Below are 56,951 nucleotides of genomic sequence, written 5' to 3'. Positions count from 1 at the left end.
AGCCAGGTGCACGGCCAGTTCAACGGCAACCGGGTGTTGGCGTCCGCCGCCTACAACGCCGGCCCCGGGCGCGTGCGCCAATGGCTCAAGGGCGCCAAGCACCTGAGCTTCGATGTGTGGGTGGAATCGATTCCGTTCGACGAGACGCGTCAGTATGTGCAGAACGTGCTGTCTTACTCGGTGATCTACGGGCAGAAGCTCAACGCACCACAGCCATTGGTGGACTGGCACGAGCGGTATTTCGACGACATGTGAAGCAACGCCGCCTCTTCGCGGGCCAACTCGCGAAGAGGCACCTGCTTGCTACCGCTACTCCAGCACTTCGACCTTCATCCCTACCTCAAGCCGCCCACAGCCATCCACCGCCAGGTTCTGCCCGAACAGGATGTCACCCTCGCGCTCGCGAAAGGTCTTGAGGGTGGTCAACGGCTCCCGGTCCGGGCTGCGCGCTCCGGTTTCAGGGTCCAGCGTGGTGAAGATGCACCGCACGCTCGGCTTGAGCAGGCGAAACTCCAGCCCGCCAATGCGAATACGCTTCCAGCCATCTTCGGCAAACGGCTCTGCCCCCTGCACCACCAGGTTGGGTCGAAAACGCAGCATCTCCATGGGCCGGCCAATGCGCCGGTTCAGCTCTTGCAGCGAACCCTCGCCAATCAGCAATAACGGGAAACCATCGGGGAAGGCCGCCCTGTCGCTGTTCAAGCCATAACCGCTGGGCAGGTAGCGCGCCCGGTGCGCCGGGCAGTGGACCAGCCGCACTGGCTTGCCGAGCAATTGCGATAACCAGGCCGCCGCCTCATCGCCGGCATCCGGCACACGCAACGTGTCACGCCAGATGGTCACGCCGCGCAGGCCATCATCTGCAGGCGGCACCTTCACATGCAGAGCGGGCAGCCCCGGGGCCTCCAGCAGCAGCGTACCCGCCTCCCCTTCGCCAGCCTTGAGCTGGCTGAGCTGCGGCCAGGCGCGCTGGGTGAGAAAGCGCCCGTTGTCTTGCTCGACCACGAGCCAGCGTCGGTCACCCGCCAACCCCAGATTGTCGACCCGTGAAGCCTGCAGGCGCTGCGCCTGCGCCGACTTCACCGGATACCGATACAGCTCACTCAGAAACATCCCTGCCTGCCTCGTGCCGTGCCAAATGCCAGATTATACCCGGCTACCGCACTGATCACGCAGTGGTCGAATCCAGCAGCAACCGCTGCTTGACCACGTCGACCAGGCGATCAGGCTGGAACTTGGAAAGGAAATTGTCGCAGCCGACTTTCTTGACCATGGACTCGTTGAAACTGCCTGACAGCGAGGTGTGCAACACCACGTACAGCTTGCGCAGGCGGGCATCGCTGCGGATTTCCGTGGTCAGCCGATAACCGTCCATTTCCGGCATTTCTGCGTCAGTGAACACCATCAGCAGTTTTTCGCTCATGTCCTCGCCGGCATCGGCCCAGCCCTTGAGCATGCGCAAAGCCTTCAGGCCATCGCTGGCAACATGCAGTTTCATCCCCAGTTGCGACAGGGTGTCACGCAGCTGCGCCAGCGCCACGCTGGAGTCGTCCACCAGCAGCACTTCACGGCCACGGGCGCGCGCCAGTATCGGGTCAGCGAGCTTGTCGTTGGAGACCTTCGCGTTGTAAGGCACGATCTCGGCCAGCACTTTCTCGACGTCGATGACCTCCACCAGGTTTTCGTCCACCTTGGTGATCGCCGTCAGGTAATGCTGGCGGCCCGCGCTGGAAGGCGGAGGCATGATGGCTTCCCAGTTCATGTTGACGATGCGATCGACCCCACCCACCAGGAACGCCTGCACCGAGCGGTTGTACTCGGTAACGATGATGGTGCTGTCCGGCCCCGGCTGCAGCGGGCGCATGCCGATTGCCTGGGACAGGTCGATCACCGGCAAGGTCTGCCCTCGCAGGTTGACCACGCCACAGACGAACGCGTGGCGCTGTGGCATCAATGTCAACTTGGGCAGCTGCAGCACTTCTTGCACCTTGAACACATTGATGGCGAATAACTGGCGCCCGGCCAGGCGGAACATCAGGATTTCCAGGCGGTTCTCACCCACCAGTTGCGTTCGTTGGTCTACCGTGTCGAGAATGCCAGCCATTGGAAAACCCCCAGGCTCAATTCGGAATAAAGTGAGTTCATCCACCCTGTATCGGCTGCTGCATGCGCAGCTTGACCCTTGAACGAAAATGCTTCGCGAGCCAATTGATATCATATTAACATCATGTTTTACTGCAGCTGCCTGGCCGGGAACACATTGGCCTTGAGAAGCTCTCCACCCCTAGAACACCATCAGGGAAACCCCTAGCGTCAACCGGGTGCAACCTGATGTTCGCGCTATCCTTTAGCCATTAATGTGACGCCATTCTCACTGCATGAATGGAGTCAGGCTTTTGCTAGCGAACGACACGGCTTGGCCGTCCCCCGCTCCCTCGTTACGGGCCGGGACCACATGATGGGCAGTTCAGCTTTCGACAGCAGCGCTCTGCAGGACTTTCTGCTGGATGCGCAAGTGTTGCTGACCCAGTCCCAGGAGTGCCTGCACCACCTGGAACTGATCGCCAATGACCCTGACGCCTGCCATTGCCTGATCAACACCCTCGATACTCTTGCCCGGCGCGCCAGCGGCCTGGGCCTGCTTGAAGTCGCCCAATACGCCTGCGCCTTGCAGCAACTGCTCGCCCCGGCCTGCAGCCAACTGCACCTGCACAATCAGGCCTTGCCTGCACTGGCGGACTGCCTGACCCTCCTGGCCTGGCAACTTGAGCTTGTGGATACGCACACCGGCCGGCTTGCCCTCGATGCCAGCGAACAGACCGCCTTGCTGGCTGAGCTGGCAAACGCATTGGACCAACCATTGCCGCAAACGTGTGCGCCTTGCCAGGAAACGCACAGCGAACGTGCTGACACACCCCAGGCTGGCCCCATGGACAGCCGCCCAACTTGCGCAGAAAAACGCACTAGCAGTCATTGACGACCTGCAACTAAGGCAGCGCTGAAAGACCGAATCCGGGGCCAACTAGTGAAGGGCCGAAAGTTCCTACAGCCTGTTTACCGGTACTCGCGCAAGTTGAACTGGGCGGGCCATCCAGGGCAATCGATGATGGCTATCTGCTGCTCGAATCAGACCTTCGCAGCCCCCTGATGGCCCCGCAAACCTTGAGGTTTCAAAGCAATACCCCACTCGCGACCAAACAGTCCTGAAGTGATACCATGCCCACTAACAAGTACCGGTCACCCGTATATGGATCGCCTCAACGCGCACTTGGCATTTATTGAAAGCAGCACGCCAAAGCCTCCGGCAAGACATGCGCAAGGCCTCCATCAGCAAGGTTTCAGTGGCTTCCCATCTATGCTCCCACGCTTGAAAAATGCCCTGCGTTGCCGCTCCCTCTCCGCTGCATTGCGCTGGGCGACCGCGGTGCTGTGCGTGGCGTCACTATTTGCCAACCTGCTGCTGTTCACCGCCGGGCATGCCATACCGGCGAGCCTGATGCTGTTACAGCTGATAGCAATGTGCGGGGTCGGCTGGCACCTGAGCCTAGGGGCCAGGTCTATCAGCTTGCGCCCGGCAGAGCTGGCCGATCGTATGCTCAAAGTCCAGGAAAGCGAACGCCAGCACCTGAGCCGCGAATTGCATGACGACATTGGCCAACTGCTGACCGCTGCCAAATTACAGCTGGAGTGGTTGCAGCGGCGGCTGCCAAGCGATCTGCAGGCCCAATGCGGCACCCTGCGCAGCACACTCGATGACACGCTGAGCAAAGTGCGCGACGTCTCTGCAATCCTCAACCCACGGCAGCTGGCAAGCCTTGGCCTGGAAGCCAGCCTGCGTGCACATCTGGTGCGCACGCTCGCAAGCACCGACATGCATTGGAGCCTGGAGTGCCATCAAAGGCTGGGTGGCATTTGCGAGGAGGTGAGCATGGCTGCTTTTCGCATCGCGCAAGAGGCGGTCACCAACATATTGCGCCATGCCAAGGCGCACAACCTGACCATCCGCCTGCAGCGCAGCCCCGCCGGCCTGAGCTTGTCGATAGAGGACGATGGCCAGGGCTTCATCCCCGCCGCCAATCCCGCCGAGGCAGGCCAGCGCGGCATGGCGGGCATGCAGGAGCGTGCCACAGCACTGCAGGGCACGCTGAAAATCACCAGCCAGCTGGGCCTGGGCACCCGCATCGAGGTCTTGTTCCCATGGACACCCCGCACCGATGAACGCGCCAGGACACCTGCTATCCAATGACCTGTAGACTGCTGCTGGTCGATGACCATTCGCTGATTCGAGCCGGGGTACGTGCCTTGGTGTCTGACATCCCTGGCTACACCGTGGTCGGCGAAGCCGACGATGGCGGCCAACTGCTCGAGCAAGCTCAGCAACTGGCGCCCGACATCGTATTGCTCGACATTTCCATGCGCATGACCAGCGGCCTCGATGCGCTCACCTTGCTGCGCGCCTCAGGCAACCCTTGCAAAGTGCTGATCCTGTCCATGCACACCGACCCGGACCTGATCATGCGCGCCCTGGAAAGCGGCGCCCACGGCTACCTGCTCAAAGATGCCACCGCAATGGAGCTGGAGCAGGCACTGGCAGCACTGCGCAGTGGCGAGCGCTACCTCAGCCCGGCCATCGCCCACACGGTGATCAACCAGGCACTCATGCGTGCGCAGCAGGGCAAGCAGCCGAACATCGACCGCCATAACCTCACTGCGCGGCAGCTGGAAATCCTGCGCCTGATCGTACGGGGCAAATCCACCCGCGAGATCGCTGCCGGCCTTGCCTTGTCGATCAAAACGGTGGAAACCCATCGCTCGCAGATCATGAAACGCCTGCAGATCTACGACGTTGCGGGGCTGGTACTGTTCGCCGTACGCGAGAAAATCATCAGCCTGGATGACTGAGCAGCGGCGAATTTGGCGGCAGGTGCAAACGCAGCGCCGCAGGCAGGGCCTCGAAGCGCAGGCTGTCAGCCTGTAACGGCTCACCGTCGAGGTTGATGTCCAGGCCTTGGGAGCTTTTGATTTCGACCCAGGGCAAGCGAGCCCGAACGAACAGCCCTTCGCCGGCCAGCAGCTCACGCAGTGCCCCTACCACTTCTTGCGGTGCCGGCAGGATAGCGATGTCGAGCTGGCCGTCATCCACCAGGGCATCGCCACACAAAACCTGGCCACCACCTGCCTGGCGGCCATTGCCGATGCCCAGCGCCAGCAAGTCACCCTGCCAGTGGAAGTCCGGGCCTGTCAGCTCCACAGACGCGGCCTGCAACTCACTGAAGCGCGACAGCCCGGTAAACAAGTAAGCCGCTGCGCCCAGTACCTTCTTCAGGTCCTCGGAGGTGTTGGCAGTGACCTGACTGCCGAACCCGCCGGTGGCCATGTTCAGAAACATCTGGTCGCCAACCTTGCCCAAATCGATTGGCCGAGCCGGCATGTCCAGCAGCGCCAATGCCTCAGCCGGCTGCAATGACACGCCCGCAGCCTTGGCGAAATCGTTGGCGGTGCCCAACGGCAGCAGTGCCAGGCTGGCCTGTGTATTTGCCTGCCCCATGGCTTCGGCAACATCACGCAAAGTACCGTCGCCACCCCCTGCGACCACATGGGTGTAGCCGGCGGCCAGCGCCTCGGCCACCAGCCGCTGGGCATCACCCGCCTCCCAGGTCACCCGCACATCCAACGTCCAGCCCCGCTCACGCTGGGCGAGGACAGCCGTGCGCACATCTTCGTTCATCGCCTGCTTGCCGTGCAGGATCACCATTGCCTTACCCATTACGCTTCTCCCAAGGGACAGCCCATTGCAGATCTCGACCACAGGCGGCGGCAGATTGCTGCATGCAGGAGCTGACCTAGCACTAAGACCCGCATGTATTTGCACAAAAATCGTCCGCCGTGCATCAACCGATTGAAAGCTTCGGCCATCAGGCGCATGATCGACAAATATTTGGCCAATGCCGGTATTTAGCGACAAAAGAGTCGTTTTTTTGACTTTTTTAACGCCAGAACCCTGGCAGAGCGACCCATCAGCCCTAGGTGCAGCGCCAAGTCGAGCGTGTGAAATGAGCGTTCTGACCCCCTGCAGGATCGACCACAGCGACTACCTCGGCGAAGACGATAGCGTGGGCTTTACTGAAATGTATGGACGCGTGCCGGTTGCAGCCATCCGCTGACTGCCAATGGGCGCGTTTTTTGTCTGCAGCCTTTAGCGAGGATTGTGGTTCATGCGCATACTCTGGACGCTGCCCTACCTGCCTTGGCCAACCACCAGTGGCAGCAAGACCCGGCAATACCACCTGCTACGCGCCCTGGCGCAGCACGGGCATCGGATCACCTTGCTGGTGCAGTCGAAAATCCCGCTCAACGATGCCACCCGCGCAGCGCTGGAGCCATTGGTCGAACGGCTGATCGTACTCCCCCGCCGAGCCTTGCACAGCCCGCTCAATCTGCTGGCCTCACCGATCATCGACTACCCCATGCGGGCAATCATCAATGGCTTGGCACCTTGCCTGCGCCACCGTTTCGAGCAATTGCTGGACGAGCCCTGGGACGTCATCCAGATCGAACACAGCTATGCCTTCCAACCCTTCGAAAAAGCCCTGCAGGCCCGCGGCCTGCCCTACATGCTCAGCGAACACACACTCGAATCGGTAATGGGCGCCGCCTGCCATGACCGCTTGCCACTTTGGCTACGCCCACTCAACGCGTTCGATCGCTGGCGCTATCGTCGCTGGGAGCAACGCGTACTCTGCCAACCCACCGAAGTGGTGGCGGTGAGCGCCCATGACGCCGACCTGATCAGCCAGATCAGCGGGCGCCCAGTGAACGTCGTGGTCAACGGTGTAGATTGCGCGTATTACGAACAGGTATGCCCCGCGCTGCACAGTCAGCGCCTGCTGTTCGTTGGCAACTTCGAATACGGCGCGAACCTTGAGGCCATCGAATGGGCGCTGGAAGAAATCCTGCCTCAGGTGTGGATGAGCAACCCTGCTGTGCGCCTGGCCATAGCCGGGCATGCCATGCCGGCCTCATGGAAGTTGCACTGGAACGATCCCCGCATCGAATGGTTAGGTTATCGCCCTGACCTTCGCGAACTGCAGCGGCGCTCGGCGCTGTTCTTCGCCCCCCTGCGCTACGCCGGCGGCTCCAAGGTGAAGATTCTCGAAGCCATGGCTGCCGGGCTGCCGGTGATCACCACCAGCAAGGGGGTTTCAGGCCTTGCCGTGAACAGCGGCGAGCATTACCTGGGCAGTGATGACGGTGACCAGTTGGCACTGCTGATTACCCAGTTGCTCAACCAACCCTGGCGCATGAGCCAACTGAGCCAGGCCGGCCGCCAGTTCGCCCGGCAGCGCCATGACTGGAGCGTGGCGGCGCAGCAACTGGAGACCGTGCACATGCGCCTGACCCAGTCGGCATCTGCCACCGCCCCGCAACCTTCAGACCCGTGGCTTGGGCGTTCAGCCAAGTAGTTCGCTCAGTGGGATGAACGTGACGCTGTCACCCTGCCGCGGCGTGCTGCCTTCGCGCACCTCCACCAAACCGTCAGCCCAGGCGGCGCTGCGCAGCACACCAGAGCTCTGGTTCTTGTAGATGTGCACCCGGCCGTTATCGATCCGCGCCCGCAGGTATTCGCGCCGGGTTCCGGCCTTGGGCCAGTCGAAACCTGCAGGGACGTCGAAACGTAGCGGAGTGACCTGCGCCACCCCTTGGCGGCGAAGCAAGTACGGGCGCGTAAGCAGGCCGAAGGTCACCAGTGTCGACGCAGGGTTGCCGGGCAGGCCGATCACCGGCACGCCTTGATAGTGCCCGAATGTCAGCGGCTTGCCGGGTTTGATCGCCAGCTTCCACAAGGCTAGCTCGCCCGCCTCACGCAGCGCCGCGCCCAGATAATCGGCCTCGCCCACCGAGACACCCCCGGTGGACAGGATCAGGTCGACATCACCCAAGCTGGCCAGGCATTGGCGAGTGCGCACCAGGTCATCAGGGAGGATGCCCATGTCCTGCACTTCACAGCCCAGGCGCTGCAACCAGCTAACCAGCAGGCGCCGGTTACTGTTGTAGATCTGCCCTGGGCCCAGTGGCAACCCAGGCTCGACCAGCTCGTCACCGGTGGACAACACGGCCACCCGTACCCGGCGCACCACCTGCAGCCGAGCATGCCCCAACGTTGCGGCCAACCCCATGTCGATCGGGCCCAGGCGCGTACCTGCGACCATCACCCGTTCACCCTGGCGTGTTTCCTGGCCCTGGGGGCGGACATTCTGCTCAAGCCTCATCCGCTCGAGAAAACGTACCCGGCCATCCTCCAGCACCTCGATGTTTTCCTGCATCTCGACGCAGTCGGCACCGGCCGGCAGCGGGGCACCGGTGAAGATCCGTGCGCACGTGCCGGGCTGCAAAGGCTCGGGCGCGTGCCCGGCAAAAATGCGCTGGCTGACGGGCAACGGCAGGCCTTGGTAATCGGCCAGACGCAGTGCGTAACCATCCATGGCACTGTTGGGCCAGGGCGGCAGGTCGAGCGAGGCCACCAGGTCGGTCGCCAGCACCCGGCCCTCGGCCTCTGCCAGCGAGACGGTTTCGATGTCCCTGATCGGCGCGGCCTCGGCCAAGGCCAGCAGGCGCTCCAGCGCCTCCTCCACCGCCATCAGTGGCCGGGCCGGAGATGCCTCAGCCACGGCTTTCACAGGCCGCAACCTGCTTCAGGTGCGCAACGAAATTGCACGGACGATGGCGGGCATCGAGTTGCTCGGCGAGGATGCCGTCCCAACCGGTGCGCACAGCATTGGTCGAGCCCGGCAGGCAGCATACCAGCGTGCCGTTGGCCAGGCCGGCCAAGGCGCGCGACTGAACGGTGGACGTGCCGATATCGGCGACGGAGATCTGCCGGAACAATTCACCGAAGCCTTCTACCTGCTTGTCCAGCAGGCAGGCCACAGCCTCAGGCGTACTGTCGCGCCCCGTGAAGCCGGTGCCGCCGGTAATCAGCACGACCTGCACACTGTCATCGGCGATCCAGGTGGCGACTTGGGCGCGGATCTTGTAGAGATCGTCCTTGAGCAGCTTGCGCTCAGCCAGCTGGTGGCCCGCCGCAGTCAGGCGGTCGACGAAGGTCTGCCCGGAGGTGTCGGTTTCAAAGGTCCGGGTGTCGCTGACGGTCAGCACGGCAATGTTCAGGGCCACGAAGGGGGTATCTGCCTTGGCTTTCATGAGTGTCCATCGCAGGAGAAAGGGATGGCGCATTTATATCACAGCCTGCCCTGCGACAACTCCGACAGACCCAGGTCAATACCCTGGGTTTGGCGCTATGCTGCACTGTGCAAGGAACTTGCGCAGACGCCTTGCGTCTTAACGTCATCTAGCACCATCGCACTGGAGAAACACGATGATTAAACGGACCCTTCCCGCCTTCATGCTCGCCCTGGGCCTGGGCGCCCTCGCTGGCTGCGCCTCGCCGACCGTTATCACCCTGAACGACGGCCGCGAGATCCAGGCTGTGGACACTCCGTCCTTCGACGAGGACTCTGGCTTCTATGAGTTCGAGCAACTCGATGGCAAGCGTACACGCCTGAACAAAGACCAGGTTCGTACCGTCAAAGAGCTCTGATCGAACGCCCTGTTTCGGGCCTAAGGCCTTTTAACAACAAGGGCTTGCGTTCGAAAAAACCATGCAGTAGGATTTTGTTCATCGGAGTGTAGCGCAGCCAGGTAGCGCGTCTCGTTCGGGACGAGAAGGCCGCAGGTTCGAATCCTGTCTCTCCGACCAGATCCTTCAAAAAGCCCGCCATCGTGCGGGCTTTTTGCTGTGCGCGATCAGTACTACGCGGTAAGACGCGAAGTGACTTCACCCAACTGCCCCGACAGCCCATGCAGGCGCTGGCCAGCCTGCTCGGTGTGCTGCACTGCCTCCTGGTTGGCAGTGGCGATGCGGGTAATCTCGATCAGGTTACGCGAAATATCCTCGGCCACACTGGTCTGTTCCTCAGCTGCCGTGGCGATCTGCCGGTTCATGTCACGGATGGCTTCGACCGCGACGGTGATGCGCTGCAGCATCCGCCCCGCCTGCTGCACCTGCTCGGCCCCCTCCTCGCTGCGCTGCTGCCCGCTTTCGATGGCCTTGACCGCCTCCACGGCACCAGACTGAACCGCCTCGATGATCTGATGGATTTCTGCGATCGACGCCGCCGTGCGCTGAGCCAGGCTACGCACCTCGTCGGCGACCACCGCAAAGCCGCGCCCGGCCTCACCCGCACGGGCCGCTTCGATGGCCGCATTGAGCGCCAGCAGGTTGGTCTGCTCGGCGATCCCACGGATCACTTCCAGCACCTTGCCGATGCGCGAACTGTCATTCTCAAGATCGCGGATTACCGCCGCAGTCCCTGCGATCTCCTGGTTGACCACGCCAATGATGTCGATGGTCTGCTGCATGACCTGCTCGCCGGCCTGGGCACTGTGGTCGGCTTCATCGGCCGCCCGCGCGGCTTCGGCGGCGTGACGGGCAACCTCTTGGGCAGTGGCGGACATCTCGTGCATCGCCGTCGCCACCTGATCGGTACGTTGGAACTGGTCATGGGTACCGCGCGCCATGTCGCCGGCGATGCTGCGCAGCTGGCCACTGGCGCCTTCGAGCTCTTGAGCATTGTCCTTGAGGCGGCCAACGGTGTCGGCAAGGAAATCACGCAAGGTATTGGCGGCACGCGCAAGGCGTCCCAGCTCATCCTCCCGACGGCTTTCGACCCGCGCCCCAAAGTGGCCTTGGCTCAGTTGGGCAACGTATTCGATCAACTGACTGATGGGCTCGATCAGGCTGCGGTTGACCCGCCACAGGCTGAGCAAACCCACCAACAGGGCCGAACCGAGCATCACCAGCATACCCAGCCATACCGTGCGCTCGGCACTGGCATTGATGCTGACGGCCCGCTCACGGGCGTCGGCGCGCAACTGCTCGACCAACGCGCTCATCTGCTCGCTGGCAGCACGGTCGACACCTTTGACCGCCAGATCGCCAGCGGCCGGGTCACCCCCTGCCGCCAGAAAAGCCTGGCGCCCCTGCGCGTAGGCCACGCCCAATTGCCGATGGCTGTCACGCAGCTGCTGCAAAGGCTCCTTGAGCTTCTGATCACTGCTGTCGATCAGCTGCCCAAGCAATTGCTGGACCTGCTGCTCACGGGCCTGGAACTGCTGCCAGTACTTCTCCAGTTCGGCCGGCTGACGGCCGCGCAGCAGCACGTTCTTCCACTCCTGCACCTGGATCTTGAACTGCAGGTTAGCTTCGTCGATCGATTGCGAGGCCTGCAGTGGTCCATCGACCAGCGTGGCATAGCTGCGCACACTGGAGGACAGAAACTGGAAGCACACCAAGGCAATCAGCAGCATCGCCACCAAGCTGCCGCCGAGCAGGGCAAGAATTTGTACTCTGAGGGATTTTCGCAACATCGCAGATCTCGGGAACAAGGATTGAGGAAACAGCGCGCCGCTGGCAGCGCCGCCACAGACGTCCATGTCCTCGTTCGCAGGCCAAAAAAAAGCTGCCATCGATCGATAGCAGCCAGGTCGAGCACTTACGCAACAGTTGAAGGGATACTCTCAAGCAATTGCTACAAAAATGTTACAAGCCTTGGGCGCGTCAAGCGTTGTTGAACTGCAGTGAGGCGAGCCTGGCGTACAAAGGGCTTTTTTCGAGCAGTTCACGGTGAGTACCCACTGCCACCAGGCGCCCCTTGTCGATGACTGCGATGCGGTCAGCATGCTGCACCGTGGCCAGGCGGTGGGCGATGACCAGCGTGGTGCGGCCCGCCATCAGGCTCGGCAGGGCCTGCTGGATCAAGTGTTCGCTCTGCGCATCGAGGGCGCTGGTGGCTTCGTCGAGCAGCAGGATCGGCGCATCCACCAGCAACGCTCGGGCAATCGCCAGGCGTTGCCGCTGCCCGCCCGACAGGCCAATACCGCCCTCGCCCAGTGGTGTCTGGTAACCCTGCGGCAATTGCCGGATGAACGCGTCGGCATGCGCGCCACGCGCCGCTGCCTCTACCTCGGCCAGGCTGGCCTCGGGGCGCCCATAGCGGATATTGGCCTCGACCGTAGCGCGAAACAGTGAAGGGTTCTGCGCTACCAGCGCGAACTGGCGGCGTAGATCGCCCAGCGCCAGGCTGGTGATTGGCTGGCCATCCACAAGGATGGCGCCCTGCTGAGGGTCGTAAAAACGCAGCAGCAAGTCGAACAGTGTCGATTTGCCGGCACCAGATGGCCCCACCAGCGCCACGGTCTGGCCTGGCTCGATGACCAGGCTCAGGTTGTCGATGGCGGCGACCGATGGCCTGGAAGGGTAAGCGAATGCGAGGTTCTTCAGCTCGATATGCCCGCCAGTGCCCTGCCGACGCAGCGCCAACGGCTGCTCGGGCTCGATAATGCTGCTGCGCGCGGCCAGCAGTTCAGCGATACGCTCGGCCGCACCGGCAGCGCGCTGCAGTTCGCCGATGACTTCGCTCAGCGTTCCGAAGGCACTGCCGACAATCAGGCTGTAAAACACGAAGGCTGCCAGTTCGCCTGCGGAGATGCGCCCGGCGATCACATCCGTGCCGCCGACCCATAACATCACCCCCACCGCGCCCAGCACCAGCACGATCACCAGGGTGATCAACCAGGCCCGCTGCGCGATGCGCTGACGCGCCACGGCGAAAGCCGCCTCTACCGTATCGGCGAAGAGCTGGCGATCGAGCGCCTGGTGGTTGTACGCCTGCACGGTCTTGATCTGCCCCAGCGTCTCGGCCACATAGCTGCCCACATCCGCCACCCGGTCCTGGCTCTGCCGCGACAGGCTGCGCACGCGCCTGCCAAACAGCAGGATCGGTGCCAGTACCAACGGCAGGGCCACCACGACGATGCCGGTGAGCTTGGGGTTGGTGATGAAAAGCAGCACGACACCGCCGATCACCATGAGGGCGTTGCGCAGGAACATCGACAGCGATGAGCCGATGACCGCCTGCAGCAAGGTGGTATCTGCGGTCAGCCGGGACTGGATCTCCGAGCTGCGGTTGTCTTCGAAAAAGCCAGGGTGCAGGCCTATCAGGTGATCGAAGACGGCGCGGCGAATATCGGCCACGCACCGCTCACCGATCCAGGAAACCAGGTAGAAGCGGCTGAATGTACCGACCGCCAGCGCCAACACCAAAAGCATGAACAGGCCGATGGTCTGATTGAGCTGGTGCACCGAACGGGTCATGAATCCCTGGTCCACCAATAGGCGGATACCCTGCCCTATGGACAGTGTTATGCCGGCGGTCACTACCAGAGCCAGCAGCGCCAACAGCGCTTGGCCACGGTATGGGCGCATGAATTGCCAGCAGAGAAACAAGGCGCGACGCTGACGTGAAGATACCGGTTCGGGCATGGCGATGGACCACAATGACAGTGAAACAGCAGCCTACCATTCATCCCGCCTGGCAGTGGCTATAGCCCATCGTTCTAAGCCATCGCTGGAGGTTTACCGCACTTTCTGGTGGACTGTAACTGCCGTGGCCTCCAAGAGCCGCTGTCACAGGCCAGTCACGGCACAGGTTTACCTTGATATTGGACCTGATGAGGAGACGTTAGATGAGCTTGCAGCATGGCAGCGACACCCAGAAGCCCCAGAACACCCCGCAACAGAAGGTCTGTGGTTCGATCATCGATGCCCAGGGGCGTGAAGTACCGATTACTGAGCAAATGATCCAGCAGGCCTGCAAGGACCTGGAAGCCAGCCGGGTGAAGAAGGTACAAAAGGGCTGAGTGAAGAATTGATTGAAACCCGGCGCTGGCGCCGGGTTTTTATTTGCCCGTGATGTTCTGCCTGCTCATCAAACGACCACTGCACCCAAGGCATTGGCCATCTGCACCAACTGCGCAGCCTCGCCTGGCAACCGCACCGCCAACCCTTCGATTTCACGGCGTGGCGGGTACTGTTTGCGCAAGAGGTCGAAGGCCGCGCGTTGCTCGGCCGCGTCGTCGCTCAGGCTGCGCCGGAAATCGGCATCGTCGCGGCGCGGGTCGTACACCGCCCGGCACAAGGTCGCCAAGGCCCAGCCCAGGTCCGCTTCGCCATCGAATTCGATCTGCGCCAGTGGCGGTTTGGGCAGCAGATCCTGCAACTGCACGCGCTCGTCTTCACCCAGGAAGCGGCACAATGCCTGGTAGATCTGCGCCGTGCCGCGCTGGCGGCCATCGAGGCTGTAGCCGGCGATGTGTGGCGTGGCCAGGGTGCAGAGGTCGGCCAGTTGCAGGTCGACCTGGGGTTCGCCCTCCCATACATCGAGCACGGCGTGCACGTCTTCGCGGTCCAATAGCAGCTCTCGCAGGGCAAGGTTGTCGACCACCGGCCCACGGCTGGCGTTGATCAGCCATGCGCCAGGGCGCAGTTGCGCGAGCTGCGCTTGGCCCAGCAGGTGCCAGGTGGGGTGCTCGCCGTCACGCTGCAAGGGGGTATGCAGGCTGATCACATCGCATTGTTCAAGCACTGTTTGCAGGCTGACGAAATCGCCGCCTTCAGCCGCCTGGCGCAGCGGGTCGCAGACCAGCACCTTCCAGCCCATGCCATGCAACACGCGCACCAGCCGGCCACCGACCTCCCCTGCGCCAACCACGCCATAGGTGCGTTGGGGCAGCGCCGCGCCGTCCAGGTCGGCGAGGGTCAGCAGGCTGCCGAGCACGTAGTCGACCACACCGCGGGCATTGCAGCCCGGCGCGCTGCTCCAGTGGATGCCCGCTTCGGCGAAGTAGTCCAGGTCCAGGTGGTCGGTGCCGATGGTGCAGGTGCCGACGAAGCGTACCTTGCTGCCTTCGAGCAGTTGCCGGTCGACTTTGGTCACCGAGCGCACCAGCAGGACGTCGGCTTCTTTGACGCTGGCGGCGTCCATGCTTCTGCCGGGAAAACGGCGGATCTCGCCGAAACCTTGGAAAAATGCATCGAGCAGCGGGATATTCTCGTCGGCAACTATCAGCATGGCGCTCTCCTGTCTGGGGAACGCAGTGTAGGTGCTATGCCCGGCACGATCCAGCGTGGATCAGTCGGCTTTCTTGCGAATCCAGTACAGGTAGGTACCGGCTTCTTCCTGCTGCTGGAGCAGTTCGTGGCCGAGGAAGTTGCAGAACTTGGGGATGTCGCGGCGGGTGGAGGGATCGGTGGCGATGACCTTGAGCAGGCCGCCGGCGGCCAGATTGCGTACGTGGGTGTGCAGCATCATGACCGGTTCTGGGCAGTTCAGGCCAGTGGCATCGAGGATGGCGTCGGGGGTGAAGTCTGTCATGGGTGGCTCCGCAAATGATCGCTATTGTGGCGCATAGCGCGGCACGCACCAATACCCACCCGCCCCTGCGCTGCAAGCGCAATGTCCCTCGCCTTCGCCGCGACCTCGCCTGTGCCTGTGCCTGTGCCTGTGCCTGTGCCTGTGCCCTTGCCTTTGCCTTTGCCTTTGCTTTTGCTTTTGCTTTTGCTTTTGCTTTTGCTTTTGCTTTTGCTTTTGCTTTTGCTTTTGCTTTTGCTTTTGCTTTTGCTTTTGCTTTTGATTTTGCTTTTGATTTTGCTTTTCAGCGCGCGGTAGTTCAGGCACCGCAGATTGCGACTTCAGGAGGCCGAGCGCAGGTCTTGCGGAGGGAGGTGACGGGCATGGATGCCCGTCAAGCGCTTCGGCCCATGGATGGGCCGTGAGCGCGGTCCTCCCGGGAGCAAGGCCGGAGCGAGGGAACCCCGAAGCGCAGCGTAGGGGCCGGATGATAGGAGCCAGCCTTTTTTGGTTACTTTTTGGGGCGTTTGCCAAAAAGTGACCCGCCGTAAGGGCGGAAAGGTGAGTGAGCGTCGCCACAGCAAATGGATATGCCCAGATGAATAAAAACCCCAGCATAAGCTTTGGCTTCTGGCTTCTGGCTTCTGGCTTCTGGCTTCTGGCTTCTGGCTTCTGGCTTGTGGCTTGTGGCTTGTGGCTTGTGGCTTGTGGCTTGTGGCTTGTGGCTTGTGGCTTTCAGCTAGCGTGAATATCCATTTGCCGAGGAGGCGCTGAATCACCTTTCCGCCCTTACGGCGGGTCCCTTTTTGTCTTGGCAAAAAGGAACCAAAAACCGCCCGCTCCCATCATCCGGCCCCTACGCTTCGCTTCGGGGTTCCCTCACTCCGGCCTTGCTCCCGGGAGGACCGCGCTCACGGCCCATCCATGGGCCGAAGCGCTTGACGGGCATCCATGCCCGTCACCTCCCTCCGCAAGACCTCCGTTCGGCCTCCTGAAGTCGCAATCTGCAGCGTCTGATCTACCGCGCACTGAAAAGCAAAAGCAAAAGCAGAAGCAGAACAGCGGCAGCGGCAGCGGCAGCGGCAGCGGCTTATTTTCGCGGTTTCAGGTCCAGCCTGCGCAGATGGCAGGTCACTTCCTCACGGTCGTGATACAGCTGCTTGCAGGCAATCGAAACCTTGACCTTGCCCGCCTTGAAGGTCGCCTCCATGCGGTCCAGCAGCCGACGCACTTCGGCATATCGCTGCTTCATCGGCAATTTCAGATTGACCACCGCCTCCCGGCACAAGCCCTCCCCCAACCAAGTCTCGATCAACCCAGTGGTACGCGCAGGCTTCTCGACGATATCGCAGACCATCCAGTCCACCGGTTGCTTGGGCTGCCAGGTGAAGCCATCGGCCATCAAGTGTTGCACCAGGCCAGTGTCCATCAAACTCTCGGCCATCGGCCCGTTGTCGATCGCAGTGACCAGCATGCCCCGGCGTACCAGTTGGTAAGTCCAGCCACCCGGCGATGCCCCCAGATCAACCCCGGTCATGTCATCGCCCAACCGCTGCTCCCACTGCTCGCGCGGAATGAACTGGTGCCACGCCTCTTCAAGCTTCAACGTCGAACGGCTCGGCGCCTCCCGCGGGAATTTCAAGCGAGGAATGCCCATCGGCCACAGCGCACTGTTGTTCGCATCGGCAACGCCAACGAATACCCGACGACCACTGATGAACGTCAGCAACAGCCGAGGCAGGCTGGCGTTATCGACCAAGCGCCCGGCCTTTTCCAACGCCTTGCGCAGCGGCACCTCGAACTTGCGGCAAAACGTCGACAGCTCCTTGCCATCGTTGCTGTCGAGCACCTCCAGCCACAGGCTGCCAAACACCGGCAATGCCCGCAGATGCTCGAGCAACACGCTGACCCGATCGGTCTCAGGCAGTTCGATGTAGCTCCCACGCGCCCACTGGCGCGGGAAGATCAGTTGAGCAAAGCGCAACTGCGCCATCAACCGCTGCGCACCTTCGGCTTCGGCGCAGACAAACTCGGCGCAGGCGCTTTGCGGCTTGCCTTTGGCATAACCGGCAACCCCCAGGCGGGCAGCGTGTTCGCTGATCTCCGCGCAGACCTCGCCCTCGAACCCGGGCCGGCTATGCATGAACAGGGTATTCATCTCTCACTCCACTACGGCTGACGCACCAAAGGCGCCGGCAGGGCGGCGATGATAAAGGAAGATCGGAACCTGCGACATGCCCCGCCGGTCCAGAATAGGGTCAGGGCAGACAAACCGGTCTAACCTGACTCTTCAGCCAGGTCCGTACCGTGCGGGCCGAAACACCGCGGTGACACCGGCATCAACCAGCCAATGCCGGGCACCGGTGCATAAGGAGTTGGCAATGCCCTCGCTCGATAGCCTGAATACCCTCAAAACCCTCGAAGTGGCCGATCAGACCTACCACTACTACAGCCTTGCCGAAGCGGCACGACAGCTCGGAGACCTGCAGCGCCTGCCCATGTCGCTCAAGGTGCTGCTGGAAAACCTGCTGCGCTGGGAAGACGGCAAGACGGTCAGCAGCGACGACCTGCGCTCGCTCGCCGACTGGCTGCAAGACCGTCGTTCCGATCGCGAAATCCAATACCGCCCGGCGCGGGTACTGATGCAGGATTTCACCGGCGTGCCAGCGGTCGTCGACCTGGCGGCCATGCGCGCTGCCATGGCCAAGGCCGGGGGCGACCCACAGCGAATCAACCCGCTGTCGCCTGTGGATTTGGTGATCGACCACTCGGTGATGGTCGACCGCTACGCCACCCCCAAGGCGTTCAGTGAAAACGTTGACATCGAGATGCAACGCAACGGTGAACGGTACGCCTTTCTGCGCTGGGGCCAGAGCGCGTTCGACAACTTCCGCGTAGTGCCGCCGGGCACCGGCATCTGCCACCAGGTCAACCTGGAGTACCTGGGCCGTACGGTATGGACCCGTGAGGCCGACGGGCGCACCTATGCGTTCCCGGACACCTTGGTCGGCACCGATTCGCACACCACCATGATCAACGGCTTGGGCGTGCTCGGCTGGGGCGTTGGCGGGATCGAAGCGGAGGCTGCCATGCTCGGCCAGCCAGTGTCGATGCTGATCCCGGAAGTGATCGGTTTCAAGCTTACCGGCAAGCTGCGCGAAGGCATCACTGCCACCGACCTGGTGCTGACCGTGACCCAGATGCTGCGCAAGAAAGGCGTGGTCGGCAAATTCGTCGAATTCTACGGTGACGGCCTGGCCGACCTGCCCTTGGCCGACCGTGCCACCATTGCCAACATGGCGCCGGAATACGGCGCGACCTGTGGCTTCTTCCCCGTCGATGAGGTCACCTTGGACTACCTGCGCCTTTCGGGTAGGCCGCAGCAAACGGTGCAACTGGTCGAACAGTACTGCAAGACACAAGGCCTGTGGCGCCTGCCAGGCCAGGAACCGCTGTTCACCGATACCCTGGCCTTGGACATGGGTGACGTCGAAGCAAGCCTGGCCGGGCCCAAGCGCCCGCAGGACCGCGTTGCGCTCGGCCAGGTCAGCCAAGCGTTCGACCACTTCATCGAACTGCAGCCCAAACCGCTGGCCAAAGAAGTCGGCCGCCTGGAAAGCGAAGGCGGTGGCGGTGTAGCGGTGGGCAACGCCGACCAGGCCCGGGAGATCGACTACAGCCACCAAGGCCAGACCTATACCCTGCGCGACGGTGCCGTGGTGATTGCCGCCATTACCTCCTGCACCAACACCTCCAACCCCAGCGTGATGATGGCGGCTGGCCTGGTGGCGAAAAAGGCGCTGGAGAAAGGGCTACAGCGCAAACCCTGGGTGAAGAGCTCGCTGGCACCTGGTTCCAAGGTGGTCACCGACTATTACAACGCCGCCGGGCTCACCCCTTACCTGGACCAACTGGGTTTCGACCTGGTCGGCTACGGCTGTACCACTTGTATCGGCAACTCCGGCCCACTGGACGAGGCCATCGAGAACGCCATCGGTAGCGCCGACCTGACCGTGGCCTCGGTACTGTCGGGCAACCGCAACTTCGAAGGCCGCGTGCACCCGCTGGTCAAGACCAACTGGCTGGCCTCGCCACCCTTGGTGGTGGCCTACGCGCTGGCCGGCAGCGTGCGCCTGGACCTTACCCGTGACCCACTGGGCACAGGCAAGGACGGGCAGCCCGTGTACCTGCGCGACATCTGGCCCAGCCAGCAGGAAATCGCCGACGCCGTGGCCAAGGTCGACACGGCGATGTTCCACAAGGAGTACGCCGAAGTATTCGCAGGTGATGCGCAGTGGCAAGCGATCGAAGTGCCGCAGGCGGCCACCTACGTGTGGCAGGACGACTCCACCTATATCCAGCACCCTCCGTTCTTCGACGGCATTGGCGGGCCACTGCCGGTGATCGAGAACATCCAGGGCGCGCGCATTCTCGCCCTGCTTGGCGATTCGGTGACGACCGACCACATCTCCCCCGCCGGCAACATCAAGGTCGACAGCCCGGCCGGGCGCTACCTGCGCGAAAAAGGCGTGGAACCTCATGACTTCAACTCGTACGGGTCACGCCGGGGCAACCATGAGGTGATGATGCGTGGCACCTTCGCCAACATCCGTATCCGCAACGAAATGCTCGCCGGTGAAGAAGGCGGCAACACGTTGTACGTACCCACCGGGGAAAAGCTCTCGATCTATGACGCGGCCATGCGCTACCAGGCTCAAGGCACACCACTGGTGGTGATCGCCGGCCAGGAGTACGGCACCGGCTCCAGCCGCGACTGGGCAGCCAAGGGCACCAACCTGCTGGGGGTCAAGGCGGTACTGGCGGAGAGTTTCGAGCGCATCCACCGCTCCAACCTGGTCGGCATGGGCGTGCTGCCGCTGCAGTTCAAAGCCGGGCACGATCGCAAGCAACTCGGGCTCACTGGCAAAGAGCAAATCGACATCCTGGGTTTGACCGGGGCTCAGGTAAAACCCGGCATGACCCTGCAACTGCGCATCACCCGTGAGGACGGGCAGCAGCAAGACATCGAGGTGCTGTGCCGGATCGATACGGTCAATGAAGTGGAATACTTCAAAGCCGGCGGCATCTTGCACTATGTATTGCGGCAACTGATCGCCAGCTGAAACCCAGTGACCGGGGCGCACATGCGCCCCTTTTTGTTTCCGCGGCTGGCGCTTGGCCTGCCAATCGGTCATGATTTGACCCGCACGTCATCATCTGCAATACATCGCCAATAGTGGCGCCTTCTTTCGCGAACGTGCCAGGCTGCTAACGCAATCACAGCCGCCTGTTCCTGCGCCAGATCAACGAAGTTAAATCTCCATTCAATAAAAACGCTGGCTTGCCGATATCTGTCGAAAGCCTTGCGGATTACTCAGCCCATGCGTAACAACCAGCCGATCACTCAACGGGAAAGGACTTTCCCTGCCCAACAACGCTTGATCTCGACCACCAATGCCAAGGGTGTGATCACCTATTGCAATGATGCGTTCGTCGAGATCAGCGGCTTCACGCGCGAGGAACTGGTCGGCGCACCGCACAACCTGGTACGCCACCCGGATGTGCCCCCTGCGGTGTTCGCCCACATGTGGCAGACCCTCAAGCAAGGCCAGCCTTGGATGGGTATCGTCAAGAACCGCTGCAAGTCGGGTGACCATTACTGGGTCAACGCCTATGTCACGCCGATCTTCGACAACAACCAGGTGACCGGTTTCGAGTCGGTGCGGGTCAAGCCCACCGCCGAGCAGATCCGCCGCGCCGAAGCCCTGTACCAGCGCATCAACCAGGGCAAACCCGCCGTTCCGCGGCGTGACAAGTGGCAGCCAGTGCTGCAGGACTGGCTGCCCTTCATCCTGGTCAGCCAGGTCGGTTTCCTGATCGGTAACTGGCTCGGGCATTCCTGGGGCTTCGCCCTGGCCGCCGCCCTGTCGGTGCCGCTCGGCCTGCTGGGCCTGGGCTGGCAACAACGCGGCCTCAAACGCCTGCTGCGCCTGGCCGAACAGACCACCTCCGACCCTTTGATCGCGCAGATGTTCACCGACAGCCGTGGCGTTCAGGCTCGCCTGGAAATGGCCCTGCTCAGCCAGGACGCGCGCATGAAAACCTGCCTGACCCGCCTGCAGGACAGCGCCGAACACCTCAGCGATCAGGCACGCCAGTCCGATGTCCTGGCCCACAAGAGCTCCTCGGGGCTGGAGCGCCAGCGGGTCGAGACCGAGCAGGTTGCCGCTGCCGTCAACCAGATGGCTGCCACGACCCAGGAGGTGGCCAACCATGTACAGCGCACTGCCGATGCCACGCAGGAAGCCAACCGCCTGACCAGCCAGGGCCGGCAGATCGCCGGTGAAACCCGCGACGCCATCGAGCGCCTGTCGGCGGCCGTGGGTGAAACCGGCGAAACCGTGACACAACTGGCCAAGGACAGCGACGAAATCGGTGGCGTGGTCGATGTGATCAAGGGCATTGCCGACCAGACCAACCTGCTGGCACTGAACGCCGCCATCGAAGCGGCCCGCGCTGGCGAGATGGGCCGTGGCTTCGCCGTGGTGGCCGATGAAGTGCGCCAGCTGGCCCAGCGCACCGCTGAGTCCACAGGGCAGATCCATGGCCTGATTGCCAAGCTGCAACAGACCGCCAACAACGCCGTGCTCACCATGGAGTCTGGCCATCGCCAGGCTCAGGAGGGCGTAGAACGTGTGATGCAGGCTGACCAGGCGTTGGTGGGGATCAGCGAGGCGGTGGCCAACATTACCGACATGGCGACTCAGATCGCAGCAGCCACTGAAGAGCAGACTGCCGTGGCCGACGAGATCAGCCGCAACATCAGCACGATCGCCGAACTGGCCGACCAGACAGCCGAACAGGCACAGCACTCTGCACTGCTCAGCGAAGCATTGACCACTACCGCCGGTGGCCAGTACTCACTGGTGGAGCGCTTCAACCGCTGACAACACAGCGCCCCTTCGCGGCACTCACCGTGAAGGGGCGCTACCAACCGAGGGTCAGGCGGCTCTCGAAAAACCGCTCCTCCCCCGTCAACGGGTCGGCAAAGCGCAAGCTGTGTGCCAGCAGCTTCAATGGCCGCTGGTAATCATCTTCCACCTCGAGAAGCGCTGGATAGAACGGGTCGTTACAAATCCCCGCCCCCAGTGCCGCCATGTGCACCCGCAGTTGATGGGTCTTGCCGGTCACCGGCGAAAGGCCGTAGCGCCACAACTCCCCCCGCTTCTCCAGCACCTCGGCCAGGGTTTCGCTGTTATCGTCGCCCTGTACCTCATGCATACGGAAAAACGGCTCGCCATGTACCAGGCGGCTTTTATGCACCAGCGGAAAATCATGCTGGGGCAAGGCCGGGGCGATGGCCTGATAGCGTTTGTCGATACGACGCTCGGGAAACAGACGCTGGTACGCGCTGCGGGTTTGCGGGTTGGCCGAGAACAACACCAGCCCTGCGGTATGCCGATCGATGCGGTGCAACGGCACCAGGTGAGGGTTGTCCAGACGCCGGATCAGACGGCGCAGCAAAGTCTGTTCGACATATTCACCGGTTGGCGTAACCGGCAGAAAATGCGGTTTGTCGGCCACCACCAGATGCTCGTCCACATGCAGGATGGTTTCCTGAACCGGGATCGGCCGCTCGTTGGGCACCTCGCGAAAATAGTGCAGACGCATGCCGCGGCGGTAAGGCAGGTCGGCTGCGACCGCCCGGCCTTCGGCGTCTAGCACCCGGCCACGAGCAAAACGGTCAAGCCACTGGGCACGCTCGATCGCCTTGAAATGGTCGCACAGGCAATCAAGTACCGTCGCCCAGTTGCCAGGTGGCAGGCACACCGTGCTGGCTTGCTGGCGGGCGGGGTCGAATGGCGTGGTCATGGCGAGACTCGGGGCAGGCAGGGCCGGGCATTATCCCCCAACCCCACCAGCTCAACCAGCCTGGACCGCGGCCTCGCTGCGTGCCTTCAGCCAGCGCAGAACCTGCACGGGCTCCCAGCGGCCTGGATCATAGAGCGCATACAGCAAGCCTTGGTAACCCACCACATCCAACCCTCGATGGTACCCGGCCCGCTGAAACAGGGCCTCGATCTCGGCGAAGCAGGTGTTGAAATGGACCTTGCCGAACGGCGTACGGTCATCGGTGACCAGGCCTTCGAGGCGCAGTTCCAGCACAGCGTCACATACCCGCTCCACCGGCATGCGGTTGACGCTGTACTTGAGTTGCTCGACATTGAGCATGGGCTTACCTCGATACTGTATTTATATACAGCATACGAACTTGCACACCCCGCCGTCAATTCATCCACGCCTCACCGCAAACCTGGCAGGTAGCCTGTGCCCCTGCGGATGGTCAGCACTTCACGACGCGGCACGTCCGGGGTTACCGACAGGTGGACCCAACTGTCGAACTCGAGGATCATCTGGTCGAAATTCACTGCACTTGCGCTCACCCGGCGGACCACCTCCCGATTACTGATGCCGAATATCTTGAAATCTGCAGCCAGCCCGTGCAGGTGCTGGCTACGCGAAGAGCCGCCTATACGTTTGTTCAGCGCGGGTGAGCGGTAACCACTGCTGACGATCACCGGCAGACCGAACAATGCTCGAACCTGCTCAAGGGCGTGACAGAGTAGATGAAGGTTACTGATGACTTGCTGCGGTGGCGTATTGTCCAGCCCTTCGCGAGAGGCGACCTGCGAGGCAACCATCTCTTCCAGGGTAAAGTTTGGTGTGATGAACATGACTGCATTCTCGACGATGATGAAGTACCGGCGTCTGTCGCCGGTACGGCATCTTCGAGCAACAACTCAGCGCATGCAGGCAGGCGATGCTTCCCCTGCCGCCATCATTGCGCGAGGAAGGCCACGACCTGTTCAGGATCGAACGGCCAAAGCAGCTCCGCCGAAGTATCGCAACGACGCAATACGGGAATGATCAGCCCGTAGCGCTCGAACAGCGCCTCGCTGTCGGCGATATCGACCAGCTCGACCAGCAGACCATGATCGACGAAAGGCATGAGCACAGCTTCGGCCACTTCGCACAAGTGGCACCCGACGGTGCCGAAGAGTTGGCATTCAGGCAGCATGGGGCGAGACCCGGTTTGGCGTGGATGAGAAGCCTATTCTAGGTCGCTACCGCCCCATGTGCACCTGAATCGCTCAATCCTGGCTGGTGGCACCGATGCGGTGCAGCGACAGGTCGGCGCCCTGGAACTCCTGCTCATGGCTCAGGCGCAGGCCGAGGACCGCACGGATCAGCCCGTACACCACAAAGCCGCCAAGCAGCGCGATCAGCACCCCTGACAGGCTCCCGATCAACTGGCTGATCAGGCTGACACCGCCCATACCGCCTAGGCTCGCCTGCCCGAAGATGCCACAGGCGATCCCGCCCCATACGCCGCACAGCCCGTGCAATGGCCACACGCCCAGTACATCGTCGATCTTCCAGCGGTTTTGCGCGGCAGTGAAGCTCCACACGAACAACACGCCCGCCACTAGGCCAGTAGCCAGCGCACCGAGCGGATGCATCAGGTCCGAACCTGCACAGATCGCTACCAGGCCAGCCAGCGGCCCGTTGTGCAGGAAACCCGGGTCGTTGCGCCCGGCCAACAAGGCTGCCAGGGTGCCGCCTACCATGGCCATCAGCGAATTGATCGCCACCAGGCCACTGACGCCTTGCAAGGTCTGCGCGCTCATGACGTTGAAGCCGAACCAGCCGATGATCAGGATCCACGAGCCCAGTGCCAGGAACGGAATGCTCGATGGCGCGAAGGCCACCAGCCGACCCTCACGGTACCGCCCCCGCCGTGCCCCGAGCAGCAGCACTGCCACCAGTGCCAGCCAGCCGCCCATCGCATGCACCACCACCGACCCTGCAAAATCATGGAACGGCGCACCGAAGCGCGCCTGCAGCCATGCCTGAGCACCGAAGTTGCCATTCCATACAACGCCCTCGAAGAACGGGTAAATGAAGGCTACGATCAACGCTGTGGCACACAGCTGAGGCACGAACCGCGCACGCTCGGCGATGCCCCCGGAGATGATCGCCGGTATCGCTGCTGCGAACGTCAGCAGGAAAAAGCACTTGACCAGCGCATAGCCGTGGTCGGCGGCCAGCTGGGATGCCGGGGCCAGAAAACTCGCACCATAGGCAACCCAGTAACCGATGAAGAAGTACACCAGCGCCGAGATGGCGAAATCGCTGAGTATCTTCGACAAGGCATTGACCTGGTTCTTGTGGCGCACGGTGCCCACTTCGAGAAACGCGAAGCCCGCGTGCATGGCAAGCACCAGAATGGCGCCCATGAGGATGAAAAGTGTATTGGAGCCGTGGACCAGGGTGTCCATGGCGCTGTGCATGTTGTCCATGAAAAGGCAGACCTGACTGAAAAAAGGCACCAGGACAGTTCAAGAACCTGCATCCATGCACCGGATCGGTGCCAGCCCACTGCCCGGGTACGGTGAACCGAGCGAAGCCTGCGTGGTTTTTCTTGGGTTTGTCGTGGATTGGGTTAAGGTTTATCGGTATATGCCGGGGTCGTTGCCCTTTATCGGCGCACCGCTGCGGTTTACGCCCCGCGTTGTGGCAATCTTCTTTAGCAAGGCCCATACCAGCAACGGAAATGAACCTTCAGCGCACAGCGAAACTCGAATGACCTACATATCGACACAGGGAGAGCACCATGGCCAGCAAATCGGCAAAGACTGCACAAGAGATATTGATGGCGGACTTTCAGGCTTTGGTCCGTGACACAGAGAAGCTCCTGGCCGACACCGCCAACCTGGCGGGCGACCAGGCCGATGAGCTGCGTGAGCAGATTCACGAGCGCCTTACCCAGGCCCGAGAAACCTTGCAACTGACCCAGGAGTCGGTACGTGAGCGGGGCCAGGCAGCCTTGGGCAGTGCCGAGCACTACGTACAGGAAAACCCTTGGCAGGCCATCGGCATTGCCGCAGGTGTCGGCCTGCTGATTGGCCTGTTGGCCAATCGGCGTTAAGGAGCTTCCATGGACAATGACGCCATTGGCACCGGCGCTTCGGGCAGGCGCCTGGGCGCCGCGATACTGGGGCTGCTGCATAGCCATATCGAACTGTTCGGTATCGAACTGCAGGAGCAGAAAGGACGCACCCTGAGCCTGTTGCTGTTCGCCGGCCTGGCGCTGGTGTTCGCCTTGCTGCTGCTGACAGCCTTGTCAGGCCTGCTGCTGGTGTTGCTGTGGGACAGCTACCGCCTGGCCGGGATAATCGGCCTGTGTGTGTTTTATGGTGTGGCTGCGCTGTATTGCGGCCTTCGCTTGAAAGCCGCGGTGTTCGATGAGTCTTCGCCGTTTGGCGCCACCCTCGAAGAACTTGCCAAGGATCGGGAGCGTCTGCTGCCATGAGCCTGCCTGAACTACCCAATACACGTAACCCACGAGAGCTGCGCAAAGCCCTGCTGCGCCTGCGCATGGAGATGCACCGCCAGCAAATCCGCCAGGAGTCCGGGCAAATGCTGCAGCCACTGCACCGCCTGCGCGGCATGGGCGGCTCACTGCATGATGGCCTGGGCATCAAGCACGCCCCTCTATGGGGCATTGGTGCAGTGGTCGCGCTGGGCTTTCTGACCGGCAAAGGGGTGCGCAGCGGCAACCTGTCGCGGCTGGTGCGCCTGGGCACTACCCTGCTGCCGCTGGTGAAGCTGTATCTGCAAGGCCCACGGCGCTCCTGAGCCACTACCAGAGCCGTCAATCACAGGTGACCCACGCGTTTGCAGCGTGGCTTGCACCTGTGCGCGACGGCTTGCCGACGATAAGGCCGGTAGCGATTTTCCGCTTGCACAGCCCCGCGCGACACCGGAAGCTACGCCATTCGACCCACAGGAGAGCGAGCCTTGGACTGGCATACCCTGCTCACCCGCGAGCGCCTGGGCAAAGCCCTGTACAGCCCGGAGGAACTGGGGCGTAGCCCCTTCCACAAGGACCACGACCGGATCATCTTCTCAGGCGCGTTTCGCCGCCTGGGGCGCAAGACCCAGGTTCACCCGGTTTCCAGCAACGACCACATTCACACACGCCTGACCCATTCCCTCGAGGTTAGCTGTGTAGGGCGCTCACTGGGCATGCGCGTCGGCGAAACGTTGCGGGGCAGCCTGCCTGACTGGTGCGAACCCAGTGATCTAGGCATGATCGTGCAGTCCGCCTGCCTGGCCCACGACATCGGCAACCCACCGTTCGGCCACTCCGGCGAAGATGCCATCCGCCATTGGTTCCAGCAGGCTGCAGGGCGCGGCTGGCTGGATGACATGACGGATGACGAGCGCGGCGACTTCCTCAATTTCGAAGGCAATGCCCAAGGCTTTCGCGTGCTCACCCAGCTTGAGTATCACCAGTTCGACGGCGGTACCCGCCTGACCTACGCCACCCTGGGTACCTATCTGAAGTACCCCTGGACCGCCCGGCATGCCGATGCCCTGGGGTACAAGAAGCACAAGTTCGGCTGCTACCAAAGCGAACTGCCGCTGCTAGAACAGATCGCCCAGAAGCTCGGCCTGCCCTTGCTGGAGGAGCAACGCTGGGCGCGCCATCCGCTGGTCTATCTGATGGAGGCAGCCGATGACATCTGCTACGGCCTGATCGACCTGGAAGATGGCCTGGAGATGGAGCTGCTGCAGTACGCCGAAGTGGAAGCACTGTTGCTGGACCTGGTCGGCGATGACTTGCCAGAAACCTATCGCCAGCTTGGCCCTGCAGATTCGCGGCGACGCAAGCTGGCGATCTTGCGTGGCAAGGCCATCGAGCACCTGACCAACGCCGCTGCGAGCGCTTTCGTCGAGCAACAGCAGGCCTTGCTTGCCGGGCAATTGAGCGGCGACCTGGTCGAGCACATGCATGGCCCGGCCAAGCGCTGCGTGCTTCAGGCCAAGGACATGGCACGCAACAAGATATTCCAGGACAAGCGCAAAACGCTGCACGAAATCGGTGCCTACACCACCCTGGAAATCCTCCTCAACACCTTCTGTGCTGCCGCCCTGGAGCAGCATGGCGGGCGCACCCCTTCCTTTAAGAGCCGCCGCGTACTCGATCTGATTGGTAACAATGCCCCCCACCCGCATGATTCTCTGCACAAAGCCTACCTGCGCATGATCGATTTCATCGCCGGCATGACCGACAGCTATGCCAGCGAGATGGCCCGCGAGATGACCGGCCGCTCCAGCCCGACCTGAACCTGGGTGCTGCCGCATGCCTTTACGTATGCGGCCCCTTTTATTGAAGGATATTTCCTACAAATGTCGCCAACTGTTAAACAGAAAGAGCATCTCCAAATAAAAAGTTACCAATAGACCTTTGACACTGATTCAAACTCTTACGCTTCGTAGCTCTAATTGCTTTCCACTGTAAGCCATTTCCCATATACGTTTAATCGCCCCACTTCACACCCCATGTCAGATGCAACTGGGTTAAGGTGCCCCCTGCCTCGTCATCCGCCGTAGGGAAGTTGAACATGCACTCCGTATTTATTGTCGATGACCACCCCGTCATCCGCCTGGCTGTCCGTATGCTGCTTGAAAACCAGAACTACAAAGTCGTCGGCGAGTCGGACAACGGCGTGGACGCCATGCAGATGATCCGCGAAACGCTGCCCGACCTGGTGATTCTAGATATCAGCATCCCCAAGCTGGACGGCCTGGAGGTCCTCTCGCGCTTTCAGGCCATGGCGTTGCCGCTGAAGGTGCTGGTCCTCACCGCGCAATCGCCCGCGCTGTTCGCCGTACGCTGCATGCACTCGGGTGCAGCAGGCTATGTGTGCAAACAGGAAGACCTGAGCGAGTTGCTCAGCGCGATCAAGGCGGTACTTGCCGGATACAACTATTTCCCCAGCCAGGCCATCCACACCGACCACGAAACAGCGGATAACGATCTGCGGCTTTTCCGCCAGGTCAATGATCGTGAACTTATGGTGCTGCAACTTTTCGCCCAAGGGCGCAGCAACAAGGAAATTGCCAAAGGCATGTTTCTGAGCAACAAGACCGTCAGCACCTACAAGAAGCGCCTGATGCAGAAACTCCAGGTCGACACCTTGGTCGACCTTATTGAAATGGCCAAACGCAACGCGCTGGTCTGAGGTGTCACATGGCGCGACTTCTTGCCTGGCTGGCCCTAGCACTGCCATTGGCCTGCTGCGCAGCGCAGGCTTCTCAGCTTGAGGCGGTGCCGTATTCCCTGCTTTCCCGCTCCTCGGCCCCACCGGTCACCCCACAACTGACCGCGCAACAGCGGGAATGGCTGATGGGCCGCCAATACCTGAAGCTGGGCACGTCGGCACCCGACTATCCGCCGTTCGACATAACCAGTGGCGGCCGCGACTATCAAGGCCTTACCGCCGAATATGCCAGCCTGATCGGCAAGGTCCTGCAAGTGCCGATTCGAGTGCTGCGCTATCCCAACCGGCAAGCTGCGGTAGAGGCGCTCAAGAAAGGTGAGATCGACCTGCTCGGCAGCGCCAATGGCTATGAAGCAGCGAGCGATGGCCTGGCGCTTTCGGACCCTTATGCCGTGGACCAGCCAGTGCTGGTGACCCGCGAAGACGAACGCCGCACACTCAACCCGGGCATGGCGGGCATGCGCCTGGGCATGCTGTATCACTATCTGCCCCGAGAAGAAGTCAGCACTGTCTATCCCAAAGCCGAACTGCTGGCCTTCGGTTCATCTTCCCAAGCCCTCAATGCCGTAGCGTTCGGGCAGGCTGACGTGTTCATCGGCGATACCATCTCCACGCACTACCAGCTCAACCGCGGCCACCTGCCGCGCCTGCGCATGGCCAGCTTCGGCAAACATGAAAGCGTCGGCTTCAGTTTTGCGATGCGCGCGCAAGATACCCTTCTCAAGGATCTGGTGAACCTGGCCCTGGACCGCCAGCCAGCTGCCGTGCGCGCCAGCATCTTCAAACGCTGGAGTGCCGGCAGCGACCTGCTGCTGAGCGAGCGCAAACTGCAGCTCACGGCCGAAGAAGAGCAGTGGTTGCGCCGCCACCCTGTGATGCAGGTGGCTATCGACGAAACGGCTGCACCGCTGTCGTATTTCGACGGCAATGGCCATTTCCGCGGGGTCACCGCCGACCTGCTGGACCTGATCCGCCTGCGTACAGGCCTGCGCTTCGAAGTGCAACGCGCCAACGGCATCGCTGAGATGATCGCCCGACTCGAGGACGGGCGCGTGAACATGATCGCAGCGCTTGCCGTGGATGACATGAGCGAGGAGCACTTGCAGCTCAGCCGGCCGTACCTGGAAAGCACCTATGTGCTGGTGACGCGCACCGAAACGCCCCAGTACACCTCACTGGAACACTTGCAGGGCCGGCGCATCGCCATCACCCGCTACAGCGAAATGTCCGAACTGCTGACAACCCGATACCCGCAGACCGGCTGGATCGAGACCGAGAGCCCCTACTATTCCATGGCACTGCTGAGCAGTGGTGCAGTCGATGCCGTCATCACGACCTTGATCGATGCCAACCATGCCGTGGCAGGTAACGCCAAACTGGTGATCCGCAGCACGGTCGGTACCGAGCCTGCGAGCTTCGCCATGGCCACCTCCGCACAGGAAACAGAATTGGCATCGATCCTGGACAAGGCGCTGCTGAGTATTTCGCCGGAAGAACTGGGGGTGATCAACAACCGCTGGAGTGGCTACAGCCAGCATGACGACAGCAACTGGCTGGGTTTCAGGCGCCTTGCCATGCAAGTGTTGCTGGGGACCGCCGTGCTGCTGTTGGGGGCGCTGCTGTGGAACGCCCGGTTGCGCCGCCAGATCAAACAGCGCCAGCACGCCGAACGGGCCCTGAGCGATCAACTGGAGTTCATGGGCGCACTGCTCAACGGCACCCCGCACCCCATGTACGTAAGGGACAGAGCGGGCTGTTTGCAAAGCTGCAATGCCAGTTACCTGGAAGCGGTGCAGGCGACCCACGAAGAGGTCATCGGCAAGCGCCTGGAGGACAGCCTGTTCGCAGGCTCAGACAGCACCCGCCAGATCCATGCCGACTATCTGCAGGTGATGGCCGCCGGCGTTCCGCTGATCATCGACCGCCCCTTGCGGCTCAAGGATCGCGAAATCACCATCTACCACTGGATCCTGCCGTACCGTGATTCACTCGGTGAGGTCCAGGGTATCATCGGTGGCTGGATCGACATCAGCGAGCGGCGCAAGTTGGTGCAGGAGCTGCGCGAGGCCAAGCAATTGGCTGATGATGCCAACCGCGCCAAAAGTACCTTCCTGGCTACCATCAGCCATGAGATCCGCACCCCGATGAACGCGGTCATCGGCATGCTCGAACTGGCGGTCAAGCGTGCTCATCAAGGGCAGATCGATCGCACCTCCCTGGAAGTCGCCCACCATTCGGCCAAGGACCTGCTGGGCCTGATCGGTGACATCCTGGATATCGTGCGTATCGAGTCTGGCCACCTGTCCCTTGCACCCGAGCCGGTCGACCTTGCGGCGCTGGTCGAATCGGTGAGCCGCGTGTTCGATGGCCAGGCACGGCAAAAAGGCCTGGCCTTCGACGTCGAGATCGACCCCAGCGCACGCTGCCACGTCCTGCTCGACCCCTTACGCTTCAAGCAGATCCTGTCCAACCTGATCAGCAATGCCATCAAGTTCACCGGGCAGGGTCAGGTGCGCATCAGCCTCAGCCTGCATGAAGAAGCCCCCTCAGTGCCTCCGAGCCTGGAGCTGGAAGTGCGTGACACCGGCATCGGCATTCACGACGATGACTTGCAACGGCTGTTCAATCCCTTCGTTCAGGCCAACCCACACAGCCAGGGCGCTCGTGCCGGCACCGGCCTGGGCCTGGCCATCTGCCGTAGCCTGTGCGAAATGATGGGCGCGAGCCTGAGCATCAAGAGCGTGCCGGATTTCGGCACGCAGGTTCGCTTCAGCGTCCCGCTGCAACGTGTAGACGCTCTGCCGCCGCAGGTGCTGGAAGCCGATGACATGGACGTCCCCGATGCCCGGCTGAAGGTGCTGGTGATCGACGACCACCCGGCCAACCTGATGCTGATGGCGCAACAGCTGGGCTACCTTGGCCTGAGCCAGGCCACTGCCAGCGATGGCAGCGAAGGCCTGGAAAAATGGCGCGAAGGGCAATTCGACGTGATCGTCCTCGATTGCAACATGCCGCACATGAACGGTTATCAGCTTGCCGCCACCGTGCGCGCCGAAGAACGCCAGAACGGGCGTACTCCCTGCGTGATCCTGGGCTATACCGCCAACGCTCAGCCCGAAGTCAGGCAGAAGTGCCTCAGTGTCGGGATGGACGACTGCCTGCTCAAACCCATCAGCCTGCGCACCTTGAGCCAACGCCTGGCCAACATCGCCCCCCGGCGGGAGCGGCACGCAAAGGAGCCACCGTTCGATCTCGAAGGTCTGCGCAGTATCGTTGGCGATAACCCCAACGACCGTGAGCGGTTTCTCAAGGCGTTGCTGATGAGCCTGCAGCAGGACCTGGCAACCCTCATGGGCCTGGACCCACAAGCCCAGCCCGAGGCCATCGCCGAGCAGGCACACAAGATCCTCAGCGCGGCGCGGATGCTGGAAGCGCAGCACTTGATGACGGCCTGTGAGGCCTTGGAACAGAACGGGTTGCCCGCAGCGCAGCTGAAACAGCGGCGACAGGCTTTGGCACGGCACATGCGCCGCGTAGAGAAAGCCTTGGCCAGAGAACTGACCAAGCCTTGATGAAGCGGCTGCCCGAACATGAGTTCGGGCCCGGTTTTGCGCCGTTCAAGGCCCTAAAAGCGATGACAACCCACAGGCCCCGCCTTCAATCAAGGCTTTAACCCTGAAACGTTTCCGGGCTTCTGCATTCCCAGCAACGCATCGCTCGCGAGCGATTTTCGAACCGCTGTGATCGTGCTCGCGGAAACAGTAGCGCCTCTATTGGCCCATGCGCTGCGGACAAAACTCAATACCTGAGCCACCTCGTCGTCGGACAAGCGCCACCCCAACGGCGGCATGCTGAATGACGTCGGCGCTGAATGGGTTGAAGGCAACGTTCCCCCTTCCAGTACCAGGCGAATCAACGACTGCGGATCGTCCACATTCAACACTGGTTGCCCGCCAGTGCGGGAAACACTTGCGCGTACCCTTTGCCATCACTGCGGTGGCAGGCCATACAGTTGTCGGCGTAAATTCTGGCCCCCAGGGTCGGCGTCTTTCCGTCATGCAATGCCTGATAGGTTGCCGGATCCGCTATGAAGGGGCGATCATCCGGGTCCACCACCACCTCGCTCATGCTGCCAAAGACCGCCGCCTTGTCCGTTCGCCCGGTCTTGAAGGATTGAGCTGCGTACCCTTGGGCAGCATCACGCTGACACCTCCATTCATCTGGTACGCATAGTTCTTGCCCACCACCCCTTCCCCGCTGACCGGGTCATAGGGCTTGCCGATCCCCGACAGCAGCAACAGGCGCACGTATGGCTGGCGAGCGTCACCAACGGGATGAGCGCCAGCCCGCCTTGCAAGAAGCGGCGGCGCGCATTGGGGGTATCGGACATGGGGCTACTCCATGCGGGGCTTATTGTTCTTATGGATGCTCAGTCAAAGGGGGCAGCAAAGGCCCCCTTTGCCAAACTTCAGCGGTCGACGCCGCCGAGACACACGTACTTGATTTCGAGGTAGTCTTCGATGCCATAGCGCGAACCTTCGCGGCCAAGGCCCGACTGCTTGACGCCACCGAACGGCGCCATCTCGTTGGCGATTGCCGCGGTGTTGACGCCGACCATGCCGTATTCAAGGTCTTCGCTGACGCGCAGCACGCGGCCGATGTCGCGGCTATAGAAGTAGCTGGCCAGGCCGAACTCGGTGGCGTTGGCCAGTTCGACCACCTCGTCCTCGCTAGAGAAGCGGAACAGAGGCGCCAGCGGCCCGAAGGTTTCCTCGACGGCCACTTTCATCTGCGCGGTGACTTCGGTGAGCACGGTCGGTTCGAAGAAACTGCCACCCAGAGCGTGGCGCTGGCCGCCGGCGATCAGCCGGGCGCCCTTCTCCAGGGCATCGCTGATGTGCTCTTCGACCTTGCGTACGGCGTTCTCGTCGATCATCGGGCCTTGGGTGATGCCGGCCTCTGCGCCATTGCCAAGACGCAGGGCCGAGGCGGCAGCGGCGAGCTTCTCGGCAAAGCGGTCGTAGATGCCGTCCTGCACGTAGATGCGGTTGGCGCAGACGCAGGTCTGCCCGGCATTGCGGAATTTGGACAGCATCGCGCCTTCTACGGCCAGGTCGAGGTCGGCGTCATCGAAGACAATAAACGGCGCGTTGCCGCCCAGTTCCATCGACACCTTCTTCACGGTCTCGGCGCATTGCCCGATCAGCAGCTTGCCCACCGGCGTGGAGCCGGTGAAGCTGAACTTGCGCACCAGCGGGTGGCCGGTCAGCACGCTGCCAATCTGGGTCGCGCTGCCGGTGACCACGCTGAACACGCCAGCGGGGATGCCCGCGCGCTCGGCCAGGGCCGCCAGGGCCAGCGCCGAGAGCGGCGTCTGGCTGGCCGGGCGTAGCACCATCGGGCAACCGGCGGCCAAGGCCGGGGCCACCTTGCGGGTGATCATCGCGTGGGGGAAGTTCCACGGTGTGATGGCGGCGGCAACGCCGATCGGTTCCTTGGTGACGATGATGCGCTTGTCTGCCGAAGGCTGCGGGATGGTATCGCCGTACACGCGCTTGGCTTCCTCGGCGAACCACTGCACAAAGGACATGCCGTTGGCCAGCTCGCCACGGGCTTCGGCCAGTGGCTTGCCTTGTTCGGCGGTCAGCAGGCGGGCAAGGTCTTCCTGGTGTTCGACCATGAGCGCGTACCAGCGCTGCAGCAGTTCGGCGCGCTCCTTGGCGGTCTTGCGCTTCCAAGGCTTGAAGGCACGGTGCGCGGCCAGCACCGCGCGCTCGGCTTCGGCAGCGCCCATTTGAGGAATGCGCGCCAGTGCCTCACCGGTGGCCGGGTTGGTGACGACGAAGGTTTCGCCGGAGTCGGCACTGACCCATTGGCCGTCGATGAACGCCTGTTGTTTGAGCAAAGAAGGGTCTTTGAGTTCGAGCATCAGTCAGTTTCCTGGGCAAGGTTCAATGGATGGGTGGCTCGGGCACGGCTTCGCCGGCCTGCAGGAAGTCGAAGTCACAGCCTTCGTTGGCCTGGGTCACATGCTGCTGATAGAGCGCTGCGAAGGAGCGGCCGTAGGTCTTGTGCTGGGGCACATGCCCGGCGCGGCGGCGGGCCAGTTCGTCGTCGCTGACACGCATGTTCAGCGTGCCAGCAGCAACGTCCAGGTCGATGATGTCGCCCGTGCGCACCAGTGCCAGCGGCCCGCCAACGGCAGCCTCTGGTGCCACATGCAGGACGCAGCTGCCGTAGTGGGTGCCGCTCATGCGCGAGTCGGAGATGCGCAGCAGGTCACGCACACCGGCCTCAAGCAGGCGTTTGGGGATCGGCAAATTGCCCCACTCGGGCATGCCCGGTGCACCCACGGGGCCAGCGTTGCGCAGGATCAGCACGGTGTCTGCGGTGACGTCCAGGGCCGGGTCGTCGATCATCCGGCTGAGGGTTTCATGGTCATCGAAGACCAGTGCCGGACCGCTGTGGCGGCGCAGGCGCGGGTCGGCCGCGGAGGACTTCATCACCGCGCCATCGGGGCACAGGTTGCCGCGCAGCAGCGCCAGGGTCGCGCCTTGCTCGAGGCTGACCACCGGGTTGTCGAGTGGGCGAATGATGTCGTCGTCGTAACACGGGGCATCGGACAGCAGGCTGTCCCAGCTCTGGCCGGTGGCACCTTCACATTCCAGGTGCAGGTGCGGCTCGATCTTGCGCATCAGCGCGCGCAGGCCGCCAGCAAAATGGTAGTCCTCCATCAGCGCCGTGCCGGACGGGAACAGGTTAAGCAGCACCGGGATCTTCGCGGCAGCGGCAGCCAGCTGGTCGAGGGTCAGGTCAATGCCGGCGCGCCGGGCAATGGCGATCAAGTGGATCGCCGCGTTGGTCGAACCGCCCATGGCCATGTAAACCGCTACGCCGTTGGCCACGTGCTTGTCGGTCAGCCAGGTCGAGGGACGGCGGTCGCGCCAGACTAGGTCGACGATGGTCGAACCGCACTGCGAGGCCATCCGTGGGTGAGCACCGTCAGCGGCGGGAATGCTCGATGCACCAGGCAAGGTGAAGCCCATGGCGTCGGCAATGCTTGTCATGGTCGAGGCCGTGCCGACGGTATTGCAGGTGCCGATCGAACGGGTCATGGCGCCTTCGAGCTCTTCCCAGGCGACCGTGTCGATCAGCCCCAGGCGACGCTCGTCCCAGTACTTCTTGGTGTGGGTGCCGGCACCGGTCTTGACGCCACGCCACTGGCCGTTAGACATCGGCCCCGCCGGACAGTAGATCACCGGCAGGTCCATGCTCAGTGCGCCCATCAGCAGGCCAGGTGTGGACTTGTCGCAGCCGCCCAGCAACACGGCACCGTCGATCGGTAACGAACGCAGCAGCTCTTCAGCCTCCATCGCCAGCAGGTTGCGGTAGAGCATGGTGGTCGGTTTGACCATCACCTCGCCCACCGACTGCACGGGCAACTCCACCGGGAAGCCTCCCGCCGCCCAGACACCGCGCTTGACCGCTTCGGCACGCTCGCGCAGGTGCGAATGGCAGGGCGACATCTCGCTCCAGGTGTTGAGGATGGCAATCACTGGCTTGCCCATGAACTCCTCACGACGCAGGCCAATCTGCTGCAGGCGCTGGCGATGGGCGAATGCACGGATGGTGTCTGGGGCGAACCACCGCTGACTGCGCAGTTCTTCGATTTTCTTGTGTTTTTCAGACATGAGCTGAGCCTTTTGCCAATGGCGCCACGCAAAATCGTAGCGCTGCGAAATTGAATAATCGGAGCATACTCAGATCGATTTCGCAGCGCTACGATTTTTTCGTGAAATAAGCGCCTGACGACGATCTGGGGGTTACTGAATCGACAGTCCGGCGTCGACGACAAAGTTCTGGCCGGTGCAGCCACGGCTGTCGTCACTGGCCAAGAACAGAGCCAGGCGCGCACAATCGCTGGCATCCAGGCGGAACTTGAGCATCTGCTGATCGACGAAAGCTTGGCTGGCCGCTTCTAGGCCGGCCGGGTCGGCGGCCCACATAGCATCCTGGCGTTCGGTACGGATGGCACCCGGCACCAGGCTGTTGACTCGGATACCCTGCCCACCCAGCTCACGCGCCAGGGTACGTGTCATACCGTTCAGCGCTGCCTTGGCGGTCGTGTAGCAGACCATCCCAGGCCGCCCGCGCATCCACGAGATAGAGCCCATGTTGATGATCGCCCCGCTGCCGCGCCGCGCCATGCCGGGCGTGACAGCCTGCGCAGCGAAGAAGGCGTGGCGCAGGTTGGTCTGCATGCGTTCGTCCCAGTACTCGACACTGACATCGGCCAAGGCATGGCGGTCATCGCGGGCGGCGTTGTTGATCAACACATCGATGGCGCCCCAAGTGCGTTCCACCTGGGCCACACACGCCTGCAAGCGCTCGATATCGCGCACATCACAGCGCAAGAACAGCACGCTGGCACCCAGCGTCTGCGCCAGCGCCTGCCCGGCCTCGGCATCCAGGTCAAGGAAGGCGACGCGGCTACCCTGTGCGACGAACGCTTCGACGAAGGCGCGGCCGATGCCCGAGGCGCCACCGCTGATGAAGATCACTTTGCCGGCCAGGCTGGGGTACTGCGTATCGGTATGACGGTTCATGGTGATGGGTACTCGTGAGCAAGTGAAATGGATTCAACCGGCGAACAGCGGCTCGGGACAGCCGGGCACGTCGACACGGATGGCGAACACGCAGCCGGACAGCGGCCAGGCCGCCAGGTCTTCGGCGCTGCGGTTCTCGCGCGAACTGGTGATGTAAAGGGTACGCAGGTCGTCACCACCGAAGGCGACCATGGTCGGCCAACGCGTCGGCACCTGGATTTCTGCCAGCACCTGGCCGTCAGGGCTCAGGCGCAGCACCCGGCCGCCGTCGAACTGCGCGCTCCAGTAGCAGCCCGCACTGTCGAACGCCGCGCCATCCGGGCGCCCGCCAATGCCACGCGGGAACTCACGCAGCAGCTGCCGTGGGCCGGGCTGGCCATCAGCATCCAGCGGGTAGCGGTACAGCACATGGTTAGGGGTGTCGCTGTGGTAGACCCACGCGCGGTCCGGGCTGAAGGCCAGGCCGTTGGACACCATCACATCGCCGGCCACAACCTGCACACGGCGCTGCGCATCGACCCGCACCAGTTGCCCGCCATTGCGGTCACGCGGTTGCCACAGGGTACCGGCCCAGAAGCGCCCCCAGGGGTCGACGCGGCCATCGTTGAAGCGGCTGTGCACGGCGCCGCTAGGGTTGTCGGCCAGGCGCTCGCCCAGTTGCCCCTGAGCATCGAGCAGGTAGATGCCTGTACGCAACGCGACAATGAAGCCGCCCTGCTCGCGCAGGCCGAAACAGCCCAGCTCCTCGGGCAACTGCAGGCTGCTCACATGGCCATCGCGCGGGTCGAGGCGATGCAGCTGCCCGGCAAGGATGTCGGCCCAGTACAGCGCCTGTTCACGTACCGACCAGACGGGGCACTCACCCAGTTCCGACGGCTGGCGGACCACACAGTTCAGGGTTTCACTCATGCAGGGTTCTCCAGGTTGGCGCTGCTCGGCAGCAGGCGCAGCTCACGTTCGGTCGACGCCCCCGGGGCCAGCCAGACCAGGCCGTGCGCCGTGGGCGTGGGGAAGTTGATGGCATTGTTCAGATGGCTGACTGGCTCCACCGCAATGAAGTCCGCAGGTGCTGGCGGCGTGAACACCACCAGGTGTTCAAGCCCAGGCCCGGCCTGCAGACGCAGGCCGACCTCAGCGTCGGGCCAAAACAGGCTGGCGTGGGCATCCCAGCCCTCGAAGCAGTTGTCCAGGCCCATCGCGCCTACCGCACGGGGCTGGCGGAAGTCCCATGTCTGGGGCACCGCGGTACGCTCGGCCGGCAGGCCATCTGACCCGGCCTGCCATACCCGCGTGGCGCTGAAGGCTAGCCGCAGCTCACCCTGGCGTTCGAAATACGGATGCCAGCCAAGACCTGCCGGCATCGGCTGCCCACTGAGGTTGGTGAGCCCCAGGTGCAGGTGCAGGCCCTCCTCGCTCAGCGCGATGCTCTGCCAAGCGACGAAGTCCCACGGCCAGTCCTCGGCGTCGGCGCCATGGGCATGGTGACGCAGGCTGAGCCGGCAGCTTTGCGGCGAGTGTGCATCGAGCTGCCATACCCGCTGCCAGCCAAGGCCGTGAAGCGGGTGCGGGTGGTCACCGAAGTTGCCGCGCAGCTGCTGCACCTGGCCATTGGCGCTAAAGCGCCCGTGGGCAATGCGATTGGAATACGGCACCAACGGGTAGCAGGCACTGCGCCGCACACTGTCGCTGCCGTCCCAGGGGCGCAGCAGCTCGAAGCTGCCCAGGCGCAGGTAGCTCAGGGCACCGCCGAGGCTCGGCAGCACCCCGGCGCTGAGGGCGCCGCAGCTCAGGTTCAGTTGCGGATGCAAAGCAGGGTTCATGGCTATCAAGACTCAGAAACTCCAGCGAAGACCCAAGGTAGCCGCCCATGGGTCATAGCCGGCCGCCACGCTCGGGTAGTCTTCGCTAAGCAGCGAAAAGCCTTGGGTGGAGTGGCTGTTGTTGTTGATGTGCGAGACATAGGTATACAGCTGGGTATTGGGGTTGAACGAATAGATGTAACCGGCATGGGCCGCCCAGGCCCGGGCGCCCTCGGCCTCGATCCGCTGGGAAACGCCGAAGGTCAGGTCATTGTGATCGTCGAGGACGATCCGCGCATTGACCATTTTTGCCGAGGCGAACCAGCGAGCCTCGGTATCGCGCTTGGAGTACACATAGTTGGCCCCCCAGATCACGCCGCCCCACTGGTAATTGCCCGACACCACGTGGGTCGTCTGGGTGTACAGCTCGCTGCTGGTTTCGGTAGGGGCCGAGTCATGGCGGTTGTAGCCATAACCCAACTTGGTGAACCCGTTGCGATAGCGTACGTTGAAGCCACTGGTGCGGTTCTGGTTGGGGCCATTCTCGATGCTGGAATTGCCGTAGGAATAGCCCAGCTCGGTGGAAAACCCATTCACTTCAGGCGAGCGGTAGCGCACCGTGGTGTCGTAGAACCCGCCCGTACCGCTTTTTCCCAGTACCGCGGTGTGCTCCAGGCTCATGATCGCCGCCATGTTCGACAACCCATACAGGGCGACGTCCGAATCCAGGAACACCCAGTAGATCGGCATGTACAGGCTGCCCATGGCCACCGAGCCGAACGGGCCACTGACGCCGACACCATAGCCACGGTTGGTCGAGACCTGCCCGCCCTTCCAGATGCGCCGCAACACCAGCCCGCGCTCACCGAACGCCTGCAGGGCGTAACCGCTGTCGCCCAAGGCGTAGTCGAGCTTTACCCCGAAACGCGAGGCCTGCAGGTTGCCGTCCGAGACCATGGTGTGGTCAGGTGCGGTCTTGCTGAACGAGCCCGTCTGCACGTTCAGATCGAGGATGCCGTAGGGGTTGATGCTGAGGTTGCCGGCCTTCCAGACGATCGGCTCGGCGTGGCTGGGCAGCGCGTAGACACTGGCCAGCAGGGTGAAGCCAAGGACACGTAGATTGTTGTTGTTCATGTCAGCAGCGCTCTTTCATTGGCCGCAGCGGGCCGGCGCGCCTGCCGCAGCAGGCGCGCAATGGGACAATTCCAGGTAGGCGTGCCGGATCAGAGCACGGACAGGCTCTCGAACAGGGCTTGCCAGCGGCTGCCTACGCGGCTGAACACCGGCGGTTGCCCCAGGGGCGCCGCGACCTCGATGCGCTGCCCACCCTCGAAGCGTTCGCCGCTCCACCAGTGCTGCCAGGTCTCGCCAGCCGGCAGGTAGACGCTCCAGTGTGTCTTGCCCTCGGCATGCACGGGCGCCACCAGCAGGTCACGGCCATACAGGTACTGGTCCTGGACGGCGTAGCAGCCGACGTCCTGTTCGTGATGCAGGAACAGTGGCCGCTGCAACGGCAGGCCGCTGGCCTGGGCCTCATCCATCAGGCTTTCGACGTAGGGTTTCATGCCGGCGAATACCCGGGTCATGCGGGCGAAATGCGCCAGGGTGGCCGGGTCTTGCCAGAACTGCAGGTTCTGGTCCGGGCGGTTGCCTTCGTGGGTACGCATCACCGGAGTGAACGCCGCCATTTCCGCCCAGCGCTGGAACAGCTCGGCGGTACGGCAGTTGCCATAGAGGCTGGTGTAGCCGCCGATATCACTGTGGTGATAGGCATTGCCCAGCAGGCCTGACGACAGCGCGCCGCAAATCACCGTCTGCAGGCCATCGTGGCGGCTGAAATCAACCGACTGGTCACCCGCCCACAGCAACGGGCAGTGCGCCTGCACGCCGCTGTAGCCGGCGCGCATGAAGAACAGTGCATCGCCGCTGCGCCCGGCGTTGCCGATAGCGCGGGCATTGACCTCGGCCCAGCGCACTGGCCAGGCGTTGTGCTCAAGCATGGGGTCGGCATCGCCGGCCAGCTTGACATCGATCGGCAGATACTCGCCGAAGTCCGCCATCCAGCCCGACAAGCCCTTGTCGAGCATCTCCTGGCCGATGATCCGGGTTTCGAACCATTGCGCCGCTGCTGGCAGGGTGAAGTCGACCACGCCACAGAGGAACTCGCCGAAGTCGACCAGGTAGGTGCCGCCCTCGGCGTTGGTCGCTAGATAGCCCGCCGCTTCGGCTTCGGCGAACAGCGGGCCGTCATTGCACAGATAAGGGTTCACATAGCCGAGGAAACGCAGGCCGCGCTCGTGCAGGCTGCCGACCCAGGCCTGATGGTCGGGGTAGCGCTCAGCGTTCCATTGCCAGTCCCAGAACAGGCGCTTGCCGAACGAGGTGATGCGCAGCCCTTCCCAATCCTCGCACCACAGCGCGCTGACCTGGGCGCCGTGCTCGAGCGCGGTCTGCAGGTGCTGTTCGGCGTGCTCGCGACCATTCTTCAAACCGAGGATCGCACCGTCGAGCACCCACTGCGGCAAGCGCGGCTGGCGGCCGAAGTAGCGGCTCAGGGCGCCAACCAGGTCGATGTAGCTGTTGCCGACAAAGAACTCCAGCGCCTCGGGCACCGCCCACACCTGCAGTTCGTGAAAGTCGCCGTGGCGGAAGTCGAAATCGGCATACGCGCTGGTCACCAGATGCGCGCTGTAGCGGCGCGACGAGATGAACGTCGGCTGCGGGTAGTTGGTGTGATAGTAATCACCACCGGCGTTGGCCTCGTTGTCGGCCTGCAGGGTCAGCCAGGTCGACTTGTCCCGGCCTACGCCCGGCTCGGAGGTCCATAGCGGGAAGTTGCGCCCGCGCAGGTTGAAATAAGACATCTGCTCGCCGCAGCCCCAGACCTGCTCGTCGGCCTCGGCGGGCAGGCGTAGCCAAAGGCGATTGCAACCTGGCTGCGGCGCCTGTATCAGCAGGCGCACACGCTCGCCCTGACAGTCCAGGCGCAGGGTCAGCAGCAGCGGGCCTTCGGCCCAGGCGCGCAACTCGATCAACCCGGCCTGGGCATCGAGGCGGGCATGACGCAGGGCCACGCGCTCCTGCACGTAGTCGCGGATGCGGAAGTTACCGCGCTGCATTTCCATCTCGGCCTCGCCGTAGCCGGCAAACACCGCCGGCTGCATCGGGCTCTGGCACCACAGCAGGCGCCCGTCCACTTCCAGGCGGATCTGCTCGCCTGCCTGGTGCAGGTTCACGTTTTGGGGGATGGATACGCTATTCATCGTGGGTTGATCTCGTAGTCAGGCAGCGTTTGGGTGACAGTCAGGAGTCGAAAGCGGCGGCGGCACAGCGCGACGCCGCCGAAGGCGAGCAGCCAGGTCAATGCCAGCAGCGGCAGGTAGAACCAGGCAGGCCCGCCGACACGGGCGACACCCAGCGGTGAAAAGGTCAGGTAGATAGACACCAGGGCGGCGAACAGCAGCACGCTGAAGCTACCCGCATGCCGCCATGGCGTCAGGTCCACTGTGCGTGCCGGGGTGGGCGAGACATAGGGAGTGGCGCGGTCGAAGTGTTTGCGCAGCAGCACCAGCAAGGCCATCTCCACCGCGAACATGATGCCCATGACATGGATGAAGCTGATCCCCAGGCGGGCATCGATCTTCAACCCCAGCACCAGCACCGCATAGCAAACCGCATGCAGACCGAGCACGAGCTTGGCCGGCGTTGCACCGCCGCGGGCACTGAAGAAGCCGAACAGCATGATGGCGATGATCGGCATGTTGAAGAAGCCGGTGAAGCGGCGCAGGACCGCATAGATGCCTTCTGGGGTGTACATCAGCATCGGTGCGACTATCAGCGACACCAACGCCGCAATCACGCTGACACGCTTGCCGAAACGCACCAGTGCCTCGTCCGAGGACATGGGCCGGATCGACTTGTAGAAGTCATAGGTCAGCAAGGTCGCCGTGCCGTTGATGATCGCGTTGAAGTGGCTCATCACCGTGCCGAAGATCACCGCCACGAAGAAGCCTTTCATCCACCAGGGCATCAGCGCCGCGACCAATGCCGGGTAGGCCAGGTCCGAGTTGGCCAGGGGCTGGTCGCGGAACAGGTGCCAGGCGATCACCCCGGGCATCAGCATGGCCAGCGGCACCAGCAGTTTCAGGCAACCGGACAGCAGTACGCCCTTCTGGCCCTCGGCCAGGTTCTTGGCCGCCATGCTCTTCTGCACGATGGCCTGGTTGGTACACCAATAGAACAGGTTGGCGAAGATCATCCCGGTGAACACGGCGCCAAACGGCACCTTGTCTTCGCTGCCGCCGATGGCGTTGAGTTTTTGCGGGTTGTCGTGCAGCAGGGTCTGGGCACCGGACAGCACATCACCCTGCCCCAGCGTCCACAGGCCGATAATCGGGATCAGGATCACCACCACCAGCAGGCCGATGCCGTTGATGGTGTCCGACACGGCCACCGCCCGCAGTCCGCCCAGTACCGCATAGGCGGCGCCGATCACCCCGGTGGCGACAATCAGCAGGCTGATGGTGGCGGGATAAGACCAGCCGAGGATGCCCTGCAGGTCGAAGATCTGGTTGAAGGTGATCGCCCCCAGGTACAACGAGGCAGGGTTGAGCACCAGGGTATAGGTGGCAACCATCAGCGCGCTGACCACCCGGCGCGTGCTGCGGTCATAACGTTTCTCGATAAATTCCGGCAGGGTCGAGAAACCACCGCGCAGGTAGCGCGGCAGGAAAAACAGGGCCAAGGCGATGGTCGAAACGGCCGCAGTCGCCTCCCAGGCCATGGAACTGAGGTTATGGGCGTACGAATCACCGTTGAGGCCCACCAGCTGGTCGATCGACAGGTTGGTCAGCATCATCGATCCGGCGATGAACCAGCCATTCAAACCGCCGCTAGCCATGAAGTAACCATGGGCGCCAACGTCCTTGGCCTGGCGGGTAAACCGATAGGAGATCACTGCAACCAGGACAGTGAAAAACAGCATGCTTAGGAAGGTAAAAAGGGATGTGCTCATTTTTATATTTGTTCTCCAACGCGGGTTGGGCAGCGTTGCAACGGCAAAATCGCAGCGCTGCAAAATTACCCGGCGAGCTTATCGCAGGCGAAATCGTAGCGCTACGATTTTCTTCGAAATGACACACTGATTTTCGAAAACGAACAGGGAAGCACCCCAGCGATACGCTTTTGAGATTGACTTGGCCCCGTCAGGCTCGCATGCTTTTGCCTTCGAAAAATGAGGTGGCGATGAGCGACAGATCAGACAGCGAAATCAGCAACGGCGCGGCACGCCGCCCCCGGATCAACCGGGTAACCATGGGCGTGGTTGCTGAACAGGCCAAGGTCTCCCCCAGCACGGTATCGCTGTTCCTGCGCGACCCGGATTCGGTATCCAGCAAGCGTGCTGAACGCATCCGTAAAGCCATCGCCGACACTGGCTACACCATCAATCGCCTAGCCGGCGCGCTGGCCGGTAACCACAGCCGCGCAGTCGCAGTGATCGTGCCGTCGATGATCAACGCCTTCTTCTCGGAAACCTTGCAAGCCATGCAAGAAGTCTTCGAAAGTCGTGGTTACCAGTTGTTGATAAGCAACAGCGACTACGACACGCAACGTGAGCTGGAGTTACTGCGCGCACACCTGTCCTGGTCACCGGCAGCTTTGGTCGTTACCGGCAGCGATCACACCGCCGCCCGCCCACTACTCGAAGCCACCGGTATTCCCGTGGCGCAGATGTGGGAGCTGGGTAACGACCCGTTCCATTTGCAGGTCGGCTTCTACCACGAAGCCGTCGGTGCAGCCCTGGCCGAGCACTTGTACGCGCAGGGGCTGGAGCGCTTCGTCTATGTCGGCACCCGCATGCACCTCGACCACCGCGCCCGCCAGCGCGCTGAAGGGTTCAGTGCCTGGCTGGCTGGCAAGGGGCAGAGCGCACAGGTGATCGCGCTGGAGCAAAACACGTCGCAAGCCGAACTCAGCGAGGTGTTCGATGAAATTGCCCGTCACGGCGACGGGCCACAAGGTCTGTGCTGTTCGAACGATGTACTGGCCATCGCTGCCTTGTTTGAAGCGCAGCGCCGCGGCATTGCCGTGCCGGATCAGTTGGCAATCGCCGGCTTTGGCGACCTGCCATTGAGCAAGCTCAGTGCACCGCGCCTGACCACCGTGCGCCCCTACCCTGCCGAAATCGGGCGGACCGTCGCCACCCGGCTGTTGAGCTGGATCGAGGCCGGCACCCTGCCCGATCAGCCCCAGGTCGTCGACTTGGGCTTCGAGCTCGTCGTACGCGAGAGCAGCGTGCGCCAGTAAGAGGCGCACGCAGCACCGCCGGCCAGACTAAGCGGCAGCCAGCACCTTGGCGATCAGGCTCGCACCGGCCAGCAGCAACAGACCAAATACCGCCAGACGCAGCACCCGCGGTGAAATGGCCAGCGGGTGTCGTCGCATCCACCATGTCAGCAGGAACACGATTGGTAATGCCTCCAGCGAGAGGTAGCCTGCCTGCAGCTCGAATCGGTGTGTCGCTACCACCACGCTCAGGCGCATCAGCGCATTGACCGCGAACACCACGATCAGCGTGTCGCGGATGACCTGCACAGCCAGTGGTTGGCGATACAGCTGGTAGACCAAAGGCGGCCCAGCGCTGGAAAACAGGCCGCCCATCACGCCGGAAATACTGGCGAAAAAGGCGAAACCGAACCGGCCCGACATCTGCTGTCGCCCTTGGGATTGCAGGACCAGCATGAAGCTGCATACGATGATGGTGATGCCGAGGGTGATCTCCAGCAGGGCCCGCTCATGCGTGCCTAGCAATGACAGCAACTGCACGCCCCCCACGACACCCGCCAGACTGCAGGCCAGCACCAGCAGTACCAGCTGGCGCGGCAGTCCCGGCCACTTGCGCACCATGACCAGCGCGTTGGCCAGCGTCAGGATCGAGCTTACGTTCGCCACGGTTTCCATGGGCGCCAGGCCCAACATGCCGGTCAGCCCTAGCAACAACAGGCCGAACGCAAAGCCCGTGGCGTTCTGGGCGAAGGTGGCGACGACGACACACAGCATGAAGCCAAGATGCTGCCATAGCTCCATCAGTGCGCGCCCTCGCGCACCGGGTGCAGCACCAACCCGGTGGCAAACAGCGCTGCCAGGTTGGCAAGCACCCTATCGGCCATGGCCTGACGCGTTTCCTTCGTGCCACTTGCCACATGTGGCGACAACACGACCGTATCCAGTTCACGCAAGGCAGCAGGCACGTGCGGTTCGTCCGCGAACACGTCCAGTGCTGCCCCAGCAAGCCGGCCATTGATCAGCGCCTCGGTCAGCGCGGGCTGATCCACCACCGAGCCACGCGCCACGTTGACCAGCACCCCGTTGGCGCCCAGCGCCTCCAGCACCGGCTGATTGACCAGCCCGTCGGTAGCGCTGCCACCGGGCACCGCCAGCACCAGGAAATCACTGCGTTCGGCCAGCGTCAGCAACGACTCATGGTAGGTGTATGCCAACTGCGGCTTTGGCGTGCGGCTCGAATAGATGACCTGCATGCCGAACGCGCTGGCACGCCGGGCAATCGCCTGGCCGATCGGCCCCATGCCGAGGATACCGCACGTCTTGCCACCCAGCGCGGTGGTCAAGCCAAAGCGCTCTGCGCCCCAACGCCCGGCCCTGACGAAACGGTCAGCCACCACTACTTGCCGGGCGACTGCAAGCAGCAGGGCCATGGCGGCATCGGCCACGCAATCGTTGAGCACATCCGGCGTGTTGCTGACTTGAATACCCCGGGCGCGGGCTGTTTTCAGGTCGACGGCGTCGGTTCCCACACCGAAACAGACAATGGCGCGCAAGGCAGGTAACTGCTCGATGAGGTTTGCGCTGGCCCCGTGCACGCCCGTGGTCACCAACGCTTGAACATCCGCGCCCTGCTCGGCCAGTAGCGCGGCAGGCGAATCGCAGCGCCACAGCTCTAGCAGCCGATAGTGTTGTTCAAGGTGTAATTGCAAGGCAGGCAGCAGGGGCCCGACGCTCAGAACCAGCGGTTTCGTGTTAGACATCGCGAGTCTCTCTCTTGTCAGGTGTTGTCGGAGTCAGTTCAAGACGGCGCAACGGGCCGACCACCACCAGGTAGCTGAACATCGCCAGCAGTGCATTGGCCGCGACGAACACCAGTGCCATGTTGAAGGAGCCGGTGGCCTGCACGATGAAGCCAATGATGATGGGAGTGGTGATGCCACCGATGTTGCCGAACGTGTTGAACAGCCCAGCCGTCACCCCTCCGGCCTGCCGGGGTGCGGCATCGGCCATGACCGCCCAGCCCAGTGATGCGAAGCCCTTGCCGAAGAAGGCAAACGCCATGATCGCGATGACCATCCAGGGTAAGGACACGTAGTTGCAGATGATCATGCTGGTGGAGGCCAGCAACCCGACGATGATCGGTACCTTGCGCGCCAGGCTCAGCGAGCCGGTCTTGCGCATGATGCCGTCGGAGCAGAGCCCGCCCAGCAGGTTGCCGACAAAGCCACAGATCGCCGGGATCGAGGCCAGGAAGCCGGCCTGGAGAATCGACATCCCGCGCTCCTGCACCAAGTAGATCGGGAACCAGGTAGTGAAGAAATAGGTAATCGTAGAGAAGCAGTAGTGACCGATATAGATCCCCACCATCATCCGGCTGCTCAACAAACCCTTGAGAATCGCCGGCAGTTTCAAGGCGTCGTCGGTTTTGCGCTGCTTGCCAAGGTTGGCATCCATATCGACCACCGCACCGCCTTCACGCAAGTAGGCCAGTTCGGCCTGATTGATGCGCGGGTGCTCCAGCGGCGAATGCACTCTGCGTACCCAGACCCAAGTCATGATGAACCCCAACACGCCCATCATCAGGTAAACCGAGCGCCAACCGTAAGCGTGGATCAGCCAGCCACTGACTGGCGCGAACAGCACGATCGCGAAGTACTGCCCGGAGTTGAAGATTGAGGATGCCGTGCCCCGCTCACTGGCCGGGAACCACGAGGCGACCATCCGGCTGTTGCCCGGCGCCGCCGGCGCTTCAGCCAGACCAACCAGGAAGCGCAAGGCAAAAAATGCCGTGACCACCAGGCTGACGTTGGAGCCGCCGTTGAACGCCTGGACCAGGGTCAGAAGCGACCAGCAGAAAATGCTGACGGCATAGGTGCGCTTGGAGCCATAGCGGTCCAGCAGCCAGCCACCTGGCAACTGGCCTAGCACATAGGCCCAGGCGAACGCCGAGAAGATCCAGCCCATTTGAACAGGGCTGAGAGCGAACTCACCTTGGATAGCGGAGCCGGTAATGGACAGGATGCCCCGGTCGCCATAGTTCAGCGTCGAGACGAGGAACAGGATGAGAATGATCCAGTAGCGCGTGCGTGAAGGTGCAACGGCAGCAGCGGCGCTGGCCGCGATGCGGCCGGAGACAGGTGCTTGGTTCATCGAGACTCCTTCCAGCGCACAATGGCGCCGGATTGTTGTTCTTGTAGGGATGCTCAATTGCTACCGGTTTGTGGGGTAGCCTTTGTTCAGCGCAGCGGAATCGGTCAGTAGGCCGTCGCTACCGCTTCAGGCGCCTGACGGCCTTTCAAGGCCACCAGCAGTTCGTTGGCCTTGCTCATCATCATCGCCATGTCCGAGGCCACGGCGGCGAAGGCATAACCTTGCTCCAAGTAGCTACCAACCAGTTCCGGCGTGCCGCCGACAATGCCGAGAGGCATGCCGATAGCTTTGCAGCGCGCGATCGCGTCGCTGATCATGGCCTGGATTTCAGGGTGCGCCGGATTGCCGATATGGCCACAGACACTGGACAAGTCACCCGGGCCAAGGAACAGCGCATCGACTCCCGGCACGGCCGCGATTTCCTCAAGGTTGGCCAGTGCAGTCGCGGTTTCGATCTGTAGGATGCAACACACCGAGTCATTAGCCTGCTGACCGTAGCCCTTCCAGGTTCCGTAGCGACTGGCCCGATGCACGGCGGCAAATCCACGGGTACCCATGGGCGGGTACTTCACGGCACTGACCGCAGCCTTGGCCTGCTCGGCATTTTCCACGAACGGCACCATCACATTGGTCGAACCCAGGTCCAGTGCGCGCTTCAGTAGCACTGGATCATTGGCGGCCACTCTCACGATCGGCTGCGCACCGCTGCACTGGATGGCCTGCAAGATGTGCCAAAGATCGCGGAATTCGATCGGTACGTGTTCCATGTCCACAAGCAGCCAGTCGAAGCCTGCGTAACCCAGCGCCTCTGCCGTACTGGCCGATGCAGACATGAGCCAGGTACCGAGCGGCGCAGATTGGCGCTTCAACAAATTTGAGAAGGTGGGTGGCGTGATAGCGGTGGACATGGCGACCTCCTGAGGGTTGATCAGCCGTGCGCCGCGAAGCAAAATCGCAGCGCTACGATTTTCCCAAAGAGCGTACTCCCTTCACAATCGTAGCGCTACGATTTTCTTGTGCCTGTAGGTTTGACCTTTGGGGTCGCTGACTAAAACAGTTTCGATTTGACGCCAGCGCAACGGAGGTCTGCGGGGCGTTTTCCTTAGCCGGGGTTGATCATCACTGCAAAAAAGGTGACCACAATTGACTGGTCTATGAAGGTGATGGCCCTCCGAGGCGTGGGGGCTCTAGGCCCTGTGTGCCTGGAGGCAGCCTTGACACCTCGACTGATCGGACAAAGCAGGCATTCGAACGTGTTAGCTGATAGACTGCGCGCCGTAATTACTTAGAGGATTTTTTGATGGCCACTAACCGCTCCCGTCGTCTTCGCAAAAAGCTTTGTGTGGACGAGTTTCAGGAATTGGGCTTTGAGCTGAACCTGGAATTTAAGGAAGATCTGGATGATGAGGCAGTCGATGCATTCCTCGATGACTTCCTGACCGAAGCCATGGACGCCAACGGCCTGGATTATGTCGGCGGCGATGATTTCGGCCTGGTTTGCAAAGCTGAACGCGGCTCGGTTACCGAAGAGCAACGCGCAGCTGTCGAAGCATGGCTCAAAGGCCGTAGCGAAGTGACCAAGGTTGAAGTCAGCCCATTGCTCGACGCCTGGTACCCAGAAAAGCCGATCAACGCAGCTAAGTGATCGCGCTGAGCCGCAGTGACTAACTGCGGGTTGTCAAAAGACCACCTTTCGAGGTGGTTTTTTTATGGCCGGTCACAAAGCGAGCTTGCCGCTAAAGGCCAATTCGGAGCTTGACGCTTAGGCAATCTGGGGGATTGGATAGGTGCGAACGAGAGGTTGCTAATGGCTGCTGGCAGGGGGTGAGGTATGGGCCGAGCCAGATTTGGAGGGGGATGAGAGAGAGATTTTTGACAACCAACCCACTATTTTTTGCTAATCAGCAAAACCTGGAATTCATCAACGCACAGCTTCTTGCGCAGACGACGGGAACGGTTGGTAGCCATGAAACAATCCGCTTGAGTAATAACGCGCGGCACTTTAACAGTTTCCGCAGTACAACGGCGCTTTTCCGTCGAACGTGGCGCATGAGTGCTGCGCTTGGGGCATAATGCGCACTATATTTCGTAGAGGGGCCATCATCTCTTACAGCCCCTATGTCTTTTTCCCTCGTCCGCAGGGTATGAATCTCATATGATCAAATCGCTCCGCCCCCTCGTTCTCGCCGGCATGCTCCTGCCGTTCGCCCTGCCCAGCCAGGCTGCGGCTGTAAACACCACGCTGCCACCCAAGGTTCAGCAAGCGCTCAAAGCCAGCAAACTGCAGGACAGCGCACTGTCACTGGTGATGCTGCCGCTCAATGGCCCTGGCACGCCGACCGTGTTCAACGCCGATGTGTCAGTCAACCCGGCCTCGACCATGAAGCTGGTCACCACCTATGCAGCCCTCGAACTGCTCGGCCCGACATTCCAGTGGAAGACCGAGTTCTACACCGATGGCACCCTGAGCAACGGCGTGCTCAACGGCAACCTGTACCTCAAGGGCGGCGGTGACCCCAAGCTGAACATGGAGAAACTGTGGCTGCTGATGCGTGACCTGCGTGCCAACGGCGTGCGCACCATTACCGGCGACCTGGTGCTGGACCGTAGCCACTTCGTACAGCCCAACCTGCCGCATTTCAATGATGACGGCGGCGACATGAACAAGCCCTTCCTGGTCAAGCCCGACTCCTTGCTGGTCAACCTCAAGGCCCTGCGCTTCGTCGCCCGCAACGATGGCGGCAAAGTGACTGTCGCCGTCGAGCCACCCATTGCGAGCATTCGCATCGACAACCAGGTCAAGGCAGTTGCCTCCAGAAAGTGCACTGGCGATGTACGCTACAACCCGGTGCCTCAAGCCGATGGCATGAATGTGGTGGTCAGCGGCCAGTTGGGCGATGGCTGTAACTCGCAGACCTACCTCGCGCTGCTCGATCACCCGACCTATGCCGCCGGTGCCGTGCGCGCGATCTGGAACGAGCTGGGTGGCAGCATCCAGGGCCGTGACCGCATCGAGAACGTGCCCAAGGGCGCGCGCCTGCTGGCACGGGCCTTCTCGCCCGACCTGGTGGAGGTGATCCGTGACATCAACAAGTACAGCAACAACACCATGGCCCAGCAGCTGTTTCTGAGCCTTGGCGCACAGTTCCGTACCGACGCCGATGGCGACGATGCCCGCGCTGCCCAACGCGTGATTCGCCAGTGGTTGGCCAAGAAAGGTATCACCGCGCCGCACTTGGTGATGGAAAACGGCTCGGGCCTGTCGCGTGCTGAACGGGTAAGCACCCGGGAAATGGCTGCATTGCTGCAAGCGGCGTGGAATAGCCCCTACTCCGCCGAGTTCATCAGTTCGATGCCATTGGTGGGGATGGACGGCACCATGCGCAAGCGCCTCAAGCGCACCGCCATGGCCGGCGAAGGCCACATCAAGACGGGCACCCTGAATACCGTACGCGCCATCGCGGGTTTCAGCCGTGACAGCAACGGCAATACCTGGGCAGTGGCGGCGATCCTCAACGACCCGAAACCCTGGGGTGCATCGCAGGTACTCGACCAGGTACTGCTGGACCTGTATCGCCAACCCAAAGCCGGTAACCGGACGGCAGGCGTCAACCCATGATCTGACTCCAACAGATCCGGCCTCATCGCCAGCAAGCCGGCGATGAGGCCGGTGCGCACACCTCAGCTCAATTCTGCCTCGACACGATCCCTGCCTGCCTGCTTGGCTGCATAGACGCCAGCATCAGCCCGCAGCAACAGGGCATCGGCACCCTCCCCCGGCCGCCATCCAGCCACGCCAAAACTGGCGGTCACTTTGCCAACGCCTTCGACAGGCACATTGCGCACGCCGTGCCACAGTTCCATCGCCAACAGCCGCGCCTGTTCGGCGCTGCTGCCTGGGCACAGCACCATGAACTCTTCCCCGCCAAGCCGACAGAAAACGTCGGTACGCCGCAAGCGCTGACCGATGCGCTGGCACAAGCTGCGCAGCACATGATCCCCCACGGCATGACCGTACTGGTCGTTGATCCTCTTGAAGTGGTCGATGTCGAGCATGATCACTGCCAGTTCCTGATCATCACGCTGGGCTCGGTCCAGTTCGGCCTTCAGCCGCTCCTGGAAGTAACGGCGGTTGTGGATACCGGTCAGGGCATCGGTCACCGACAGCTTACGCAAATCCTCCTCCACACCCTTGAGGTCGGAAATGTCGGTCAGGTAACCATGCCAGAGCGTACAACCGTCTTCACCGACCTCGGGCGTGGCCTCGCCGCGCACCCAGCGCAAACCGGCTTTGGGCAGGCACACCCGGTACTCTTCACGCCAAGGGGACAGGTGTTCGGCCGAGTCGCGCACGGAGCGTCGCACGCGCTCAAGGTCATCGGCATGAATGCGCTCGAACACCACCGTGGCGTCCTTCTGCAGCAACTGCAAGTCGATCTCGTAGATATCGAACAGCCCTTGGCTGGCGTAGGGGAAACACGAGTGGCCGTTGGCGTCCAGGCGATACTGATAAATGCCGCCCGGCACCTCGGCACTGAGCTTCTCCAGCAGCCGATCACGCATCGCCAGCGCCTCATGCACACGACGCTGCTCGGTGACATCGATGCAAATTGCCAGGTAACCCACCCAAAGCCCCTGCTCGTCGAGCACTGCGGTCACCAGCATGTTGGCCAACAGCTGGCTGCCGTCCTTGCGCACCAAGGTCCACTCGCCTGGCTGCGCGCCACCGCCCTGCAAGGTCTCGGCGAACATCGCCTGGCCACCGTCAATCTGACGCCCGTAGCGCAGGCTCAGGGCATGGGCGCGCTGGCTGAGTTCCTCAGGCAGGACCAGGTGTTCCAGATGAAGATGCCCGACCGCTTCGCTGGCCGCGTAACCCAGCATGCGTTCGGCACCGGCATTGAAGGTACTGACCACGCCCTTGAGGCTGGTCGCGATGATAGCGACCTGGGTAGCAGCATCAAGCACACTGCGCAGCTGATTATGCGTCTCGCGCAACGACTGCTCGCTGACCCGCAATTGCGCGGTACGCTGCTCCACCAGCTTGAGCGCCCGTTGCCGCTGGCTGAACAGGCTGTACAGCAACGCACTGAGCAACAGGCTCAGCAGGCCACCGAGCAAGCCCACAGCCAGCGCTGCCGAGGAGCGGTTGCCCTGCATGAATACCTGGCTGGGGCGGATATCAAGCTGGTAATGATGGTCGGCCAGGTGCAGCAGCTGCGTGCTGACCAACGCCAATGGCGCGGCCGGGTTCTGCGAGTCGAACAACAACTCATGGCCATCGCGCCCACTGGGGTCGACGATGCGTACCACCAGGTTGTCCTCGGCAATGGCCGGCAGGCCGTCCGTGATCAGTTGCCGCAGGTTCAGCAGCGCCATGGCATACCCTGCAGGGCCGTCAGCCTGCGCGGTGTAGAACACCGGCGCGACCATCAACAGCCCGCGGGCGTAGCCCGGCGCCACACTGATCATGTCCAGCGGCGCCGACACTGCCATGCTACCGGGCTCCACGGCACGCATCAGGGTCTGGTCACGTACCGCCTGGCCGCGCAGGTCCAGCCCGTAGGGTTGCCCCTGCATCTGGGTTGCTTGGGTGTAAAGCACAGGGAAGTAGTGATCACGTGGCGGCGCCGGGTGCCAATCGCCCCCCTCGTCCAGGTCACGGATCAAGTAGGCCTGACCCAACGCAGCACTGGCCCGGCGCTCGAACTCACGCCGCTGCGCGCCTTCAACCCGCGGCGCCCAGGAGTACGCCTGGGTACGTTGCAGCAAGGGGCGGGCGTAGCCGTTGAACTCGCTTGGGGTGACTTCGTTGGAGAAGCTGAAAAAGCGGCGCAAGCTGTCCAGGCGCTGCTCCTGGTCATCGAAGCGCTCGGCGATACGGCTATAGCGCTCGCTGGCCAGCAGCTCGAAGCGCTGGCGCAGTTGCTGCTTGTAAAACGCATGCGTGGCCAGCGCCAGGGCAATCGACAGCAAGCTGCCGGCCACCAGCGCCACCAATGCCACCGCCCAGGCAGCCATCGCCTGGCTGCACAGGCCCAACACCTTCGCACGCACGCCATACTTCGACATAGCTCGGTCTCGTCACGTCAGCGTCCTGCGAAAATCATGGCCCTGTGCTGAGTTATAGCTATTGGCCATTAGCGATGCAACGTTGCTTGTCGCATTAGCGCAGTTGCAGGCGCCAGGCGCGGTGGATGCGATTGTTACGGGCAAAATCCGGGTCCAGTGTCTGCGCCGTGATTTCCTCCACCACGTACCGCGCAGCCAGGTGCTCATCGAGCTGGAACTTGCGGAAGTTGTTGGAGAAATACAGCACACCACCGGGGGCCAGGCGCGCCATGGCCAGGTCGAGCAGTTGCACGTGGTCACGCTGCACGTCGAACACACCTTCCATGCGTTTGGAGTTGGAGAAGGTTGGCGGGTCGATGAAGACCAGGTCGTAGGTGTCGCGATTGGCTTCCAGCCACGCCATGACATCGCCCTGCTCCAAGCGGTTGCGCTCGGAGAAACCGTTCAGCGACAGGTTGCGCCGCGCCCAGTCCAGGTAGGTCTTGGACAGGTCGACGCTGGTGGTACTGCGCGCACCGCCCTTGGCGGCATGTACGCTGGCCGTCGCGGTGTAGCAGAACAGGTTCAGGAAGCGCTTGCCGGCGGCCTCACGCTGGATGCGCATGCGCATCGGGCGGTGGTCGAGGAACAGGCCCGTGTCGAGGTAGTCGGTGAGGTTGACCAGCAGCTTGACGCCACCTTCACTGACCTCATGGAAGCGCCCTTCGGTGGCCTGGCGCTCATACTGGCGGGTGCCGCTCTGCCGCTCACGGCGCTTGAGCACCACATGCTGCGGGTCGACGCCCAGCGCCTGGGGGATCGCCGACAAGGCATCGAGCAGGCGCGCCTGGGCCTTTTCCGGGTCGATCGAGCGTGGCGCGGCGTACTCCTGCACGTGGACCCAATCCTGATAGAGGTCGACCGCCAAGGCATATTCAGGCATATCGGCATCGTACACGCGGTAGCAGTCGATCTGCTCCTTGCGCGCCCACTTGCCCAGTTGCTTGAGGTTCTTCTGCAGGCGGTTGGCGAACATCTGAGCGCCTTCGGACAGGCGTGCAGGCTCATTGGCTACCGGCAGCGGTCGGCGGGTATCGCCGCTCTCGGCCTGGGCCTCGCGACGCTCGCCGGTGACGAACTGATCAGGCTGCACCTTGAAAAGCAGCAGTTTGCACGGCAGCGCGCCGTTCCAGAACGCATATTGCTTGTGGCTGCGGATGCCCATGCGCTTGCCCAACTCCGGCGCACCGGTGAACACCGCCGCTTCCCAGCCCATGCACGCCTGGCGCAAGCGCTCGCCGAGGTTCTGGTAGAGATACAGCAAGCTGGCCTCATCACCCAGACGCTCGCCATAGGGCGGGTTACTGATGACCAGGCCCTTCTGGTTCTGATCAGGGCGCGGCTCGAAGCTGGCGACTTCCCCTTGGTAGATCTTGACCCAGTCGCTCAGGCCTGCGCGCTCGACGTTGTTGCGCCCCGGCTGGATCAGCCGTGGGTCTGCCTCGTAGCCGCGAATCCACAGCGGCGGCTTGGCCAGCCCAGCCTGTGCACGGGCCTGCGCCTCTTCGTGAACCTTGCGCCAGGTGGCCGGTACATGGCCAAGCCAGGCGCTGAAGCCCCAGCGCTCGCGCTTGAGGTTGGGTGCCATATCGGCGGCGATCATGGCCGCCTCGACCAGGA

Annotated in this window: 50 protein-coding genes, 1 tRNA gene and 3 pseudogenes (2 of these 54 cut by a window edge); 20 read left to right on the top strand and 34 right to left on the bottom strand. The window is 62.5% G+C overall.

Annotation, left to right across the window (positions count from 1 at the left end):
- A protein-coding gene (locus JNA92_RS02325) for a transglycosylase SLT domain-containing protein (RefSeq protein WP_241803159.1) crosses the window boundary here: on the top strand, positions 1–255 show its 3' portion. The gene continues 1,674 nt to the left of window position 1, outside the view; only the last 255 of its 1,929 coding nucleotides appear in the window; its start codon lies off the left edge, out of view; the stop codon is at positions 253–255.
- A gap of 54 nt (positions 256–309) precedes the next feature.
- Here the strand turns inward: JNA92_RS02325 and JNA92_RS02320 are convergent, their stop codons facing one another.
- Positions 310–1,113, bottom strand: coding sequence for an MOSC domain-containing protein (locus tag JNA92_RS02320; RefSeq protein WP_241803158.1), 804 nt, complete (start codon positions 1,111–1,113; stop codon positions 310–312).
- Between the two features lie 55 nt (positions 1,114–1,168).
- Positions 1,169–2,104 carry a chemotaxis protein CheV gene (locus JNA92_RS02315; protein ID WP_241803157.1) on the bottom strand — a complete coding sequence of 312 codons (936 nt, stop codon included), beginning with the start codon at positions 2,102–2,104 and terminating at the stop codon, positions 1,169–1,171.
- A 351-nt stretch (positions 2,105–2,455) separates the two neighbouring features.
- Between JNA92_RS02315 and JNA92_RS02310 the strand changes: the two genes are divergently transcribed.
- The 3 genes from JNA92_RS02310 (at position 2,456) to JNA92_RS02300 (ending at position 4,902) form a co-directional block, all read left to right on the top strand.
- The gene (locus tag JNA92_RS02310) at positions 2,456–2,977 is read left to right on the top strand and encodes a histidine kinase (RefSeq protein WP_241803156.1); all 522 of its coding nucleotides are present in this window, start codon (positions 2,456–2,458) and stop codon (positions 2,975–2,977) included.
- Between the two features lie 378 nt (positions 2,978–3,355).
- On the top strand, positions 3,356–4,246 hold the full coding sequence (locus JNA92_RS02305; protein ID WP_241803155.1) for a sensor histidine kinase: 891 nt from the start codon (positions 3,356–3,358) through the stop codon (positions 4,244–4,246).
- Positions 4,243–4,902, top strand: coding sequence for a response regulator (locus tag JNA92_RS02300; protein WP_241803154.1), 660 nt, complete (start codon positions 4,243–4,245; stop codon positions 4,900–4,902). Before JNA92_RS02305 ends, JNA92_RS02300 begins: the two co-directional genes overlap by 4 nt.
- Here JNA92_RS02300 and yegS read toward each other — a convergent pair.
- Positions 4,886–5,767: a lipid kinase YegS gene (yegS, locus tag JNA92_RS02295; RefSeq protein WP_241803153.1), complete on the bottom strand. Its 882-nt coding sequence runs from the start codon at positions 5,765–5,767 to the stop codon at positions 4,886–4,888. The two genes, JNA92_RS02300 and yegS, sit on opposite strands and share 17 nt — an antisense overlap.
- A 448-nt stretch (positions 5,768–6,215) precedes the next feature.
- On the opposite strand from yegS, the gene JNA92_RS02290 reads away from it, so the two are divergent.
- Positions 6,216–7,463 (top strand): glycosyltransferase family 4 protein, encoded by a 1,248-nt coding sequence (locus tag JNA92_RS02290; RefSeq protein ID WP_241803152.1) that lies wholly within the window; start codon positions 6,216–6,218, stop codon positions 7,461–7,463.
- On the opposite strand, the gene JNA92_RS02285 is transcribed toward JNA92_RS02290, so the two are convergent.
- Together JNA92_RS02285 and moaB are read right to left on the bottom strand one after the other, a co-directional pair.
- Complete coding sequence (locus tag JNA92_RS02285) at positions 7,452–8,678, bottom strand: molybdopterin molybdotransferase MoeA (protein ID WP_241803151.1); 1,227 nt, start codon at positions 8,676–8,678, stop codon at positions 7,452–7,454. The two genes, JNA92_RS02290 and JNA92_RS02285, sit on opposite strands and share 12 nt — an antisense overlap.
- Positions 8,662–9,201: a molybdenum cofactor biosynthesis protein B gene (gene moaB, locus JNA92_RS02280; protein ID WP_241803150.1), complete on the bottom strand. Its 540-nt coding sequence runs from the start codon at positions 9,199–9,201 to the stop codon at positions 8,662–8,664. Before moaB ends, JNA92_RS02285 begins: the two co-directional genes overlap by 17 nt.
- Positions 9,202–9,376: 175 nt before the next feature.
- On the opposite strand from moaB, the gene JNA92_RS02275 reads away from it, so the two are divergent.
- Positions 9,377–9,598 carry a YgdI/YgdR family lipoprotein gene (locus JNA92_RS02275; RefSeq protein WP_012313545.1) on the top strand — a complete coding sequence of 74 codons (222 nt, stop codon included), beginning with the start codon at positions 9,377–9,379 and terminating at the stop codon, positions 9,596–9,598.
- An 82-nt stretch (positions 9,599–9,680) separates the two neighbouring features.
- Positions 9,681–9,757: transfer RNA gene (locus JNA92_RS02270), tRNA-Pro, on the top strand.
- 53 nt (positions 9,758–9,810) lie between these two features.
- Here JNA92_RS02270 and JNA92_RS25985 read toward each other — a convergent pair.
- From JNA92_RS25985 to JNA92_RS02260, 3 genes and pseudogenes are all read right to left on the bottom strand, one after another.
- Complete coding sequence (locus tag JNA92_RS25985) at positions 9,811–10,524, bottom strand: methyl-accepting chemotaxis protein (RefSeq protein ID WP_431312448.1); 714 nt, start codon at positions 10,522–10,524, stop codon at positions 9,811–9,813.
- A 171-nt stretch (positions 10,525–10,695) separates the two neighbouring features.
- Positions 10,696–10,854 (bottom strand): annotated as a pseudogene (locus tag JNA92_RS25980) (HAMP domain-containing protein); the annotation flags it as partial.
- 763 nt (positions 10,855–11,617) lie between these two features.
- Positions 11,618–13,381: an ABC transporter transmembrane domain-containing protein gene (locus JNA92_RS02260; protein WP_241803148.1), complete on the bottom strand. Its 1,764-nt coding sequence runs from the start codon at positions 13,379–13,381 to the stop codon at positions 11,618–11,620.
- A 203-nt stretch (positions 13,382–13,584) separates the two neighbouring features.
- Between JNA92_RS02260 and JNA92_RS02255 the strand changes: the two genes are divergently transcribed.
- Positions 13,585–13,758: a PA1571 family protein gene (locus JNA92_RS02255; protein WP_241803147.1), complete on the top strand. Its 174-nt coding sequence runs from the start codon at positions 13,585–13,587 to the stop codon at positions 13,756–13,758.
- Between the two features lie 68 nt (positions 13,759–13,826).
- Here the strand turns inward: JNA92_RS02255 and pdxB are convergent, their stop codons facing one another.
- The gene (pdxB, locus tag JNA92_RS02250; RefSeq protein WP_241803146.1) at positions 13,827–14,969 is read right to left on the bottom strand and encodes a 4-phosphoerythronate dehydrogenase PdxB; all 1,143 of its coding nucleotides are present in this window, start codon (positions 14,967–14,969) and stop codon (positions 13,827–13,829) included.
- 60 nt (positions 14,970–15,029) lie between these two features.
- Positions 15,030–15,272: a sulfurtransferase TusA gene (gene tusA / locus JNA92_RS02245; protein ID WP_012313540.1), complete on the bottom strand. Its 243-nt coding sequence runs from the start codon at positions 15,270–15,272 to the stop codon at positions 15,030–15,032.
- 14 nt (positions 15,273–15,286) lie between these two features.
- On the opposite strand from tusA, the gene JNA92_RS02240 reads away from it, so the two are divergent.
- Positions 15,287–15,673, top strand: a complete 387-nt coding sequence (locus tag JNA92_RS02240; RefSeq protein WP_241803145.1) for a hypothetical protein — start codon at positions 15,287–15,289, stop codon at positions 15,671–15,673.
- A 665-nt stretch (positions 15,674–16,338) separates the two neighbouring features.
- Here the strand turns inward: JNA92_RS02240 and rlmM are convergent.
- Positions 16,339–17,406 (bottom strand): 23S rRNA (cytidine(2498)-2'-O)-methyltransferase RlmM, encoded by a 1,068-nt coding sequence (rlmM, locus tag JNA92_RS02235; protein ID WP_241803144.1) that lies wholly within the window; start codon positions 17,404–17,406, stop codon positions 16,339–16,341.
- 223 nt (positions 17,407–17,629) lie between these two features.
- On the opposite strand from rlmM, the gene acnA reads away from it, so the two are divergent.
- Positions 17,630–20,371 (top strand): aconitate hydratase AcnA, encoded by a 2,742-nt coding sequence (gene acnA / locus JNA92_RS02230; RefSeq protein WP_241803143.1) that lies wholly within the window; start codon positions 17,630–17,632, stop codon positions 20,369–20,371.
- 258 nt (positions 20,372–20,629) lie between these two features.
- The gene (locus JNA92_RS02225; protein WP_241803142.1) at positions 20,630–22,195 is read left to right on the top strand and encodes a methyl-accepting chemotaxis protein; all 1,566 of its coding nucleotides are present in this window, start codon (positions 20,630–20,632) and stop codon (positions 22,193–22,195) included.
- 40 nt (positions 22,196–22,235) lie between these two features.
- Here JNA92_RS02225 and JNA92_RS02220 read toward each other — a convergent pair whose 3' ends face one another.
- From JNA92_RS02220 to JNA92_RS02200, 5 genes are all read right to left on the bottom strand, one after another.
- Positions 22,236–23,120, bottom strand: coding sequence for a pseudouridine synthase (locus JNA92_RS02220; RefSeq protein ID WP_241803141.1), 885 nt, complete (start codon positions 23,118–23,120; stop codon positions 22,236–22,238).
- Between the two features lie 51 nt (positions 23,121–23,171).
- A complete protein-coding gene (locus JNA92_RS02215; protein WP_241803140.1) occupies positions 23,172–23,480 on the bottom strand; it encodes a transcriptional regulator in 309 nt (102 codons plus the stop codon).
- Between the two features lie 71 nt (positions 23,481–23,551).
- Positions 23,552–23,983, bottom strand: a complete 432-nt coding sequence (locus tag JNA92_RS02210; protein WP_241803139.1) for a D-Ala-D-Ala carboxypeptidase family metallohydrolase — start codon at positions 23,981–23,983, stop codon at positions 23,552–23,554.
- A gap of 104 nt (positions 23,984–24,087) precedes the next feature.
- Positions 24,088–24,327, bottom strand: a complete 240-nt coding sequence (locus JNA92_RS02205) for a glutaredoxin family protein (protein WP_241803138.1) — start codon at positions 24,325–24,327, stop codon at positions 24,088–24,090.
- 73 nt (positions 24,328–24,400) lie between these two features.
- Positions 24,401–25,609, bottom strand: coding sequence for an ammonium transporter (locus JNA92_RS02200; RefSeq protein WP_241803137.1), 1,209 nt, complete (start codon positions 25,607–25,609; stop codon positions 24,401–24,403).
- Between the two features lie 314 nt (positions 25,610–25,923).
- On the opposite strand from JNA92_RS02200, the gene JNA92_RS02195 reads away from it, so the two are divergent.
- The 6 genes from JNA92_RS02195 (at position 25,924) to JNA92_RS02170 (ending at position 32,952) form a co-directional block, all read left to right on the top strand.
- Positions 25,924–26,238, top strand: a complete 315-nt coding sequence (locus tag JNA92_RS02195; protein WP_012313531.1) for a DUF883 family protein — start codon at positions 25,924–25,926, stop codon at positions 26,236–26,238.
- A gap of 9 nt (positions 26,239–26,247) precedes the next feature.
- A complete protein-coding gene (locus JNA92_RS02190; protein WP_241803136.1) occupies positions 26,248–26,622 on the top strand; it encodes a phage holin family protein in 375 nt (124 codons plus the stop codon).
- Positions 26,619–26,948 carry a hypothetical protein gene (locus tag JNA92_RS02185; RefSeq protein WP_241803135.1) on the top strand — a complete coding sequence of 110 codons (330 nt, stop codon included), beginning with the start codon at positions 26,619–26,621 and terminating at the stop codon, positions 26,946–26,948. Before JNA92_RS02190 ends, JNA92_RS02185 begins: the two co-directional genes overlap by 4 nt.
- Before the next feature lie 162 nt (positions 26,949–27,110).
- Positions 27,111–28,442, top strand: coding sequence for a deoxyguanosinetriphosphate triphosphohydrolase (locus JNA92_RS02180; protein WP_241803134.1), 1,332 nt, complete (start codon positions 27,111–27,113; stop codon positions 28,440–28,442).
- A gap of 278 nt (positions 28,443–28,720) precedes the next feature.
- The gene (locus tag JNA92_RS02175; RefSeq protein WP_241803133.1) at positions 28,721–29,341 is read left to right on the top strand and encodes a response regulator transcription factor; all 621 of its coding nucleotides are present in this window, start codon (positions 28,721–28,723) and stop codon (positions 29,339–29,341) included.
- 8 nt (positions 29,342–29,349) lie between these two features.
- Positions 29,350–32,952, top strand: coding sequence for a transporter substrate-binding domain-containing protein (locus tag JNA92_RS02170; protein ID WP_241803132.1), 3,603 nt, complete (start codon positions 29,350–29,352; stop codon positions 32,950–32,952).
- An 89-nt stretch (positions 32,953–33,041) separates the two neighbouring features.
- Here the strand turns inward: JNA92_RS02170 and JNA92_RS02165 are convergent, their stop codons facing one another.
- From JNA92_RS02165 to JNA92_RS02115, 11 genes and pseudogenes are all read right to left on the bottom strand, one after another.
- A complete protein-coding gene (locus JNA92_RS02165) occupies positions 33,042–33,323 on the bottom strand; it encodes a c-type cytochrome (RefSeq protein ID WP_241803131.1) in 282 nt (93 codons plus the stop codon).
- The gene (locus JNA92_RS02160; RefSeq protein ID WP_241803130.1) at positions 33,317–33,508 is read right to left on the bottom strand and encodes a c-type cytochrome; all 192 of its coding nucleotides are present in this window, start codon (positions 33,506–33,508) and stop codon (positions 33,317–33,319) included. Before JNA92_RS02160 ends, JNA92_RS02165 begins: the two co-directional genes overlap by 7 nt.
- Before the next feature lie 88 nt (positions 33,509–33,596).
- Positions 33,597–33,687 (bottom strand): annotated as a pseudogene (locus JNA92_RS02155) (hypothetical protein); the annotation flags it as partial.
- Positions 33,688–33,848: 161 nt separating this feature from the next.
- A complete protein-coding gene (locus tag JNA92_RS02150; protein ID WP_241803129.1) occupies positions 33,849–35,309 on the bottom strand; it encodes a 3-sulfolactaldehyde dehydrogenase in 1,461 nt (486 codons plus the stop codon).
- Between the two features lie 22 nt (positions 35,310–35,331).
- Positions 35,332–37,071: a 6-deoxy-6-sulfo-D-gluconate dehydratase gene (locus tag JNA92_RS02145; protein ID WP_241803128.1), complete on the bottom strand. Its 1,740-nt coding sequence runs from the start codon at positions 37,069–37,071 to the stop codon at positions 35,332–35,334.
- Between the two features lie 132 nt (positions 37,072–37,203).
- Complete coding sequence (locus tag JNA92_RS02140) at positions 37,204–37,986, bottom strand: sulfoquinovose 1-dehydrogenase (protein ID WP_241803127.1); 783 nt, start codon at positions 37,984–37,986, stop codon at positions 37,204–37,206.
- 33 nt (positions 37,987–38,019) lie between these two features.
- Positions 38,020–38,895, bottom strand: coding sequence for a 6-deoxy-6-sulfogluconolactonase (locus JNA92_RS02135; protein WP_241803126.1), 876 nt, complete (start codon positions 38,893–38,895; stop codon positions 38,020–38,022).
- The gene (locus JNA92_RS02130; RefSeq protein WP_241803125.1) at positions 38,892–39,806 is read right to left on the bottom strand and encodes an aldose 1-epimerase; all 915 of its coding nucleotides are present in this window, start codon (positions 39,804–39,806) and stop codon (positions 38,892–38,894) included. Before JNA92_RS02130 ends, JNA92_RS02135 begins: the two co-directional genes overlap by 4 nt.
- Positions 39,807–39,818: 12 nt before the next feature.
- A complete protein-coding gene (locus tag JNA92_RS02125) occupies positions 39,819–40,919 on the bottom strand; it encodes a porin (protein WP_241803124.1) in 1,101 nt (366 codons plus the stop codon).
- 89 nt (positions 40,920–41,008) lie between these two features.
- Positions 41,009–43,048 carry an alpha-glucosidase gene (locus JNA92_RS02120; protein ID WP_241803123.1) on the bottom strand — a complete coding sequence of 680 codons (2,040 nt, stop codon included), beginning with the start codon at positions 43,046–43,048 and terminating at the stop codon, positions 41,009–41,011.
- The gene (locus JNA92_RS02115; protein ID WP_241803122.1) at positions 43,045–44,799 is read right to left on the bottom strand and encodes a solute:sodium symporter family transporter; all 1,755 of its coding nucleotides are present in this window, start codon (positions 44,797–44,799) and stop codon (positions 43,045–43,047) included. Before JNA92_RS02115 ends, JNA92_RS02120 begins: the two co-directional genes overlap by 4 nt.
- Before the next feature lie 230 nt (positions 44,800–45,029).
- On the opposite strand from JNA92_RS02115, the gene JNA92_RS02110 reads away from it, so the two are divergent.
- Entirely contained in the window at positions 45,030–46,091 is a 1,062-nt protein-coding gene (locus JNA92_RS02110) for a LacI family DNA-binding transcriptional regulator (RefSeq protein WP_241803121.1), read from the top strand.
- A 27-nt stretch (positions 46,092–46,118) separates the two neighbouring features.
- Here JNA92_RS02110 and JNA92_RS02105 read toward each other — a convergent pair whose 3' ends face one another.
- The 4 genes from JNA92_RS02105 to JNA92_RS02090 form a co-directional block, all read right to left on the bottom strand.
- Complete coding sequence (locus JNA92_RS02105; protein ID WP_241803120.1) at positions 46,119–46,871, bottom strand: hypothetical protein; 753 nt, start codon at positions 46,869–46,871, stop codon at positions 46,119–46,121.
- Positions 46,871–47,830: a 2-hydroxyacid dehydrogenase gene (locus tag JNA92_RS02100; protein ID WP_241803119.1), complete on the bottom strand. Its 960-nt coding sequence runs from the start codon at positions 47,828–47,830 to the stop codon at positions 46,871–46,873. The genes JNA92_RS02105 and JNA92_RS02100 overlap by 1 nt, the downstream gene beginning before the upstream one ends.
- Positions 47,823–49,220: an MFS transporter gene (locus JNA92_RS02095; RefSeq protein WP_241803118.1), complete on the bottom strand. Its 1,398-nt coding sequence runs from the start codon at positions 49,218–49,220 to the stop codon at positions 47,823–47,825. The genes JNA92_RS02100 and JNA92_RS02095 overlap by 8 nt, the downstream gene beginning before the upstream one ends.
- A gap of 104 nt (positions 49,221–49,324) precedes the next feature.
- Positions 49,325–50,092: a 2-dehydro-3,6-dideoxy-6-sulfogluconate aldolase gene (locus tag JNA92_RS02090; protein ID WP_347269607.1), complete on the bottom strand. Its 768-nt coding sequence runs from the start codon at positions 50,090–50,092 to the stop codon at positions 49,325–49,327.
- Positions 50,093–50,520: 428 nt separating this feature from the next.
- Between JNA92_RS02090 and JNA92_RS02085 the strand changes: the two genes are divergently transcribed.
- Positions 50,521–50,865 carry a YggL family protein gene (locus JNA92_RS02085; protein WP_176507733.1) on the top strand — a complete coding sequence of 115 codons (345 nt, stop codon included), beginning with the start codon at positions 50,521–50,523 and terminating at the stop codon, positions 50,863–50,865.
- A 260-nt stretch (positions 50,866–51,125) separates the two neighbouring features.
- Here JNA92_RS02085 and JNA92_RS02080 read toward each other — a convergent pair.
- Positions 51,126–51,188, bottom strand: a pseudogene (locus JNA92_RS02080) (hypothetical protein); the annotation flags it as partial.
- A gap of 187 nt (positions 51,189–51,375) precedes the next feature.
- Here JNA92_RS02080 and dacB point away from each other — a divergent pair.
- A complete protein-coding gene (gene dacB / locus JNA92_RS02075) occupies positions 51,376–52,839 on the top strand; it encodes a D-alanyl-D-alanine carboxypeptidase/D-alanyl-D-alanine endopeptidase (protein WP_241803116.1) in 1,464 nt (487 codons plus the stop codon).
- A 62-nt stretch (positions 52,840–52,901) separates the two neighbouring features.
- Here the strand turns inward: dacB and JNA92_RS02070 are convergent, their stop codons facing one another.
- Together JNA92_RS02070 and rlmKL are read right to left on the bottom strand one after the other, a co-directional pair.
- On the bottom strand, positions 52,902–55,292 hold the full coding sequence (locus tag JNA92_RS02070) for a sensor domain-containing diguanylate cyclase (RefSeq protein ID WP_241803115.1): 2,391 nt from the start codon (positions 55,290–55,292) through the stop codon (positions 52,902–52,904).
- Positions 55,293–55,386: 94 nt separating this feature from the next.
- Positions 55,387–56,951, bottom strand: partial view of a bifunctional 23S rRNA (guanine(2069)-N(7))-methyltransferase RlmK/23S rRNA (guanine(2445)-N(2))-methyltransferase RlmL gene (gene rlmKL, locus JNA92_RS02065; protein WP_241803114.1) — the 3' portion only. The gene runs 628 nt beyond the window's last position; 1,565 of the gene's 2,193 nt are visible here — the last part of the coding sequence; the start codon falls outside the window, past its right edge; it ends in the stop codon at positions 55,387–55,389.

It is taken from the genome of Pseudomonas putida (genome assembly GCF_022627325.1).
Classification (GTDB): Bacteria; Pseudomonadota; Gammaproteobacteria; order Pseudomonadales; family Pseudomonadaceae; genus Aquipseudomonas; species Aquipseudomonas putida_X.
The sequence above is the reverse complement of the archived record's forward strand: the minus strand, read 5'-3'. Positions and strand labels throughout refer to the sequence as shown.

Coding starts and splice junctions, on each gene's coding strand:
- JNA92_RS02190 (WP_241803136.1), top strand. CDS start 26,248: ATGGACAATGACGCCATTGGCACCGGCGCTTCGGGCAGGCGCCTGGGC.
- dacB (WP_241803116.1), top strand. CDS start 51,376: ATGATCAAATCGCTCCGCCCCCTCGTTCTCGCCGGCATGCTCCTGCCG.
- JNA92_RS02210 (WP_241803139.1), bottom strand. CDS start 23,983: ATGTTCATCACACCAAACTTTACCCTGGAAGAGATGGTTGCCTCGCAG.
- JNA92_RS02305 (WP_241803155.1), top strand. CDS start 3,356: ATGCTCCCACGCTTGAAAAATGCCCTGCGTTGCCGCTCCCTCTCCGCT.
- JNA92_RS02120 (WP_241803123.1), bottom strand. CDS start 43,048: ATGAATAGCGTATCCATCCCCCAAAACGTGAACCTGCACCAGGCAGGC.
- pdxB (WP_241803146.1), bottom strand. CDS start 14,969: ATGCTGATAGTTGCCGACGAGAATATCCCGCTGCTCGATGCATTTTTC.
- JNA92_RS02240 (WP_241803145.1), top strand. CDS start 15,287: ATGATCGCTATTGTGGCGCATAGCGCGGCACGCACCAATACCCACCCG.
- JNA92_RS02160 (WP_241803130.1), bottom strand. CDS start 33,508: ATGAGCGAGGTGGTGGTGGACCCGGATGATCGCCCCTTCATAGCGGAT.
- JNA92_RS02130 (WP_241803125.1), bottom strand. CDS start 39,806: ATGAACCCTGCTTTGCATCCGCAACTGAACCTGAGCTGCGGCGCCCTC.
- JNA92_RS02220 (WP_241803141.1), bottom strand. CDS start 23,120: ATGACCACGCCATTCGACCCCGCCCGCCAGCAAGCCAGCACGGTGTGC.
- rlmM (WP_241803144.1), bottom strand. CDS start 17,406: ATGAATACCCTGTTCATGCATAGCCGGCCCGGGTTCGAGGGCGAGGTC.
- JNA92_RS02315 (WP_241803157.1), bottom strand. CDS start 2,104: ATGGCTGGCATTCTCGACACGGTAGACCAACGAACGCAACTGGTGGGT.
- JNA92_RS02140 (WP_241803127.1), bottom strand. CDS start 37,986: ATGAACCGTCATACCGATACGCAGTACCCCAGCCTGGCCGGCAAAGTG.
- JNA92_RS02070 (WP_241803115.1), bottom strand. CDS start 55,292: ATGTCGAAGTATGGCGTGCGTGCGAAGGTGTTGGGCCTGTGCAGCCAG.
- JNA92_RS02200 (WP_241803137.1), bottom strand. CDS start 25,609: ATGGACAACATGCACAGCGCCATGGACACCCTGGTCCACGGCTCCAAT.
- JNA92_RS02135 (WP_241803126.1), bottom strand. CDS start 38,895: ATGAGTGAAACCCTGAACTGTGTGGTCCGCCAGCCGTCGGAACTGGGT.
- JNA92_RS02145 (WP_241803128.1), bottom strand. CDS start 37,071: ATGTCTGAAAAACACAAGAAAATCGAAGAACTGCGCAGTCAGCGGTGG.
- JNA92_RS02205 (WP_241803138.1), bottom strand. CDS start 24,327: ATGCTGCCTGAATGCCAACTCTTCGGCACCGTCGGGTGCCACTTGTGC.
- JNA92_RS02255 (WP_241803147.1), top strand. CDS start 13,585: ATGAGCTTGCAGCATGGCAGCGACACCCAGAAGCCCCAGAACACCCCG.
- JNA92_RS02310 (WP_241803156.1), top strand. CDS start 2,456: ATGATGGGCAGTTCAGCTTTCGACAGCAGCGCTCTGCAGGACTTTCTG.
- JNA92_RS02115 (WP_241803122.1), bottom strand. CDS start 44,799: ATGAGCACATCCCTTTTTACCTTCCTAAGCATGCTGTTTTTCACTGTC.
- JNA92_RS02215 (WP_241803140.1), bottom strand. CDS start 23,480: ATGCTCAATGTCGAGCAACTCAAGTACAGCGTCAACCGCATGCCGGTG.
- JNA92_RS02175 (WP_241803133.1), top strand. CDS start 28,721: ATGCACTCCGTATTTATTGTCGATGACCACCCCGTCATCCGCCTGGCT.
- moaB (WP_241803150.1), bottom strand. CDS start 9,201: ATGAAAGCCAAGGCAGATACCCCCTTCGTGGCCCTGAACATTGCCGTG.
- JNA92_RS02275 (WP_012313545.1), top strand. CDS start 9,377: ATGATTAAACGGACCCTTCCCGCCTTCATGCTCGCCCTGGGCCTGGGC.
- JNA92_RS02105 (WP_241803120.1), bottom strand. CDS start 46,871: ATGGAGCTATGGCAGCATCTTGGCTTCATGCTGTGTGTCGTCGTCGCC.
- JNA92_RS02170 (WP_241803132.1), top strand. CDS start 29,350: ATGGCGCGACTTCTTGCCTGGCTGGCCCTAGCACTGCCATTGGCCTGC.
- JNA92_RS25985 (WP_431312448.1), bottom strand. CDS start 10,524: ATGCACGAGATGTCCGCCACTGCCCAAGAGGTTGCCCGTCACGCCGCC.
- JNA92_RS02125 (WP_241803124.1), bottom strand. CDS start 40,919: ATGAACAACAACAATCTACGTGTCCTTGGCTTCACCCTGCTGGCCAGT.
- tusA (WP_012313540.1), bottom strand. CDS start 15,272: ATGACAGACTTCACCCCCGACGCCATCCTCGATGCCACTGGCCTGAAC.
- JNA92_RS02290 (WP_241803152.1), top strand. CDS start 6,216: ATGCGCATACTCTGGACGCTGCCCTACCTGCCTTGGCCAACCACCAGT.
- JNA92_RS02195 (WP_012313531.1), top strand. CDS start 25,924: ATGGCCAGCAAATCGGCAAAGACTGCACAAGAGATATTGATGGCGGAC.
- JNA92_RS02150 (WP_241803129.1), bottom strand. CDS start 35,309: ATGCTCGAACTCAAAGACCCTTCTTTGCTCAAACAACAGGCGTTCATC.
- JNA92_RS02085 (WP_176507733.1), top strand. CDS start 50,521: ATGGCCACTAACCGCTCCCGTCGTCTTCGCAAAAAGCTTTGTGTGGAC.
- JNA92_RS02260 (WP_241803148.1), bottom strand. CDS start 13,381: ATGCCCGAACCGGTATCTTCACGTCAGCGTCGCGCCTTGTTTCTCTGC.
- acnA (WP_241803143.1), top strand. CDS start 17,630: ATGCCCTCGCTCGATAGCCTGAATACCCTCAAAACCCTCGAAGTGGCC.
- JNA92_RS02110 (WP_241803121.1), top strand. CDS start 45,030: ATGAGCGACAGATCAGACAGCGAAATCAGCAACGGCGCGGCACGCCGC.
- JNA92_RS02185 (WP_241803135.1), top strand. CDS start 26,619: ATGAGCCTGCCTGAACTACCCAATACACGTAACCCACGAGAGCTGCGC.
- yegS (WP_241803153.1), bottom strand. CDS start 5,767: ATGGGTAAGGCAATGGTGATCCTGCACGGCAAGCAGGCGATGAACGAA.
- JNA92_RS02100 (WP_241803119.1), bottom strand. CDS start 47,830: ATGTCTAACACGAAACCGCTGGTTCTGAGCGTCGGGCCCCTGCTGCCT.
- JNA92_RS02320 (WP_241803158.1), bottom strand. CDS start 1,113: ATGTTTCTGAGTGAGCTGTATCGGTATCCGGTGAAGTCGGCGCAGGCG.
- JNA92_RS02095 (WP_241803118.1), bottom strand. CDS start 49,220: ATGAACCAAGCACCTGTCTCCGGCCGCATCGCGGCCAGCGCCGCTGCT.
- JNA92_RS02300 (WP_241803154.1), top strand. CDS start 4,243: ATGACCTGTAGACTGCTGCTGGTCGATGACCATTCGCTGATTCGAGCC.
- JNA92_RS02225 (WP_241803142.1), top strand. CDS start 20,630: ATGCGTAACAACCAGCCGATCACTCAACGGGAAAGGACTTTCCCTGCC.